Here is a 54,947-nt window from a genome sequence, read left to right as displayed (position 1 = left end):
GGCCCGGTCGTGGAATCGGTGAGCAGCAGCCCCACGCACACTTTCAGCAAGGACGTCCTGCCCGGTATCCGGCTCCTGACCGGTCTGGGAGTGGAGGGCGACGCCCACATGGGCACCACCGTCAAGCACCGCTCGCGGGTGGCGGTCGACCCCACCCGGCCCAACCTGCGCCAGGTTCACCTGATCCACGCCGAACTGCTGGACGAGCTGGCCGGTGCGGGGTTCGCCGTGGCCCCCGGGCAGTTGGGGGAGAACGTCACCACGCGCGGGCTCGACCTGCTCGCCCTGTCGACCGGGACGGTCCTGCGCATCGGTGGCGGCACCCGCGTGGAGATCACCGGGTTGCGCAACCCGTGCCTCCAGATCGACGGCTTCGCCGGCGGACTGCTCAAGCAGCTGGTCCACCGCGACGGGAACGGGACGATCGTGCGCCGGGCCGGGGTGATGGGCGTCGTCGTGGAGGGAGGCACCGTCACTCCGGGTATGCCCGTCGAGGTGAGCGCGCCCGAGGGGGCGCACGTCCCCCTCGTACCGGTCTGAGGGGGACGCGCCCCGGGCGGTGAGGGGTGGGGCGGGGCCGCCGTCGAGCGGGCGCGACCTGGAACCACTACGCCCCCAGCAACCACACACAGTGATCACGGTGGACGAAGCCACGGAGGAGGCAGATCACTCGATCAACGGCCCCTGACAGTCTCAACCCTCGTTCCCGCCCGTGCTGCCGGGCAGGACCGTCAGCCGCGACTGCCCTACCGCGAGATAGAAGGGGGAAGGCACGACTGGGCGCTTACCCCGTAGCAGACGGTGCACGTTGAACGCGGCCCACTTCGGGGCGTCCCTGACGGCGGTGTACATCAGCACCGCCTCTCCGGCGCCCTCCAGCGCGTGCAGCGCGGGCCCGTACACACCGCGCGCCATCCACTGCGGCGTATCCGCGCGATCGGTGTCCAGCACCCGTACCGGGGCCGTCCACCCCGACCGGTCCGGGACGAGTTCGGCGGCCGTGATGCCCCACAGGCCTTGGTCGGGAAAGTGCGGTGTGTTGTGCAGATTCGATCCCCGGGCCAGCACCATGACCCACCGGTCGCCCACGCGGTGGACGGCGTTGTCGAAGAACCCCTCCTCGGGCCCCGCGAAGACCTTCGGCGGCGACCATGAAATCCCGTCGGTGCTCTCGGCGACCCGGAGTTCGTAGTCGGGCAGCTCGCCCGGTCCGATCTCGTTCGGGTTCGCCTGAAACCACATCAGATAGCGACCCCGGTCATGGACCACGAGAGGTTCCAGAACGCTCATGCGGGGCGCGCTGCCGCACAGGACGGGCTCCGCACGGCGCTCCCACCGTCCCCCGCGGTACTCCAGGACCCCGATCGCGTAGCTGCTTCGGGTCCCGTATTGCCGGAGCGAGGCGCGCCCGGTGTAGTAGAGGCGCGGCGGGTGGCCGTCGACACCGGGCACGAACGAGGGCGTGTGCATCCCCGCGCGATCCCATCCGTCACGGGGAGGATCCGCGACCAGTGGCCTCACCCGGCCGCGTGAGTCGGTGTCGAACACCCACCGTCCGCTGTCCAGGGCCTGACCGGGGGCCAGACGCGCACGGTGCAGACGGTTGCGAAACGTCGTGGAGAAGCCGCCCAGGTACATCGTCGGGACGCCGTCGATCACATGTATATCGGGGTCGCCGACGCCCAGCAGCCCGCGCGGCATCGGGCCGTCGACCATGTCCCATAGTGCCGTGGACTGACCTGGAGCGTTGATCGAGAACATGCCTACCTCCGGGAATCGAGCCCGTCGAACAGCGCGCACTCCCCTGGGGATCAGGTACGTCGTTGCTTCGACGGTAACAGCGCCCACGCGACGAGGGCAGAGGTGCTCCCGCCCCTGGAGAGACTCGCCGCCCACCGGTGAGCCAGCGGGAGGGATCTGGAACCGCTACGCCCCAAGCAACCGCACACAGTGACAAAAGCGGTGGAAGCTTCGAAGAATACCGATCACTCGATCAACGACTTCTGCCAGTCTCGACCCCCTCCCGCCGCAGAACCGGCGGAGACCTGGGGCCTGCCCGGAGCACTCCGGCAAGGACGCCGGTGGCGGCCGTGCAGGAAGGTCCGAACCTCCCGGAGCCACGGTTCCACTCCCGGGCCTCACATGTACAGGGCCCGACTCAGGCGGACACCGTATTCCGCGTCGGGATTGGTCGCGGCGTCCCCGACCCTTTCCTGGATCGCGGCGACCGCCAGGTCCCGCCGTTTCGGCAGGCGCGCCGCATCGGCCGCCTCCAGCGCGGCCGGCATCTCGCGGCGGGTGAGGTCGGTGCAGTAGCAGGGCGCACCCGGCTGCTGCCGCCATGACTGCGCGAGCGTTCCGGCATCGAATGCGTCGAACCCGGTGTCCTCGACAAGCGCCATCCCCACACCGCGCTCCCTATCGCTGTCGGCGGCGACCGGGATGGCGATGCGCCCCGGACTTCCCGCAGGCTCACCCTTGTTCGCCAAGGAGTCGGAACCGATCGCGTTCCATGCCTTGACCACGGGCCGACCCAGCTGTTCGGTCACCCACAGGCTTTCGACCTGACCGGCCTCGATGGCCGTGATCCTGTCGTCGCGCATCGGATAGTAGTTCGACGTGTCGATGACGACCGTCTCAGCAGGCACCCCGGCGATCAGCGGCGCGATCTGCGCAAGGCGGTTCATGGGGATCGACAGGATCACGACGTCCACGTCAACCACGGCTTCGCCGACTGGGACCGCTCGCGCACCCGAGGCCAGCACGTCGGCCTCGATCGTGTGCGGGCCGCGCGAGTTGGCTACCTTCACGTCATGCCCTGCCGAGCTCAACCGCTGGGCCAGGGTCTTGCCGATGTGCCCGACGCCCACGATGCCGATCTTCACGGTGGATCTCCTTCGTAGTGGTGGGTGCTGTAAAGCGGAGTTGGGCGGCCCCGGCACTGTTCTTACGCCGACACCCAGCCGGTGGACGCCAGCGACACACCTGACCGCAACGGGAACAGGCGCCTGCGCGGGGCCGGTCGTCCGTGAGGACCTTTCGTTCGTCCCTAGTGCGCTCCGTCCAGGACGCCGGGCGTGCCGTGCAGCACGACGCTCTCGGCCAACGGCGCCCGGCCCATGCGGTAGGCGCTCGCCGGCCCCTGGGGGTCGGCCAAGCCGAAAGAGATGCCGAACAACAGCTTCATGTCCGACTTGATGTCCAAGGACCCGCGCACGACGTCGGCATAGGAGCCCAGCATGGTCTGCGGGATGCCCGCCAGGCCGCGTGCCTCCAGCGCGAGCAGGAAGGTCTGCGCGTACATGCCCATGTCGCCGGCCACGCGCACTCCGTCGCCGAACTGGGGCAGGAACAGCAGTGCGACGTGGGGGGCGCCGAAGAACTCCAGGTTGCGCAGCGCGGCGGCGTGGCGTCCTTGTGTGTCGGAGCGCTCCACGCCCAGGGACTGGTAGTAGGCCGCTCCCTGCTTCTGGGCGCGTTGGAGGTAGAGGCCGTCGCCGAAGTCGGCGTAGTCGAAGCTGAAGTCGGAGGAGAAGCGGCCGTCCCTGTCCGCTTGCAGCAGTGCGGCGCTCAGGGCGTCGCGGTGCGCGCCCGAGACGACGTGCACCTGCCAGGGCTGGGTGTTGCAGTTGGAGGGCGCCCTCTGAGCGTCTTCCAGCACCGCACGGATGTCGGCCGCGGGCACCGGGTCGGGGAGGAAGCCCCGGACCGAGCGCCGGGAGCGCACGATGTCGGTGAAGGAGCGGGGACTGTCGGGCACAACGGTTCCTTCCAAGCGGAGTCGGCTCACGTGCGCACCGCGCAACGCTGGACCACGTGGTTCCTGGTGGTCGCGCCGCTATACTAGGACCTGACATCGGTGTCAGGGGCAAATCGGGACGGAGACCACCCGTGCGGATCGGGGAACTGGCCGAGCAGACCGGAGCCAGCGTGCGTTCCCTGCGCTACTACGAGAAGCAGGGCATGCTCTACAGCGAACGCAGCTCCAGCGGGCAACGCCACTACGGCGAGGACGCCGTGAGCCGTGTGGTGTTGATCCGGCAGTTCTTCGCCGTCGGGATGAACAGCACGACCATCGCCGCGCTCCTGCCACACATCAAGACCAACGGGGAGCGCTGCCCTCCGCAGGTCCTGCGCCGGCTCATCGCCGAACTCGAACGCATCGACACCCAAGCGGAGGAACTGGCCCGCGCACGCCAGACCCTGGACGGCATGGTCAAGGCCACCCAGGAAGCCATGCGCGGTGAGTGAACACCGGCTGGGCAGCGAAGACCCCGGCCAGACCACCGTCGGGGGCGGCCTCGCGCAGCAGCCGCCCCGCGGGGGCGGACACCAGCGCGCACCCCGCGCCGAGCACCACCGGCCCGGGGAACAGAGCCCACCCCAGTGACGCGGCGGTGGTCGCGGGGCCTGTCGGGCGATTCTCTCCCCAGGGGCTACGTGTGCTTCTCGGTGGCGCGGAGTTCCTCGTTGATGCGCTGGGCCTCCTCGAGCTGACCCTCGAGGATGATGATCCTGCACGCGGACTCGATCGACGTGCCTTCCTCGACCAGTTCACGGGCGCGTGCGGCGAGCTTGAGCTGGTAGGGGGCGAACCACGCGGGCTCGCTCGACCACTCCGCACGGCTGGATTGGTCCACCTTCTGACCTGAGGGAACGTCATGCCGTTGCCCCTTTCGGGCGTACTTGGTCCGCCCCAGGGGAAGCCCCCGGGCAACGGTGCGTTGCGCGGGGGCTGTCGTGATCTGGCCGTGACCTACGGCGGGGGTCTGCCGCTAAATCCTGGAGCAATCCTCCTCGCCCCGGCTACCTTGCGGCTCGCCGGGCGTTCGGGAGCACCGAGCCTCTTACCAGTGCGGCCAGAGGGCCGGCCGAACCCTTCCCGTTGGATTTTCCGCCAGACCTACCGGGCCCCCTTGAGAAGGGGGACGTCCTGGCACAGCTTGCGGAACCCGACGGCGTAGTACAGCCCGCGGGCCTTCGGGTGGCCGGGCGCTCCCAGGCAGGCGGCCGTCGCGTGCACGGCCCCCGCCTCCCGTGCCAGGAGCATCCCGCGCAGGAGCATCGCCCGCCCCAGCCCCAGGCGCCGGTGGCCGGGGTGCGTCCCGACCGGCTCGAACTCCACGGTCCGGTTCGCCTGGTCGAACCACATGATCGCCGAGGACGCCATCGTCCCGTCCGGTGCCTGCACCAGCACGTGCAGGTCGCCGCGGTACCCCCTCGTCTCCCGAAGGTCCCGGTAGGCCTCGACCGAGTACGCCCGGGGACCCCAGGCATCCAGATGGGCCTGGACCGCGGCGTCGGGCCCGGCCTCGTCGGCGGTGCGGAACCCGTACCCGGCCGGCAACACCGCAGACTCCAGGTCGGCGAGGTCGCGCTGGTTGAGCTGGGTCCAGGACCCAGTGTCCCCCTGACCGGACGGGTCGGGCGCGTACCCGTGCGCCGCCCACCGCTCCAGGGCGAACCCGTCCTCGGCGCCCGGCAGCACGGTGCGTTCCAGGCCCGGCGCGGTGGCGTCGTACCAGTCGATCACCTCGTCCACCAGCCCGGCGTGGTCGGGGTGGACCTGATAGGCCAGGTAGGCGCCGGTGACCTCTTTGACCGACCCGTCACTGACCCGGACGCTGCGCGGCAGTTGGGCCCATCCCCACGCCACCAGCTCCCCGGAGGAGAACCACAGGCGACGGCGCCACGCGGAGCCTTGGGCGGTGTGCGCCCGGCCCCAGTTCCAGGCCAGCCCGCCGAACGAGGCGTCGCTGTTCACCAACTCCGGGCGGGTGGCGGTGATGCGCTGCGCCAGGCCCTGCATGAGTTCCACGTTCGCGGCGGTCAAAAGCTCCGAAGTCGTCATGGTTACCGACGGTGCCAGGAAGTCGCGGGCCCGTCCAAGGATTTTCCGGCCCGGGGGTTGAGGAGTATCGGAACAGGATCCGGCGCTGGCGAGGGCTTGCGTTCCGTTGTTCCTCAACCCCCGACGCGCGCCCGAGCGGTGTGCTCAGGATGCTGGGAGCGGCGGGGCGTGCCGCGGCCTCACCGACATCCCCGGGACTCGGCGGGGGCGCAAGCGAATATGGGACCCATGGGGAAATGGTGACTCGAAGTGACGCTTCCTGTCCACAAGAGGACAGAGGGTTACGAAAGTGGCCTCGTTCCCTCTACGTTGAGTGCGGCGCGTCACCGAAAGACCTCGGTACGCCCACAGTCGCCTCCTCGAACTGGAGGCCCCGTCTTGTCAACGCCTGAGCCCAGCTCTTCCGAAGGGCCAACAGGTGTGGTTGAGGTAAAGCGAGTTCCTTCCGGCGTCCGCGCGAGCACCCCAACTACAGCGGAGATTCCACCAGCATCTCCGGAAACGCTGGCCCGTGCGACACCGCCGGCTACGAGATCCAGCTCGGCTCGTACTGGGGCACCCGCGTGTCCTCGGCGGGCGGCACGTCGGCGTGTAACACCGCCACCTTCTTCAACCGGGCCGGAACCTACTCCCGGACCTTCCCCCTGCCCGTCGCTTTTCTGGGCACCACGCTGGGCGACAACGTCGGGAAGGTCCAGGTCTACCGCCGATGAGCAGCGCGGTTAGCCTCCCTGGCCCTAAACCCGACCGGTGGCCTCGGTGTCGACCTCCACAGCCGGGTGCAGGTCGACGTAGCTCCCGCGCAACGCACCGTCGCACGAGGGCTGTCGTGATCTCGCCGTTACTTTCGGTGGAGTCTGACCGTTGCGGGGGCGGGTCAGGTCAGGGCGCTACACCTGGATCCTGCCGCACCGGCCCCATGTCACTCTCAGCAGGAGTCCTGATAGATGCCCCGGCCACTGAAGTAGGCGGTTCCCCCGCAGGAGAAGCTCTGGGTCGTATTGCCAGCGATCCTGAACGTGGGGTCGGCGCTGTACGGGACGTCCACGCGGAAGCACCTGGCGCTGGATTAGGTGTTGCGGACTGTGACGTAGCGACCGATCCCTTGCGTGTACCACCGGGTCGCGGTCAACGTGGCCGCGGCTTCCACCTGGTTCGCGGCGACGCTGGACACCCGGTCGGGTGCGGTGGTCGCCGCACTCGCGGCGGGCGCTCCCATGAGGGTCAGGGGGATGGACAGTGCAGCAACAAGCACGCCGATCTTTGAGAGTCTGTTCATTAGGAGTCCAGCGGTGAAGGCGGTTGCGAGGGGGGAGAGATGAACCAGCGCATGAGCACCCTTCCGGGATGAGAACGGCGGTCCCCGCCGACGCTGAGCATGTCCAGAGGCCATGTCGATGAAGGTCAAGAAACCGTGCGCCAGGTCAAGGAATGCATCAGCGGCATCCCTGTCAGGTGCGCGGGTTCACCCGTCAGCGCGTCCTGGACGCACGTCCTTGGGAGGGACGCCGTAGGCATCGCGGAACGCTCGGCTGAACACCGCGGCGCTGGAGAACCCCCACCTCTGCGCGATCAGGTAGACGGGAACGTGCGCCAGGTTTTCTTCGCCCAGGTCGTGGCGGGCATGGGCCAGTCGGCGCTTGCGTATCCACGCGGAAACGGTGTCGCCTTGCTCCTGGAAGATCCGGTGCAGGTACCGGACCGAGATGTGGTGGGCGGTGGCCACCGTGACGGGGTTCAGCTCCGGATCGCTCAGCTGTTCGTTGATGAAGCGCTTGATCCTCAGCAGGAGAGTCTGTCTTCGCGACTCCGGTGGCAGCAGGTTCTCGGCCTCCAGCGCCTGGGCGAACATCCCGGAGAGCAGGTCGCACAGGACCGTGGAGAGGCGGTCGGTATCTCTGGGACCGTGGTTCGCCGGGTCGTTCACCAGAGTGCGCAGGAAGTTCTTGGTCAGTGCCCCGTATCCGGAGGAGGCGGAGAACTTCGCTCCAGCGATCCGGTCCACCGACTTCGAGGGGAGCGGTAGCCGGGACTTGGGGATCTCCAGTCCGATCCCGTGCTGTTCCACGTGTCCGCGGCACGCGCGTATGGAGAAAGGTGTGGACGAGTCGATGACGCTGATCTCGTTGGTTCCGACGTCGATCGACGTGCGGCCGAAATCGCCTTCCAACCGTCCGCGGAAGATCAGGGTCAGGTGAAGATTCTCCGGGTCCGAGCCCCGGATGAGGGGTCGTGTTCTGGTGAAGACCACGGGTCGGAAGATGCTGGGCCAGAGCAGGACCCCGTCCAGGTCCAGGAGCTTCTGGTAGGCCTGGAACGTGTCGGGTTCGTCGCTGCTGAGCACCAGTGGGGCGTGCGTCCTGGCCACGCACTCCTGCCAGTACCCGAGTCGCTCTGCCGGGGGGATGTCCCGTGTGTGGAACACGGCTTCGATCACCAGGGGCTCCTTGTTGGGGGATTGATGCTCGCCGGTGGTCACTTCGGGAACCCGTATCCGTTTGTCAGGGTTTCATTCTGATTTGTCCTGTTGTGGTCAGGCCGGTACTCGCATCTCTCCGCTTCCGGTCAGAACGGGGATGGAGGAGGGTCTACCGCTGAATTCCGCAGTAATCCTCCTCGCCCCCGGACCCCGCACCGGGCGCCCGCCCACGCCCGCCGGTTCAGGCGAGCTCTGCCAGCAGGTCGGGGTCGTAGAACACGTCGAACCCGGTGATGCGGTCCTCCCGTACCGTGAACGCCAGTGCGGCGTAGGGGCGGTCGTCCTTGAGGGAGACGAACCCGGGGACACCGTCGACCAGGACCGGGTGGGCCCGTTCGGCGAGCTGAGCGAAGGTGATGGCCTGGGAGGCCACGGCCTGTGCGCTGCGGGTCTCGGCGGGGACCCCGGCGAGTCGGGCGGCCGCGTCGGAGCGGACCAGCACGTCGGGGGCCAGGATCGTCATCAGTGCCGCGAAGTCCCCTTCGCGGGCCGCCGCGAGGAACGCCGCCACCACCGCGCGTCGGCGTGCCAGGTCGGCCTGTCCGTCGGCGCCGCCCCCACGGACCCGCCGCCGGGCCCGGCTGGCCAGCTGCCGGGTGGCTGCCGGACTGCGCTCCACGATGGGGGCGATCTCCTCGAAGGGCAGGGCGAACATGTCGTGGAGGACGAACGCCAGCCGCTCGGCGGGGGAGAGGGTGTCCAGGACCACCGTGAGGGCCGCGCCGACCGCGTCGGAGAGCACCGCCTGGTGCTCGGGGTCGGCGTCCAGGGCGGGTTCGGCCGTGGTGGCCGGCTCTGGCAGGTCCTCGCCGACGGGGTCCTCGCGGCGGGAGGAGCGTGATCTGAGCAGGTCCAGGCACACCCGCCCGGTGACCGTGGTCAGCCAGGCGGCGAGGTTGTCGATCGCCTGGGCGTCCGCGCGGCTCAGCTTCAGCCAGGTCTCCTGAACGGCGTCCTCGGCCTCGGCGCCGGAGCCGAGCATGCGGTGGGCGATGGAGTACAGCAGTCCGCGGTGTTCCTGGAAACGGGCGGCGAGGGATTCTGCGGTGTTCACCGGTCACATTCTTCCGTGCTGGTTCGTCGTGGGGTCGACGCTTCACGGGGTTGACGTTTCCGAGTCAGCCGATGTGACCGATCTCGACGGAGGATGACGCATGAGTGACCTGGACGATCTGCGTGGGATGCTGCGGGGCCGTGTGCTGGTCGCGGGCGAGGAGGGCTTCGACGGAGCCTCCCGTGCCTGGAACCTGGCGGTGGATCAGCCGGTGGCGGCGGTGGTGGAGGCCGCCGACGCGGACGACGTGTCCGCGCTGGTCCGCCACGCCCGCCGGTCCGGGCTGACGGTGGCGGTGCAGCCCACCGGGCACGGCGCCTCGGGTGCGGTGGAGGGAGTGGTGCTGCTGCGCACCGGCGCCCTGGACGGGGTGGAGGTGGACCCGGTCCGGCGCATCGCACGTGTGGGAGCGGGCGTGTCCTGGGGCCGTGTGCAGGAGGCGGCGGCCGCGCACGGCCTGACCGGGTTGCCGGGCAGCTCTCCCGTGGTGGGGGTGACCGGGTACACGCTGGGCGGTGGTCTGAGCTGGTTCGGGCGCCGTCACGGGTGGGCGGCCGACAGCGTGAGGGCGTTCGAGGTGGTCGACGCCGAGGGTGAGCGGGCCCGGGTGGACGCGGTCTCCGACCCGGACCTGTTCTGGGCGCTGCGCGGTGGTGGCGGGGACTTCGCCGTGGTGACCGCGATGGAGTTCGACCTGTACCCGGCTCCGGAGCTGTACGGGGGGGCGGGTGGTGTGGGCCGCCTCGGAGGCGTCGCGGGTGCTGGAGGTGTTTTCCGAGGTCACGGCCGGGGCCCCGGAGGAGTTGACGGTGTGGGCGAACCAGCACATCCCGGGGCTGGAGCCGACGGTGTCGGTGGACGTCACGTTCCTGGGTGGTGAGGAGGCGGCGCGCGAGCTGCTGCGTCCGTTGGAGGCGGTGGGCGCACCGCTGCGGGACGGCCGCGGGGTGCTGGCGTTGACGGCGTTGGGGTCGATCACCGCCGAGCCCACGGACCCCTCGCCGGGGATGTCGCGGGCGGAACTGTTGACCGGTCTGGGCGGGGACGCGGTGCGGGCTCTGCTGGCGGAGCCGCTCGCGCCGTTGCTGGGGGTGCAGGTGCGGCACCTGGGCGGTGCGCTGGCGGGGGAGTCCGGTACCCCGTTCGGTGCGTTGGAGGAGCCGTTCTACCTGTACGCGCTGGGTGTGCCGTTCTCCCCGCAGGCGGGAGCGGAGATCCGTGAGCGGCTGGACCGGCTGGTGGCGGGCCTGGGCGCGAACGTCAGCGGGCGCAAGCCCCTGACGGCGCTGGCCCCGGGTGAGTCGGTGAGGGACGCGTTCGGCCCCGGGGCGTTGCAGCGCCTGCGCAGGATCAAGCGCGAGCGCGACCCGCACGGTGTGGTGCGTTCCAACTATCCGGTGGCGGGCTGACGCGTTCCGGGGTCCGGCGGTGTGCGAGAGCCGGCCCCCGGGACCCGCCCTGCTCCGGCGCGGCCGGGCCGGACGGGTACGGGCGGTGTCAGGAGTCGGTGCGCCGGGTGAGCCGTTCGTGGCGTTGCCTGGCTGCCTGGGCGGAGCCCAGACCCAGCCCGAAGGCGATCTCCTGCCAGGTCATGCCCCGGCCCTTGGACATCTGGAGCAGGCCCGCCTCCAGCTGGTCGAACTCCGCGCGTGCCCAGGGCACCAGGGTCAGGGCCGCGGTGAGGTCGTCCTGGTCGACGGGGGGCTCCCCGTCGCCGGGCAGAGCACTGCCCGCGGCGAGGTCGGCGACCCGTCGCAGGGCGTCGAAGGGCTGCATGGGCATGCGCGACTCGTCCCAGCGCACTCGGTGTTCGCCGGTCGCGTGGCGTTCGGTGATGCGCAGGAGCGCCTGGTGGGTGCGCAGGCGCTGGGCGTTGCGCGGGTCGGGCTGGGTGAAGGCGTCGTCGCGTCGTTCCTCGGTCATGCCTCCAGCATGGGTCACCAACGAACAGTTGTCAATATTAAGTTTTCAACAGATTGTTTATTTCTGGGGCGCGGAGCCCCTGTCTCAGACACCGTTCCGGCGTACGGGCTCGCGACCTGCGGCGGGCCCTGCGTCAGCGGGTCAGGTACTCGGCGAAGGTCACCCGGCCGACCCTGCGCCCGGGCGCCAGGTGCCCGCCGGCGCGGTAGGCCGCGAAGGCCCGTCCGGGCAGGAGCACCGGCACGAGCCGCCGCCGCAGACCCTGTGAGTCCAGGTAGGTACGGGCCAGGTCCCGGAAGGACTCCACGCGCGGGCCGCCCATGTCGGGGACCCGCCCCGCCGGGTCGGCCCCAGCCAGGAGAGCCAGGCGGGAGGCGACCTCGGCGCTGTCGATCGGCTGCACGTCCAGGTCGGGGAACGGCATGAGCGGCGAGCGGGCGGCGCCGGCGCAGATCCGCCGGACCAGGGAGTGGAACTGGGTGGCGCGCAGCACCGTCCAGCCCAGGCCGGAGCCTTCCAGGGCCTGTTCGATGAGGAGCTTGTCCTTGTAGTAGCCGAGCGGCACGCGGTCGACGCCGACGATCGAGACGTAGACCAGGTTCGCCGCACCCGAGGCGCGCACCTCGCGGAGGAGGTGGGTGGCGGACTCGACGTCACCGCCGGTGGGGGTGGTGGCGCAGTGCACCACCGCGTCCACTCCCTCCAGGGCCCGGCCGAGCCCGGCGCCGGTGCGCAGGTCCACGGCGACGGCGTCGGGGTCCCCCGGGTCGGGGTGGCGGCTCAGCGGGCGCACGCTGTGTCCGGCCTGCCGCAGGTGTTCCACGACGGGGCGGCCGAGGGTTCCGGTGCCGCCGGTGACCAGCACTGTTTTCATGAGGGCTCCCTCCGCGGACGGTGGGCACGACGCTAACACCGCGCGACGAGGGTCGCGTGCTTTCGCAGTGATATGTCGTGTTGTGCGCGTTCCGGGCGGGGGCAGGAGCGGCAGCAGAACATTCGGTCAGTTATTCGGGGGGACGAGTGACCTGCGAGGAAGGCGCAGCGCTAGGGTGCTGGCAGCGTCGGCGCAGCGGGCGGCGACGCGCAGTGGTGAGGAGTGTGCCCATGTCCGGGATCGCCGAGAGGTTGACGGCAGCGATCGGGGAGGAACAGGTCATCACCGACCCCGGGATCATGGAGGGCTACTCCCACGACGAGGCGGAATGGGCCTCCTACGGGCGGCCCGCCGCCGTGGTCCGCCCCCGCGACACCGCCGACGTGGCGGCCACGGTCTCCCTCTGCGCCGAACTGGGCGTCCCGGTGGTCGCGCGCGGCGCGGGCACCGGGCTGTCCGGTGCGGCCAACGCCGTCGACGGTTGGGTGGTGGTCTCCTTCGAGCGCATGAACCGCGTGCTGGCGGTGGACCCGGTCCAGCAGACCGCCACGGTGCAGCCCGGTGTCGTCAACAACGACCTGCGCGAACGGGTTGCCCAGGACGGCCTGTGGTACCCGCCGGACCCCGCCTCCGCGCCCTGGTCCACCATCGGCGGCAACGTGGCCACGAACGCGGGCGGCCTGTGCTGCGTCAAGTACGGGGTCACCCGCGACTACGTGCTGGGCATGGAGGCGGTGATGGGTTCGGGCGAGGTCGTGCGGCTGGGACGCGTCACCGCCAAGGGCGTGACCGGGTACGACCTGTGCGGGCTGATGGTCGGTTCGGAGGGCACCCTGGGCTTGGTCACCGAGGTGACGCTGCGGATGCGGCCGCTGCGCACCGGTACCGAGCACACGGTGGTCGGCTACTTCGACTCCCTCACCGACGCCGGGCGCGCGGTCGCGTCGGTCTCGGCGTCGGGGGTGGTTCCCTCGGCGATGGAGCTCATCGACCGGTTCTGCCTCCAGGCGGTCGACGCCTGGAAGAACATGGGGCTGTCCGCCGAGGGCGAGGTGCTGCTGCTGGCGCGCAGCGACCAGCCCGGCGCGGCGGGCGAGGAGGAGGCCGAGCGCATCCTGGCCTGCTTCCGGGAGGAGGGCGCGGTGTACGCGGTGCGCTCCACCGACGAGGAGGAGGCCGAGGCGCTCTTCGAGGCCCGCCGCCTGGCCTACCCGGCGTTGGAGCGGCTCGGTCCGCTGCTGACCGAGGACGTGTGCGTGCCCAAGGCCGAGCTGCCGACGATGCTGGCGAGGATCGAGGCCGCCGCCGAGCGCTTCGATACCCGGATCGGCAACATCGCCCACGCGGGTGACGGCAACCTGCACCCGCTGTTCATCGTGCCGGCCGGTGACGAGGACGCCAAGAAGCGCGCGAAGGAGGCCTTCGAGGTGATCGTGGACGAGGCCATCGCCCTGGGAGGGACGGTCACGGGCGAGCACGGTGTGGGCATGCTGAAGATGCGGGGCGCCGCACGCGAGCTGGGGCCGGACGTGGTGCGGATGCACCACGCGGTCAAGAACGCGCTGGACCCCGCGGGCATCTTCAACCCGGGCAAGGTGTTCGCCTGACCCCCTGAACGCGACCGGGGCCGTGGGGGGGGGGGGGGGGGGGGGGCCCCCCCCCCCCCGTGCGGAGCGGGTCCGCTCCCCGAAGGTCCTCCGACCCGGTCAGGGGCCGGTGTCAGGTCCGGGTGCGCGGTGGTCGCGGTCCGCTCAGATGCCGAACGGCGCCGCGTAGCGGACGGTACCGCCGGGCAGCGGGTGGTCGGCGTCCAGGGAGAGGGCCATCAGCGCCTCGTCCGGGACCTCGACGCTCAACCCGATCCCGTGCGTGGAGGCGCGGGTGAAGCCGAACCTCGGGTAGTAGGACGGGTGTCCGAGGACGATGACGAAGCGCTCTCCCCGGTGCCGGGCGGCTTCCAGCACCGCACGGACGGCCGCCGACCCGGCGCCGGTCCGCTGGTACTCGGGGAGTACGGCGCAGGGGGCCAGGCACAGGGCGGGGACCTCGCCGACGTGGCAGCGGGTCAGCAGCGCGTACCCGACGGGGGTGCCGTCGGGGGTGGTGCTGACGAGGGACAGCCCGTCGATCCAGGACGAGTCGGCGCGCAGGGCGTCGACCAGGTCGGCTTCGTCGGTGGTGTCGAAGGCGGCCGCGTTGATGGCGCGGACGGCGGCGATGTCCGTGTCGGTCTCGACACGTGTGTTCCAGGTGTGGTGCGTGTTCACGGTGAGAAACCCTTGCTCGAAGGTCCCGTCCGACGACGGCCGCGGCGTGGGCTGTGGCGCTCACGGCGGGCTGTGCGGAGTGTCCGTCAGAACGGGGACCGGGACGTGGAGGAGTGTCGGATACCGCTCGTGATGGCGGTCGTCACCGCGGTCATCAACCCCACCTCCTGTCCCACCGTGTGCCTGTCGCGAACCCGCACGACGCTAGCACGCGCACATGCCGGTGTTCCACCTGGCCGTACGGTGTTCCGCCCCCCCCGCGCTCGGTCGGCGGGGCGGGCCCGCCCGGACCCGTGGTGTGGCAGATTGTGGTCATGGACGACGAACTCGCGCCGACCCTGGCCGCGGTCGGGCCCCGGCTCCGCGCGCTGCGCCGCGAACGCGGCGCGACCCTCGCCCAGTTGTCGGACACCACCGGCATCTCGGTGAGCACCCTCTCGCGGCTGGAGGTCGGGCGCCGGCGCCCGACCCTGGAACTCCTGCTCCCGCTGGCCCGCGCGCACGGCGTGCCCCTGGACGAGCTGGTGGGGGAGGACACCGCGGCGGATCCGCGCGTGCGGCGCAGCTCCTTCGTCCGGCACGGGATCACGTTCGTTCCGCTGACCCGCAAGCCCGGCGGGCTCCAGGCCTTCAAGGTGATCTATCCGCCGCCCACCGGCCACACCGAGATCGAACAGCGCACCCACGAGGGCTACGAGTGGCTGTACGTCCTGAGCGGTCGTCTGCGCCTGGTCCTGGGCGACCACGACATGGTGCTCCAGGCCGGGGAGGTCGCCGAGTTCGACACGCGCCTCCCGCACGCCTTCGCCAACCCCGGTCCCGAACCGGCGGAGTACCTGGGCCTGTTCGGTCCCCAGGGTGAGCGCGCACATGTGCGGGTACGCCCGCGCACCAGTGGATCCGCGGACAAGGACTGAGCGGGAAAACGGGAACCGGTCCGGTGGTGGGCGGCGTCTCACCGTAGGAGAGCCGCACTCGGATGAGGAGTTCCCATGGACGTCGCCCTACTGGTTCTGGTGGTCACGGGTGCCGTGGTCGCCGGAGTCTGCGCACTGGTGTTCGCGGGGTCGGCCGCCGAGCGCCGCCGTGCCAGGTCCCTGGCGGCCTGGGCCGACCGTGAGGGCTGGCGTTACGACCGGGAACGTCCCGAGCTGGTGGGCCGGTTCTCCGGGGACCCTTTCGTGGAGGTGCGCTCCAACGCCAGGGCCACGCACGTGCTGTGCGCGGAGCTGCGCGGCCACCGCGTCCTCGCCTTCGAGTACCGCTACTCCGCCTCGCACCACGACGGGCGTGACACCAGGACCGCCACCCACACCCACACCGTCGTGGCGATCCCCGTCCGGTCCGGAAGCCCCGTCCTGGAGTTGAGGGAGGAATCCCTGGGACACGTCGTGCTGAGCCCGCTGGGGGTCCACGACCTGCGGCTGGGCGAGCCCGCGTTCGACTCCCTCTTCTACGTCGCCACCTCCGACGACCGCTTCGCCCGCGCCGTGCTCGACGAGGACGTGCGGGGGTGGCTGGCCGAGGCGGGGGCGGCGGCCGTCCCCTTCCGGTTCGACGGCGAGCACCTGCTGTGCTGGAACAACCGGGAACTGGACGCCGACCTGGTCCGCGCGTCGGCCGAGACCATGGTCGCCCTGCTCGAGCGGGTCCCCGACGCGGCCTGGGAGAGCTCTCCACAGACCCCGGACGCCCGGAGCGCTCCCGAGGTCCGGGGCTGAGGACGCCGGCGGCCGTCGCCCGTCCCGGGGCTGAGCGGCCCATCGGGACGGTCGCGTCGTGCCGTTGGTGCGGTGGCGAAGGTGAGGCGGACGCCTGGAACGGGTAGGGCGGGCAACACGGCACCGCGGCGGTGCCGCCGACCCGACCGAGGGGGTAGCCATGGCCGACAGACTCAGCGGACGCAGGATCGCGATCCTTGCCGCGGACGGGGTGGAACGGGTCGAACTCGTGCGCCCGCGCGAGGCACTGGGCGAGGAGGGCGCGGAGATCGACCTGATCTCGCTGAGCCCCGGGGAGATCCAGTCGATGAACGGCGACATCGAACCGTCGGACCGGTTCCGGGTGGACCGCCTGGTGTCCGACGCCAAGGTGGAGGACTACGACGCCCTCGTGGTCCCGGGCGGGACCGTCAACCCGGACAACCTGCGCCTCGACGCGGACGCCGTGGGGTTCGTGCGCGACTTCGTCGCCTCGGGCCGGCCGGTGGCGGCGATCTGCCACGGGCCGTGGATCCTGGTGGAGGCCGACGTGGTGCGGGGGCGCACACTGACCTCCTACCCCAGTATCCGTACCGACATCCGCAACGCGGGCGGGGTCGTGGTGGACGAGGAGGTGGTCACCGACCACGGAGTCACCACGAGCCGGAACCCGGACGACCTTCCGGCGTTCTGCGAGCGCATCGTGCGGGAGTTCGCCCAGGGGTGAACCGGGCGCCGGGCCGGGGGCGCGGCGCAGACGACGGGCGGGGCGGTGGATGCCCCCGGCAACCACCGCCCCGCCCGTCCCCCCCCCCCCCCCGCCCGTCGTCGTCCTCCCCGGTGCCGGGACTACTCCGACTCGGGCTCGTCGGGGTGGCGTCGCAGGTGGACGATGGACGCGATGAGGCCGCCCCAGAGCACGGTGATGGAGACGACCATCATGACGATCGCGCTGGTGGACATCAGTTGTCCCCTTCCTTGGTGGTGGCCTCGGCCGCGCCGGCTCCGGCGGCCTGGGCCGCGTCGTCGCGGGCGATGGCGTCGGCGCGCTTCCAGGGGAAGAGCGAGACCACGATCCCGAAGACGATGGCTCCGATGGCCACGCCCCACCCCGCGGCGAGCAGGAACCCGGTCGGGTACCCCGCGTAGTTCTCCGTGAGTTCGGTGCGCAGGCTGTCCCACATCATGAACCCGAGCAGGATCGGCGTGACCACGCTCAGCGTGATCCGCCACCACAGGCCCAGGTGGATGGAGGAGATGGCGTTGACGTGCGACTGGAAGACCGGGAGCCTGCGCGCGACCCATCCGACGAAGACGACCAGCACCAGACCGGCCATGGCGATGCCGTACTGGTTGATGAAGTGGTCGAACACGTCCAGGAGGTGCAGGCCCTCCGGGGTGGGGAAGAGCAGGATCGAGGCCAGCGCGGTGGCGCCGCCCACGAGCAGCACGGTCTGGACCCGCCCCAGGCCGGTGCGGTCCTGCACGGCGGCGATGATCACCTGGACGATGCTGATCAGCGAGGTCAGTCCCGCGATGACCAGGCACCCGAAGAACAGCACGCCGAACAGCGGGCCGCCCAGGGGCAGGCTGGAGATGATCTGCGGGAAGGCGATGAACGCCAGGCCGATGCCGGAGGTGGCGACCTCGTCGACCGCTGTCCCCGCGGTGGCGGCCATGAAGCCCAGTGCCGCGAACACACCGATGCCGGCGAGCAGCTCGAAGGAGCTGTTGGCGAAGCCCGCGACCAGGGCGGAGCCGGTCAGGTCGGACTTGCGGCGCAGGTAGGAGGCGTAGGTGACCATGATGCCGAAGCCGACGGACAGCGAGAAGAACACGTGCCCGTAGGCGGCGATCCACACCCTGCCGGTGAGCATGGCCTCCCAGTCGGGGGTGAAGAACGCGTTCAGGCCGGTCGCCGCCCCCTCCAGGGTCAGCGCCTGGACGACCAGCAGTCCGAACAGGACGAGCAGCAGGGGGATGATGATCTTGTTGATCACCTCGATGCCCCGGCGCACGCCGATGATGAGGACGGTCAGGGTGACCACCCACACGGCGACGAGCGGCCAGGCCACCCCGGCGACGTAGCCGGAGACCATGCCGGGTGTGTCGCTCACGTGCAGGAAGTCGTTGGAGAAGAACCCGTCGGGGTCCTCGCCCCACGCCTGGTCGACGGAGAACCAGGTGTAGCGGACCGCCCAGGCGATGATGACCGCGTAGTAGACCGCCACCACGAAGCAGATCGCCACCTGCCACCAGCCGATGGCCTCGGCGGGTCTGGAGATGCGCCGGTAGGCGAGCGGCGCCGAGGACCGGTACTTGTGGCCGATGCCGTACTCCAGGATGAGCAGGGGGATACCGGCGGTCAGCATGGCGATGAGGTACGGCAGCAGGAACGCCCCGCCGCCGTTCTCGTAGGCGATGTAGGGGAATCGCCAGATGTTCCCCAGCCCGATGGCGGATCCGATCGCCGCCATCAGGAATCCCGCGCGCGTCCCCCACTGCTCGCGAGGCTGTTGGGCCATGTCCAGGCCTCCTAAATCATCCCGTAGTTCGCGATCCGCACCGTAGCAGGAGATGAGCCCAATGGCATGGTGGGGACGGTTCGCCTCGCCGTATGTCGCATGACAGTGCGCGTTTCGACTCATTTTGTCCATATATGGCGATCCCGCTGCGCGCGTCCCGAAACGCCCGACTCCCGCCCTCGGCCCCGCTCGCACACGTCCGCGCGGCGGCGCCCCGGGGTTCGGGACGCCGCCGCGCGGACGGTGGGGCGGACGGGGTGGTCGTGTCAGGGGCGGTGGCGGGGCCGGGGGCGCAGACGGGCGTTGGGCAGGTCGGGTGCGGGCAGTGCCGCCCCCTCGTCACCGGCCACCGCGGGGAAGCGGGGATCGGGGCCGGGGGCCTCGCGGTCCCGCTCCCACTCGGTGCGAGCCCGGACGATCTCGTCGTGGTCGCGGCCCACGAAGTTCCACCACATCACCAGGTCCTCGGTGAAGGGCTCACCGCCGATGACGAGCAGATGGGCGGCCTCTCCGGCGTGCAGGTCCACGTGGTCGCGGCCCTGGCCCAGGTAGAGCAGGGAGCCGGCATCGACCCGGTGTCCGAGGGCGTGCACGGTCGTGTCCAGGGCCAGGACGCCGTGCTCGAAGGCCGGGTCCAGGGGCATGCGTACACGGGCGCCGGGCTCCAGCACCAGTTCGGCGCCCATGAGCGGTGTGTAGGTGCGGGCGGGGGAGCGTCGGCCGTCCACCTCGCCCATGATGACCGTGACCCGAGCTCCGGCGGGGGCACGGCCGGTCGGGGACGCCGCGTCCTCGTCGGCGCCCGCGCCGTCCGGGGCGAGGCGCGGGAGGTCCAGGGCGGGCAGGTCGGCGTGGTGCTCGAAGTGCGGGGCCCCCGCCCGGTCGGCCTCGGGAAGGGCCACCCACAGCTGGGCGCCGTGCAGGAGACCCGGCGCGTTCGCGGGTGTGCGCTCGGAGTGGGCGATACCGTTCCCGGCCGTCATGAGGTTGAGCTGGCCGGGGTGGACCAGCTGGTCGGAACCGACGCTGTCGAGGTGGTGGACCGATCCCCGCACCAGCCAGCTCACGGTCTGGAGCCCGATGTGGGGGTGCGGGGGCACCTGCATGCCGGCCCCGGTGGAGACGTCGGTGGGACCGTAGGCGTCGGCGAAGCACCAGGCGCCGACCATACGGCGGTCCTTGCCGGGAAGGGCCCGGCGGACCAGCATCGCGCGGGGGCCTCCGAGGGGGACCTCGCGGGGTTCGAGGAGCTCGGCGTCCGGGTCGGGAAGGGCCGGGTCGGTCTCCCCGGCGCACACGCGCTCTTCGGCGGGGTGGGGTTCGAGATTGCTCACCCTGCCGAAAATAGCCGAGTCGGAACGGGTGCACACCGTGCGCGGTGCCCGGGCGTCGCCCTCGTCACCAGCGCATGTGCACCTGTTCGGCGAATCCGAACAGGCCGTCGACGAGCACGGGGTGGCCGTCGTCGGTGTGGATGGTGCCGGTGTAGTGGCCGAAGCACTGGCGGGTGTCGTTGAGGACCAGCCCGGTGTCGGTGCGGTCGACCCTTTCGTGGAAGGGGGTGAAGACGAGGTCGACCTGGTCGGATCCGGGGGTGCGGAGCCACCAGGGGGTGAGGGCGTCGTCAGGGTCGTAGTCCCATTCGAGTTCCTCGCCGATCTTGGACAGGCGGCCGTCCACGCACAGGGCGTTCTCGGTCAGGCCGGTGCCCTCGGTCCACTGCCCGCCGAACTGGAGGCCCACGGTGTGGCCGTCGGTGCGCCCGGAGGCGGCTCCCCAATTCCACCGGGTGTCGTAGGGCCACCGGCCCCGCCCGTGGTCGAGCACCCCCCAACCGTCGGTGAAGTCCAGGACGTCCCGGCCGAGGCGGACCGCGCCCCGCGCGGGGCGGGCGGTGTGCTTGGAGGTGTACTGGAAGCGGTCGTCGCTCCAGGGGATGACCACGCTCATGGTCTCGTGGCCCTCGGGCAGGTCGACGGTGAGGTCGGCGTTGAGTCTGCCCTCGGGGGTGTCGCAGGAGAACCGGAGCCGGGTGGCGCCGGGCACCTCCTGGATGCGGGCGCGCACGGGGCCGATGGCTGCGCTCGTCCCCGAGCCGAGGCTGTCGGGGAGGCGGACGCCGTGGGCGAGAGGGTGCAGGGAGGTGCGGCTGATCTCCCGTCCCCCGTACTCCAGGAGGTACACGCTGGTCAGGCCGAGGTAGTCGATGTCGGCGACGGTGACGGCGACCAGGTGGGTGGGGGTGGAGACACACCAGTACTCCCACTTCTTGCGGCGGCCCCACCCGGGTAGCGCGCTCTGGTGCAGGGGGGTGCGGGACCACCCCACGGCGTCGGGGTTGAGCCGGCCGTCGGGGGCGCACAGGTCGACGGGGTCGGTGATCTCCCGCTCGTGTGTTGCCATGACCGGCAGCATAGGGCGACGGGAAGCCGCCGGTAAGGGCCTGGCGGGGTCGGTTTCGGACCAGCGCGGTGACGGTGTCGCGGGCGTGGTCGCGGAGGGCGGTGGTGGCCGGGTGGGAGGGGCCCGCGGCCAGGTCGGGTGGACGGCGACGGGGGCACGGCGGCCAGGGGCCGCCCGCGGCGGGTCAGGCGTGGGGACCCACGGTGACGGTGCCGAAGGTCAGGCGCGGGGTGGCCTGGAGGATGAGCCCGACGCGGTCGGCCTGCTCGGCGACGGCCTCGCGCCGGGCCGGCGAGAGCGGGACCAGGGCCTCCACGGTCACGTCGAGGTGCCGCCCCGACCTGCGCTGGTGCCAGATCCCGGCGGCCAGCCCGTCCAGGTACAGGACGGGGTAGTTCCCGGCCTGGCCCCGGGCCAGCGCGCGCTCCCGGGCCGGGCCGGGGAAGACCACGTCGCGCGGGTGGCAGCCCACGGTGTAGGCGTCGAAGTAGGGCAGCAGCAGGACGTCCGGGGCGGGTGCGGGCGCGGGCTCCGTGTCCCCGGCGACCCGGTAGGCGGCGTGGCCCTCCACCTCGACGGGTTCGACGAGCTCGCCCAGGGACGCGAACAGCTCGCTCGCCCAGCGCCTGGGCGCGGACAGCCACTGGGCGAAGTGCTGGGGTGTGGCCGGACCGTAGGCGCGCAGGTACCCGGTGACCACGTGGGCGAGGGCCTGGTCGGTGTCGGCGGGGGTGAAGCCGGGCAGCCACCGGTGGGGGCTGGTGTAGGTGACCTTGCGCCCGTGCATGGGGCCGAAGCACAGGGAGCCGCGGTTGGCGAGTGTGTGGGTGGCCTGCCGCCAGCGCGGCCACTTGGCCTGGAAGGCGTCCATGACGGGGTCGGCCGCCCAGGAGCCGACGCGCGCCGCGAGGGCCTCGGTGAGTTCGTCGACGGTCATCTCCGCGTCCGCGAGGACGGCGGCGGCCCCCTCCACCAGTTCCTCGGTCTGCTCGGGGGTGAGCAGCGCTCCCTTGGGGGCGGGGTTTCCCGCGCGCTGGGCGGCGGTCAGAGCGGCGGTCCACAGGGGCAGTTCCCGTGTGGGCAGCAGATGGACGGTGCCGCGCGGGCCGAAGGTCTTGACCAGCTCGTGCGTGTCCCACAGGGCGGCGCGAACGTGCGTGCGGTCGGTGTCGGCCAGGCGCAGACCCACCGACACCTCGGCCGCCGACATGATCTGGGCGTGGGCGCCGCACATGGCGCCGACCACGTCGGCCGTGCTCGCGCCCGGGGAGGTGAGCGCGTGGCGCCACAGGCGGCGCGCGGTCATGTCCTGCCAGGTGGTGGGGGTGCCCATGGGTCTCCTCGGGGGTGCTGTGGTGCCTGCGGCCCCACCCTAGGAAACCTGGAGGCCAGCTACTGTCCTCCACTCGCGGTGTAACCGCCGGGGAGTCGGACCGGGCGCACCGGTCCGGGGACCGCGTCGCCGGTTCCTCCCACGGGGCGGCAGCCGAACGGCCTGCGTCTTCGGGGAGGCCGCTCCGTCCCGCAGCCGAGTGCGCCGGCGGGTACGACGGGGGCGGACGGGACAAGCCGGAAAGGGACCATGGGCTGACGTCTGCCAAGGTGCCCTTCCCCGTGGTTCCCACCGGGGCCGAGGTCCGCGGCGTCCCGTGCGGGGCCGACGGTCTCGGAGAAGACGGCGGCTGGGTCAGGGAGCGGATGTCTCTCCCTGAGCCGCCGCCAGGGCAGCGTCGGTGTCCGCGGTGGCCAGCATGGCGTTGATATGGGCGCCGGCCGCGCCGGCCGCGGCGGCAGCGCCGACCTGGGCGCTGAGGTCGGTGGCGTTGCCGGCCACCCACACACCCGGCACCTCGGTGGTCCCGGCCGTGCCGGAGGCGAACCGACGGCCCATGCCCCCGGGCAGAGCCTCCATCGGCAGCTGCAGACCGGCCAGGCCCTCGGTGCGGGCCAGCATCCGCGTGGCGACCGCGAGCACGCGGCGGGCCACGACCCGGCCGTCGGCCAGTCGTACCCCGGCGAGGGCGCCGTTTTCGTCGTCGACGACCTCCCGCACCGGGGTCTCCACGACGGGGATGCCGCGGGCGGTGAAGCGCGCGCGGGTGTCCTCGTCCAGGGAAGTGCCGTGGGTGAAGTAGGTCAGGTCCTCGGTCAACTGGCGGAAGAGGAGTGCGTGGTGGACGGAGGCTGCGGAGGTGGCAAGGACGCCGATGGGCTCGTCGCGCACCTCCCAGCCGTGGCAGTACGGGCAGTGCACCACGGTGCGCCCCCAGTGCTCGGCGAGTCCGGGCACGTCGGGCAGTACGTCCCGAAGTCCCGTGGCCACCAGGAGGCGGCGAGCCGTCACGGTTCGGCCGTCGCCGAGGACGATGCGGCCGCCGTACCCGCGGACCTGCTCCCGGCCCCGCGCGAGCAGCTCGGCGGGCGGCGTGCCGTCCAGCACGATCGAGCCGTGCACGGCCTCGGCCGGTGCGTTGCGCGGGGTCGCGCTGTCGATCACGACGACCGAGCGGCGTGAGCGGGCGAGCATCAGCGCGCCGTTCAGCCCTGCGGCGCCGCCGCCGATCACGACCGTGTCGACGGTCTCCTCGGGTGGTGTGTCGCTCGCGTACGGAGTAGCCGTCACAGCCATGTCCTTCTGCCTCTTCCTGGTGCGTGGCCCGGGCACTCCGGGCCGTCTGGCGGCCACGCTAACTCCGATGTGCATGAGGGGCATACGATGTTGCCTATGACGCATGAAGATGAGGAGTTGGACAGCCTCGTACGCAAGCGCATCCGCGCTCTGCGGGTGGCTCAGGGATGGTCACTCGAGGAACTGGCCTCCCGCGCCCACCTCAGCCAGTCCTCGCTGAGCCGCATCGAGAACGGTCAGCGCCGCCTCGCGCTGGATCAGCTGGTCACCCTCGCCCGCGCCCTGGACACCACGCTGGATCAGCTCGTGGAGACCGCCACCGAGGACATCGTCTCCAGCCCGATGATCGACGCCGCACACGGCTCGATGCGCTGGCTCGTGAAGGGCGACCCCGGTATGAGCGTCGTGCGCCAGCGCATGACCGATCCGCCGCCCCGGAACCCGGCGCGCATGCGTGCCCACCCGGGGCGCGAATGGCTCGTCGTCCTGTCGGGCACCGCGGTCCTCATGCTCGGCCACCGCCGGTTCCGCGTCGAGGCGAACCAGGCTGCCGAGTTCCCCACGATGATGCCGCACGCGATCGGCGCCGAGGGCGGCCCGTGCGAGATCCTGGGCATCTTCGACCGCGACGCGCGGCGCGGCCATCAGCGCGAGGGCGGCGACGGTGACACTCAGGGGCACTCGTGAACGACCGGGCGGGCCGCCCGGGACGTCGTCTTGCGCGTCGGGCAGCACATCCGACCATCGCCTTGCCCAGGACGCAAGATGTCACGCCTTATGCGCATGACCGTCCTACTGTGAAGGCATGAACCCAGCTCACCAGCACACGTCCCACCACGGCACTCAGCACGGCACTCAGCACGAACACGATGCCGGCGGCCAGTCGGACATCCTCGACCTGGACGCCGAGGTCCTCGCCGAACACACCGCCTCCATCACCGAGTGGCTGCCGCTGGAGACCGGCCCGCGTCAGATCGTGGACGTGGGGTGTGGCACGGGCGCGGGGACCTTCGCGCTCCTGGACCGCTTCCCCGACTCGCACGTCACCGCCGTCGACACCTCCACCGAACACCTCCAGCGCCTGCGTGCCAAAGCCTGTGCCCGGGGCGTCGAGGAGCGCGTGCGCATCGTGCAGGCAGACCTGGACGCCCCCGCCTGGCCCGACCTGGGTTCGCCGGACCTGGTGTGGGCGTCGGCGTCGATGCACCACATGACCCATCCCGATCGCGCGCTGCGCAACGTCCATGGCGCGCTCGTGCCCGGCGGCCTGTTCGCCGTCGTCGAACTGGCCGGCTTCCCCCGCTTCCTGCCCGAGAGCGCCCCCGAGGACAGGCCAGGTCTGGAAGAGCGCGTCCATGCCGTGACGGACCGCCTGCAGGCCGAGCACATGCCTCACCGCGGCGCCGACTGGGGTCCTATGCTGACCGCCGCAGGCTTCACCATCGAGGGCCGGCGCACCATCGCCGTGAACATCGAGGGCTCCCGCAGCGACGCGATCGGCCGCTACGCACTCGGCGGCCTGCAGCGCATCCGTGCCGCCGCGGCCACCGGGCTCTCTCCCGAGGACCTCATCGCGCTCGACCGGCTCCTGGATGCCGACAGCCCACACGGCATCGTGCACCGCGACGACCTGGCGATGCGCACCGAACGCATCGTGTGGGCCGCACGCCGCACCTGATCCCGAGCACCCCTGGTCACGGGGGCGAACCGAGGAAGCCCGAAAGGGGCAACGGGCAGTTCAGGGCCGGACTCCTGCCGGACCGGCGACAGGACAGGTCACCCGTTGGTAGCTTCGGCGCTCGGATCGCGCCCCGGCCGCCGGAGAGCTCCAGGACATGCTTGTGCCGACGGCGATGCCCAGGTCGGCGCCGACGCCCTCGGTACCGGTGATGCGATCGCGGTGGCCGTCGTTGTCCACGTCGGCGATCAGCCGGTCCGTGGAGTCCAGGCAGGGCTCGAAAGCGCTGGGGGCGGACGGTGCGGGGGGAGCCGGGGGAGCGCAGCCGGTGAGGCCCAGACCCAGGCCGACCGCCGCCCAGCGTCCTCGGTGCCGTGGGTCGGTGCTCATCTGGTGCGCCCTTCCTCTTCCACGGCGGTGTGATGCCGTGTCGTGGCCGGCGAGGAGATCAGTGCAGCGGCGCTTCCCGATGCCGGTTCCGGCGCCCTGGTCGACGGGCCGTGCTCCTCGGGGCGCTCCTCGCCGCACCCGCCTCGGGTGAGGTCACGGAGCTGACGGCAGATCCTGCGGTCATCCTCTCCGAACCCTTTTCCGCGTCTTTCCCGCCCCGGTCGCGTCGCGGCGTCTCCGGGCCACTGGTGTGGACGGACGGTTTGCCGTACGCTGGAAAGCGCTTTCACAAGGAGAGGTGGTAACAACCCATGAGTGATCACGTGCTGGGTGTCGCCATGAACGGCGTCACCGGACGCATGGGGTACCGGCAACACCTGACCAGGTCGATCCTGGCGATCCGCGAGGCCGGAGGGGTTCCCCTGCCCGACGGCTCCCGGATCATCCCCGAACCAGTGCTGGTCGGGCGCTCCGAGCGGAAACTGCGGGAGATCGCGGACCAGCACGGCATCGAGCGCTGGACCACCGACCTGGACTCGGTTCTCTCCGACGACCGGATCTCGGTGTACTTCGACGCCCAGATCACGCACGCCCGCGAGGCCGCCGTCCGTGCCGCCATCGCCGCGGGCAAGCACATCTACGTGGAGAAGCCCACCGCGAGCACGCTCAGCTCGGCACTGGAACTGGCCAAGCTCGCCCGCGACGCGGGCGTGCGCAACGGCGTGGTGCAGGACAAGCTCTTCCTGCCCGGCCTGCTCAAACTGCGCCGCCTGGTCGAGAGCGGCTTTTTCGGAAAGATCCTTTCCGTCCGGGGCGAGTTCGGCTACTGGGTCTTCGAGGGCGACTGGCAGCCCGCGCAGCGGCCCAGCTGGAACTACCGCGCCGAGGAGGGCGGCGGGATGGTGCTGGACATGTTCCCGCACTGGCACTACGTACTGGAGCACCTGTTCGCCCCCGTGCGCACGGTGACCGCCAAGGTGGCCACCCACATCCCCGAGCGCTGGGACGAGGAGGGGCGCGCCTACCAGGCCACCGCCGACGACTCCGCGTACGGCATCTTCGAACTCGAGGGCGGCATCATCGCCCAGATCAACTCCTCCTGGAACGTGCGCGTCAACCGCGACGAACTCGTGGAGTTCCAGGTCGACGGCACCCACGGCAGCGCCGTGGCGGGGCTGCGCACCTGCCGCGTCCAGCACCGCGCCTCCACCCCCAAGGCGGTCTGGAACCCCGACCTGGAGGACCCGTCCAGCTACCGCGAGCAGTGGGACGAGGTGCCCGACAACACCGAGTTCCCCAACGGGTTCCGCGCCCAGTGGGAGGGCTTCCTGCGGCACGTGGTCCTGGACACCCCCTTCCCGCACGACCTGCTCTCCGGCGCGCGGGGCCTGCAGATGGCCGAGGCCGGGCTGCGTTCGGCGCAGAACGGGCACACCGTCGAACTGGACGAGGTCACCCTCACGTGAGCACACTGCGCCTGCCCTCCTCCGACGGCACCGTCGCGCCCTACACCCTGAGCGGTGTCGCCGCCGACACCTCGCCCCTGCCGCCGGCCCGCTCCCGCGTCGCCTTCGCGGCGGCCCACGTGGTCGCCGACCCGGCGGCCCCCAACGCGCCCGGTGCGCCCGCCCGCCTGGACTGGGAGGCCACACTGGCCTTCCGCCACCACCTGTGGAACCAGGGGCTCGGCGTGGCCGACGCGATGGACACCGCCCAGCGCGGCATGGGCCTCGACTGGGAGGCCACCGCCGAGCTGATCCGCAGGTCGGGAGCGGAGGCCGCCGCGCGCGGCGCCGCCCTCGCCTGCGGAGTGGGCACCGACCAGCTCGCCTCTTCCGATGTCGATCTGGAAAGCGTTATCACGGCGTACGGGGAACAACTCGACGTCGTGCAGGGCGCAGGTGCCACACCCGTTCTGATGGCCTCGCGGGCCCTGGCCGCCGTTGCCGAGGGGCCCGGCGACTACGCCAAGGCGTACGGCCGACTGCTCCAGCGGGCGGAGCGCCCGGTCATCCTGCACTGGCTGGGCACCGCCTTCGACCCCGCCCTGGCCGGATACTGGGGGTTCGACGACCCCGCCGAGGCCATCGAGCCCGTGGCCGCGCTGATCGCCGAGCACGCCGACGCCGTGGAGGGCATCAAGGTCTCCCTGCTCGACGCCGCCCTGGAGGTCAGACTCAGACGCCTGCTCCCCGAGGGCGTGCGCCTGTACACCGGTGACGACTTCGACTACCCCGACCTGGTCCTGGGCGACGACCACGGCCACTCCCACGCCCTGCTCGGGATCTTCGCCGCCATCGCCCCGGCCGCGGCCCGCGCACTGGCCGCCCTGGACGAGGGCGACACCGACCGCTACCGCGCGCTGATGGACCCGACCGTGCCCCTGGCCCGGCACCTGTTCGCCGCGCCCACCTTCTACTACAAGACCGGCATCACCTTCCTGGCCTGGCTCAACGGCCACCAGAAGGGATTCCACATGGTGGGCGGCCTGCACAGCGCCCGCGACCTGCCCCACCTGGCCCAGGCCCTGCGCCTGGCCGACGCCGCCGGGGTCCTCTCCGACCCCGACCTCGCCGCGGAGCGCATGCGGTCCCTGCTCCAGGTGTCGGGGGTGGACCAGTGACCACGTATTCGCCCAGCGGCGCCGCGCCGATGGTCCCCACCGCCGTCGACGTCCCCTCCGGTCTGCCCGCGGCCGTGCCGACCCCGGAGCCGGGCGACCCCCGGCTCGCGCGGCTCTCCCTCAACCAGGCCACGGTCAAGCGCTGGAGCCTGACCCAGGCGGTGGACGGGTGCCTGCGCGCCGGGCTGCCCGCCATCGGCCTGTGGCGCGAACCGGTCGCCGAGACCGGGCTGGCCAAGGCGGCGGACCTGGTGCGCCGCAGCGGACTGCGGGTCTCGTCCTACTGCCGGGGCGGGTTCCTCACCGGCGCGGACCGGGCCGCTGCCCTGGAGGACAACCGTCGGGCCGTCGACGAGGCCGCCGAGCTGGGTGCTCCCTGCCTGGTCATGGTGGTGGGCGGCATGCCTGACGGAGACCGCGACCTCGCCGGTGTGCGCGAGCGGATGGCCGACGCCCTGGCCGAACTGGTCCCGTACGCCGTCGAGCGCGGTGTCCGCCTCGCCCTGGAGCCGCTGCACCCGGTGTTCTGCGCCGACCGGGCAGTGCTCTCCACTCTGGGGCAGGCCCTGGACCTGGCCGAACGCTTCGACCCCGCCGCCGTGGGCGTGGTCGTGGACGCCTACCACGTGTGGTGGGACCCGCAGGTGTGGGACCAGATCGAGCGTGCCGGGGCAGGCGGGCGCATCGCCTCGTTCCAGGCCTGCGACTGGGTGGTGCCGCTGCCCGTCGAGAACCTGCTGGGCAGGGGCATGGTCGGCGACGGCCACGCCGACGTCCGGGGTCTGCGCCGTGCCGTGGACGCCGCGGGCTACGACGGCGACATCGAGGTGGAGATCTTCAACCAGCAGGTGTGGGACGCCGACGGCGACGACGTCATCGCCACCCTGGTCCGGCGCCACGTGCAGCACGTCCTGTGAGGTCCTCGGACCCTCGCCGGGGCCGCCCCACCTCCGGGGCGGCCCCGATCCCTCAACAGTGAAGGAGCAGCATGAACTTCGACGGAATCCTGTTCTTCCCCCTCACCCCCTTCGACTCCGGAGGCGGGGTGTCCGAGACGGTGCTGGCCGAGCACGTGGCCTCGGGTGTGGAGCACGGGGCGGGCGGGGTGTTCGCGGCGTGCGGCACCGGTGAGGTGCACGCCCTGTCGGCCGCCGAGCACGCCACCGTGGTGCGGCGGTCGGTGGAGGTCACTGCGGGTCGGGTGCCCGTGGTGGCCGGTGCGGGCGGCAGTGTCGGTACCGCCGTCGAGCAGACCAGGGCTGCCAAGGAGTTGGGCGCGGACGCCGTCCTGCTGCTGCCGCCCTACCTGGTGGGCGCCCCGCAGCGCGGGCTGGTGGAGTACGTGCGCACCGTGACCTCGGCCGTCGACATTCCGGTGATCGTCTACCAGCGCGGGTCGATGGCGTTCACGCCCGAGAGCGCCGCCGAGCTGGCGGGTATCCCCACGGTGGTGGGTATCAAGGACGGGCTGGGCGACCTGGGGCGCATGCACCAGATCGTGCTGGCGGTGCGGGAGGTGCGGGGTGAGGAGTTCACCTTCTTCAACGGGCTGCCCACGGCGGAGCTGACGGTGGCCGCCTACCGGGGTGTGGGGGTGCCGCTGTACTCGTCGGCGGCCTTCGCTTTCGTGCCCGAGGTCGCGAACGCCTTCTACGAGGCCTTCCACGCGGGGGACCCGCTCGCGGACCGGCTGCTGTCCGGGTTCTTCGAGCCGCTGGTGCGGCTGCGCGACCGGGTGCCCGGGTACGCGGTGTCCCTGGTCAAGGCGGGGGCCCGGCTGCGCGGAGTGGAGGTCGGCGGGGTACGGGCGCCGTTCCTGGACCCCACGGCCGAGGAGGTGGAGGTCCTGGGCGGGTTGATCGACACAGGGCTGTCCCTGGTGAAGGAGGGCTGACGGTGCGTGTCACGGGGGTCGAGGCCCGTGCCTTCCGGTTGCCGCTGCACCGGGCGTGGGACGGGGGAGTGGACCGCAACGACGTCGTGGTGGTGCGTGTGTCCACCGACACGGGGCTGGTCGGAACGGGGTTCTCGTGGACCCCGCTGATCGGGGCCCGGGCGGTGGCGGCGCTGATCACCGACGACCTGGGGCCCGTGCTGGTGGGCGGTGCGGCGCACCCGTCCCGCTGGGACGAACTGCGCTGGCACCTGCGCGAGGCGGGGACCAGCGGGCTCACCCTGATGGCGCTCGCGGGGGTGGACATCGCCCTGTGGGACCTCTCCGCGCGTGCGGCGGGGGTGAGCCTGGTCGACCTGGTGGGTCGGCGACGCGACTCGGTGGAGTCCTACGGCAGCGGCGTGAACCTCGACTACTCACTGTCCGACCTGCTGGAGCAGGTGCGGGGTTGGGTCGGGGCCGGTCACCGGGCGGCCAAGATGAAGGTGGGCTCGGCCGAGATCGCCCGCGACGTCGAGCGTGTGGGCGCGGTACGGGAATCGCTGGGACCGGACCGGTTGTTGATGGTGGACGCCAACCAGCGTTGGGACGTGCCCACGGCGACGCGGGCGCTGAGCGCGCTGGAACCGTTCGATCCGTACTTCGTGGAGGAGCCCCTGCCCGCCGAGGACCTGGAGTCGCATGCCCGGCTGCGTGAGCGGACCCGGGTCGCGTTCGCGATCGGTGAGAACCTGCGCACGGCCGCCGAGTTCGAGCGGGCCGTGGACCTCGGGGTGTGCGACGTCGCGCAGCCCAATGTGGTGCGGGTGGGCGGGGTGACCCCGTTCCTGCGGATCGCGGAGTCGATGGCGCGCCGCGGCGTGCCGGTGGCTCCGCACCTGTTGCCCGAGCTGTCGGGCCAGTTGGCGCTGTGCCTTCCCCGGGTGGCCATGGTCGAGGACATCGACCGGGCCTCCTTCGCCGCGCTGGGTGCGTTGGCCCGCCCCAGCGGGGTGGAGTTCGACCGGGGGGCGGTGCGCGCCGACACCGGGCTCGGCCACGGCCTGGTGTTCGCCGACACGCTCACCCCGGTCGCGGCCCCCTCCCCCTAGCACCGGGACCGCGACCGTTCGCCGGGGCGCCCTCCGTTCGCGGGGGCGCCCCGGCGCGCTTCCTGTCACCGGTGGTCACCGGCCGGCAGGCGGGCCCGCGTCCTTCACAGGAGGGCGCGGGCCCTCGCCGTGGCGGGGGCCCGCCCGGGTTCGACACACCGCCGGGGCGGGGCCGACCCGTTGTCCTCCCCGGTCACGTGCTCTCGACGCGTCCCAGCGGGTGGGGGTCCTCCTCCAGGTCGGAGAGCGCCCGCTTCCAGGCCTCGGCGTCGGCGCCCAGGGCGCTGTGCAGGTAGGCCGTGGTGAGCCGCTGGATCAGGGCCACCCGCTCGGGGCTGGCGTCGGTCGTGTGCGCGGAGTCGTACCCGGGGATGCCGCCGAGCGAGTGCTCCGCCCCGAACAGCGTGAGCAGGCTCTTGTCGCCCGGGCTGAGGAAGTAGGGGTCGGTGAACCAGTCCGGTCCCCGGGTGGACAGCGCGGACCGGTCCTGGTCCCCGGCGACGATGAGGGCCGGTGCGGTCATGCCGTCGAAGGACGGGCTCATGAAGGAGAAGTGCTCGGCCGCGAACGGGGTCAGGTTCTTGCCGCCCGTGCCGGTCAGGGCGAGCAGCACGCCCGCCGTGACGCGCGGGTCGGTCATGTCCTCGCCGGGGACGCCCTGCGCGTCGAGGACGCGCGCTCCCAGCAGGGTGCTCGCCGTCTGGGCTCCCCAGGAGTGGCCGGCGACGGCGACGCGGGTGCGGTCGACCCTTCCTGCCAGGCCGGGGATCGAGGACTCCAGGGTCTCGATCCCGTCGAGGACGCGGGTCAGGTCCTCGATCCTCAGGCGCCAGATCCGCGGGGTGCGCGGGTCGTCGGCGGGCAGGGCGAGCGAGCGCGAGTCCAGGTGCGTGGGCTGGAGCACCACGAGACCGTGGGCGGACCAGAAGTCCGCCAGCGGGGCGTAGCCGTCCATCGACTCGCCGAAACCGTGCGAGAGGACGACGACCGGGAGGTCGCCGCCGGTCGCGGGTGCGGAGACGCGGACCTGGAGGTCCTCGCCCCGACCGGGTGCGGGAAGGACGACCGGCCTGGCGGACAGGGTCGTGGCGGGCGCGGTCGGGGTCTGTCGCGCGTGCTCGGTGGTGGAGTCGGGCATGGTGCGCTCCGTTCGTTCTCTGTGCGGTCGGGAAGGCGGGGCATCGTCCTGGCCGACCGGGTCTGGCATCATGGGACAAAGCGGAACGATGCTCCGAAAACAATACGGAGCACTGTTCCGCTTTGCAAGTCCCTCTCTGGAAGGAGCAGTGCGGTGAACGACGGCGACCGGAACGGATCGGGCCCGGAGCGGCCACGGCGCAAGGACGCCCGCCGCAACCAGCAGGCCCTGCTGGACGCGGCCGCAGCGGTCTTCGTCACCTCGGGCGTGGACGCTCCGGTGCGCGACATCGCGACCGCGGCCGGGGTCGGCATGGGCACCATCTACCGCCACTTCCCCACACGCGCGGACCTGGTCATCGCGGTCTTCCGTCACCAGATCGACGCCTGTGTCGAGGCCGGACCGGTGCTGCTGGAGGCCGGCCCCACACCTCACGCCGCGCTGGGGCGGTGGATCGACCTCTTCATCGACTTCCTGGTCACCAAGCACGGGCTCGCGGCCGCCCTGCACAACGACAAGGCCGGGTTCGAGACACTGCACGCGTCCTTCCTCGAACGCCTGCTGCCGGTGTGCGCCGACCTCCTGGACGCCGCGGTCGCCTCGGGCGAGGTCCGCCCCGACCTGGACGCCTACGGACTCCTGCGCGCCGTGGGCAACCTCTGTATCGGCGAGGGAGAGGACCCCCGCTACGACGCGCGGCGCATGGTCGCGCTCCTCGTCGACGGACTGCGCCGCCCCGCCTGATCCCGCCGACGGGCCCGGGGACCTGGCCCGTCACCGCTCCACTCCGCGGGGCGCCCGGGGCCGCTCCGCGGTTGGGCACGGCCCGCCCGGCGAACCGGGCGGGGCGTCCGTGCCCCGCTGGGCGGACCACCGGACCGAGGGGGCGGGGCACCCCGCAGGGGTGCGCCCGGCCCCGACCTGAGTAGGGGTACTCAGGTGGTGTGGGGGCGGGTACCGATGTGCGCGGACCCGCCCGAGCCTAGGTTCGGGACATGCCCTACCTCCTCGTCGGCCACACCGCGATGGTCCTCCACTTCCTGTTCTTCGGCTTCGTCGTCCTCGGCGGGTTCCTGGCCTGGTACCGGCCCCGGATGTTCTGGGTGCACCTGGCGGTCGCCGCCTACGCGCTGGGCATCGTGATCGTCGACTGGCCGTGCTTCCTCACCGAGGTCGAGAACTGGGCGCGGTTCAACACGGGCCGCCCGGTGATGGAGTTCGGCTTCATCGACTTCTATCTGACGGACCACCTGTACCCCCGCGAGCACCTGATGACCTCGCGTTACGTGATCGCGGGCATCGTGGCCACGGCCTGGGCGGGCGCCTGGGTGCGCCACCGGCGCACCCGGTCCCGGAGCGTGGTGTCCGCGCCCGCGGCCTGAGAGCGGTTACGCGCAGAACTCGGCCAGAGCTTGCGCGACCGCCCCGGGCTTGGGAACAGGGGCCGCCCGGGCCCAGATCGGCCGACTCCTCCTCCGCACGCCCCCGGCCCGGAAGGCTGTCGTGGCAAACCGGTTGCGGGCAGCGGCGGCGGCGAGCAAGCTGACGGGCATGCAGATTCGTGACGCCGCCCCCGACGACTGGCCCGGGATGTGGGCGTTCATGCGCCCCGTCATCGCCGCGGGCACGACCTTCACGTGGGAGACCGACCTCGGGCCGGAGCAGGCGCGGGAGCGGTGGTTCCCGCCCGCGCCCGGGCGCACCTTCGTGGCCGTCGGCGCGGACGGCGCGGTGCTGGGCACCGCCAACAGCGTCCGCAACCACCGCGGGCCGGGCGCTCACATCGCGAGCGCGAGTTTCATGGTCGACCCCGCCCACAGCGGACGCGGTGTCGGCCGCGCGTTGGGGACACACGTCCTGGAGACGGCCCGCACCGACGGGTTCCGCGCGATGCAGTTCAACGCGGTCGTGGAGACCAACACCCGTGCGGTGGCGCTGTGGAAGTCCCTGGGCTTCACGGTCGTCGGCACCCTGCCCGAGGGGTTCGCTCACCCCGAGCACGGCTACGTCGGCCTGCACATCATGCACCGGCGGCTCTGACCCCTAACGCTGCTCCACGTGCCGCCGCCGACACGTCCGGGCCGACCTCGCGCCCATGTCCGGTCCCGCCTGCTCACGCTCCAAATAGCGGGGCGGGCGGGGACACCGATGCCGTTCCACGTGCCGGAGGGCCCGGGACCGGCGCCCCCTTGTCATGGCCCCTCGGTACGCTCGCCCCATGAGCGTGTCCCTCTACTACAAGGCGAGTCGTGCGACGCCTCTCAGCGGGACTGAGACGGCCGACGTCGAGCGCGTCGTCGCCGCCCACATGTCGTCCTTCCCGTACCGGGACGAGGAGAGCCTCCACCTCCACGGCTTCGCGGACGGTGACCCGGAGGAGATCGTGGCGGGATCCACGAAGATGCCGTTCGACCCCGGCCGCGCCCTGCCGGTACTCGCCCACGTGCTGGACTCCGTGACCGCACTGCGCCGCGCCCTGCCCGGCGCCGAGTGGCGTGTGCACATGGACGACCTCGACGTCCCGTGGGACGAGGAGGAGGGCTACGCCCTCCCCGGCATGCGCGACGCGGACCTCATCGCCGAACTGGGCGGCCCCTGAGCCCTCGTCCTGCGAGGGGCCGCGCGCGGACCGGGGCCGGCCCGCCCTTCCACCACCTCACCCCCGGGGGACGGCTCCCGCCATGGTCAGACCGAGCAGGCGATCCGCCTCGGCGACGGGGTCGGGGTGGTGTTCGGTGGCCAGGGCGATGCCGGTGATCAGCGTGACCAGGTCGGCGGCGGTCGCTCCGGGTGCCACCGCACCCGCCTCCGCGGCGCGGCGGACCAGTGGCTCGCCCGCCTCGGAGAGCACAGTCGCGCACGCGTTCTCGTGCCCGGCGTCGGGCAAGGCCTCCAGGTCGCGTGTCAGTGCGACGGCCAGCCCCCGGGTGGACGCGGCGTACTCGGTGAGGGCGCGCAACCACTCCACGAGCGCGGCCCGGGCATCGTCCGCGTCGGCCAGATCCCGGGCCCGGGAACAGAGGGTCTCGATCCGTCCACGGAAGACGGCGTCCAGCAGCGCACGGCGGTGGGGGAAGTGGCGCCGCACGGTGGCCGATCCGACGCCCGCGACGCGGGCGATCTGCTCCAGGGAGGCGTCGGCGCCGTGCGCCGCGATCTCCTCCTCGGCCACGGCGAGCAGCCGTGCGTGGTTGCGTCGGGCGTCCGCACGCTGGGCGGGCATGGTGTCACCTCAGGTGTTGCCAAGTGGCGGGGTCCTCCGTATCTTATCGGAGAAGAAACGGCGGGGCCCGCCGTTTAGTGGCTCGCACCAGAGGAGGGACACCCACATGTCCGTCGATCCCGCACCCGCCCCCGTTCTGGTCGTCGGCGCGACCGGCCGCCAGGGAGGAGCCACGGCCCGCGCCCTGCTCGCGGCAGGGATCCCCGTCCGAGCGCTGGTCCGCGACCCGGCCTCCGACCGGGCCGGAGCCGTCGAGGCGCTCGGCGCCGAACTGGTCACCGGAGACCTCCGCGACCGCGACTCCGTGACCAGGGCCGCGCGGGGCGCCCGAGCCGTCTTCTCGGTGCAGATGCCCGAGATGAAGGGCGACGCCCCCGACTTCGCGGGCGAGCTGGCCCAGGCCGTCAACCTGATCGAGGGCGCCCGGGAGGCGGACGTGCCGCAGTTCGTGCACACCTCCGTCTCCGGGGCCGGGCAGCACACCCGGATCCCCGGCTGGGACGAGGGCCGCTGGACCGCGCTGGAGCCCTACTACGCCGCGAAGAGCGGGATCCAGGACCGGGTGCGCGAGGTGGGCTTCGCGCACTGGACACTCCTCAAGCCGGGCTTCTTCATGGAGAATTTCCTTCCCTCCATGGCCTTCCTCTTCCCCCGCGGCGTCGAGGGCGGCCTGGTGAGCGTTCTGAAGCCCGGGACCCGGCTCTCCCTCGTCGCGGTCGACGACATCGGCGGTGCGGCCGCCGCGGCCGTGCGGGCACCGGAGAGGTTCGACGGGGTCGAGCTGGAGCTGGCAAGCGACTACCTGACGATGGCGGAGATCGCCGAGACCCTCTCCCACGTCCTGGGGGCCGAGCTGACCGCTCCCGACATGACGGTGGAGGAGGCCGCGGCTGCGGGGATGCCGGGGATGGGCGCCTCGCACGAGTTCATGAACGTGGCCGGGCAGCCCGCCCGCCCGGAGTACGCCCGGGCGCTCGGTGTCCCGCTCACGAGCTTCGGGGAATGGGCGCGCGAGCACCTGGGGACCGCCGTCTGACAACGGAGTCCGCCCCTCGCCGGGACGGCCGAAGGCCCCGACGAGGCGGGCGCACCACCTGGCCAGGGCCCGGACCGTGCGCCCTTCGGACCGGGGCCGGCCCGCGCGAGGCGTCGGCCGCAGTGCGGGGTCGGCCGACCGGCGACGGACGTGCCGCTGCTCCGGGGCGCGGCGCAGAAGCACCGGATCCGCCCTTCGGCCTCCGTGGAGCAGCCGGCGTGTGCCCGCCAGGACGCCCGGCCCCACCGGGCTGCCGTCGGGGCGCCACATGGTCCGCCGGGCACGCGGCGGCTCCGTCAGGCGGTGCCGGAAGTGTTCTTGCCCCGGGCCGCGACGCTGGGCGGTGCGGTGCTCTCCCGCTCGACGACCTCGCCCCGGACCGTGATCACCCGGGCCTCCTCACCGGGCTCCTCCTCCAGGGCGAGCAGGGCGGCCCGCTCGCCCATCTCCTCCAGTGGCAGACGCACGGTGGTCAGCGCGGGTGTGAGGTCGCGCAGGGTCGGGATGTCGTCGAACCCCGCCACCGACAGGTCCTCGGGCACCCTCAGCCCCAGGTCGCGCAGGGCCGCCATCGCCCCGGTCGCCATGACGTCGTTGACCGCGAACAGGCAGGTGGCCCCGGTGCCGACCGCCATCAGGCGGCGTGTGGACTCGTAGCCGCCGTCGCGGGTGAACGCGCCGTGCACCACGTTGTGGTGGGCCAGTTCCAGGCCCGCGCCCGAGAGCGCGGAGTGGAACCCGTCCAGGCGTTCGCGGGCCGTCCACAGGTCGGTGGGGCCGGCCAGGATGGCGAACTCGCGGTGCCCCTGGGCGATGAGGTGGCGGGCCAGGTCGGCCGCGCCGGTGTGGTTGTCGGGCGTGACCGTGTCGGCGGGCAGCCCCTCCTGGGACACGCACGCCACCCGCCCGCCCTGGCGGCGGAACAGGCGGATCTCCTCGGCCAGGCGGCGGTTGCTCTCGTCGTCCGTCGAACGCGATCCGACCAGCACCACGGCGCGCGCCCGGTGGGCGCGCAGGGTGGCCAGGATGCGCCCCTCCTTCTGGGCGGAGCGGCTGGTGGTGCCCAGCACGAGGACCAGTCCGCGCTCCTCGGTGTGGCGGGTCACCCCCGCCGCGATCGAGGAGAAGTAGGGGTCGGCGATGTCGTGGACGAGCAGTCCGACCAGCGAGCTGCTGTTGCGGGCCAGCGTCTGTGCGGAGGCGTTGGCCAGGTAGCCGAGTTCCTGGGCGCTGGCGGTGACCTTGTCACGCAGACGCTGGCTCACCTGCCGGGTGCTTCCGTTGATCACCCTGGACGCCGTGGCCAAGGACACCCCGGCGTGTTCGGCGACCTGTTCCAGCGTCACGTAACCGGACTCCACACCGCTCCCTCTTCTGGTTCGGGCCACTGGGAAAACTCTTTCCTAGCGTAGCGGAGCCCTCGACCTGTTCACGGCCGATCGGGTCTCACTGGGTCGGGGCGGGCATCTGGTCGCGCCAGGTCCGGCTGGGATTCCAGCCGAGGGCGGTGCGGGCGGCCTCCGAGGAGAACGCCGAACGCCCGTCGGCCAGGGACGCGGCGGTCTCCGCCGTGGAGGGGTGGAACCGGGGCAGCAGGTCGTGGATCGGCCCCTCCGCCAGCGGGTCGGGCGCGACGGCGTTGAACACCTGGCCGTTGCGCACCCGGTCCGGCTTCTCGACCACGAGCGCGAACAGCTCGGCTGCGTCGCGTGCGTCCACGTAGTTGAACAGGGAGGTCGCCGCCAGCGAGGGGTCGGCGAGGCGTTCGGCCATGGTGTGCCCCAGCTGGGTGACGGCGCCCTGCCACTCCTCGGGGGCGACCACGTATCCGGGGCGCACACAGGACAGCACGCAGGTGTCGGAGGTGCGGGCCAGGGTGCGCACGGTCTCCTCGATGATGGCCTTGCTGAGCCCGTAGGCGTGCCAGGGGGCGACCGGGTGCTCCTCGTTCAGCGGGAGCTCGCGGGGCCGCCAGGAGGGGGTGTTGTACCCGTAGACGGTGGGGCTGGAGGCCGTCACCGCGGAGTGGGCTCCGTGCGCCACGGCGGCGGAGAGCACCGCCCAGGCCAGCCCGGTGTTGACCTGGAGGGTCTCCACGTCGGGGCGGGCGAAGGGTACGGCGATACCGGCCAGGTGGACGACGGCCTCGGGCCGTGCCCGCGTGAAGGCGTCCTCCAGGGCCGACTCGTCGAGCAGGTCGGCGACGATCCCGGTGACGCCGGCCGGGTGGTCGGCCTCCGCGGTGTCCACCGACGTGACCGCGTGGCCGCGCTCGACCAGGGTGGACACGACGCTGCGGCCGAGCCGCCCCGAGCCTCCGGTGACGAGGACGCGCATGTGTGCTGCCTTTCTTCTCGTACGGCGCGCGAGCGCCGTGGTCGTCCACAGGCCGCCGAAGGGCCTGGTGGTGCCCGCTCCGCGGGCCTACCGTTTGTTATGGGGGACTGCTGTCCGGACGGCTTCGTGCTGCCCGGTCCCGGTTCCCTCTTCTCGCGACGGGTGCGTCGGGAGGGCTGGGCAGGGTGGCCGTCCTCGCGGGGGTGAGGACGGGGGCACGGAACGACGGGCGGCGCCCCTCGGGCCGTGGGCCCCGTGCCCCCTCGCCTGCGCCCCGGAGGCCCCACCGTCCCACACCCCGTCGGGCCGGAACCCCGGTTCTGCGGGGCACGACCTCCGTGCCCCGGACCGGAGCCACGGCCCGGACCGGCAGCCCGCGGCGATGGGGCCCAAACCCCGACCACCCCGCAGGCCCCGCCCCGGGGCGCCCGGAGCCGTCGGACCGGCCCCGGGCGCCCTCTCAGTCCAGCTCGCCGATCGTCCCCGCCAGGGCCCCCGGGTCGGCGGGGTGTCCGTCGCGCACCGCCACGCGCAGCCTCCGCTCCAGCCGCCCGCCCTCGGGCAGGGGCAGCCGCTCCTCCCAGGCCAGGGCGGGGCCCACCCCCGGGTAGTCCGAGGCGCGCAGGAACCACGGGTCGCGGTGCTCCCCGGGCTGGACGAACACGAGTGTCCAGGGGGCGCCGGAGCCGTCGGCCCCGGCCAGGGCCAGCCACTCCGCCCGGGAGCCGTGGAGGGCCTGCTCTCCCGCCAGGCCGCCCGCGCCGGTGACCGCGGGGGGCTCCGCGCCCAGCGGGGCACGCCAGAACAGTCCGCCGTACCCTGCCCCGGGGCGGCCGTTCGTGGCGGGACTGCCGATGCTCAGGTCCCGCCCCGAGGTGTTGTCCAGCTCCACCCGCAGGTCCAGCACCCAGGTGTCGGCGTCCAGCGCCAGGGCCCGCGTGGTCCGCCGCTCGCGCAGCATCTCCACCCCGTCGGGACCGGTCCAGGACAGCTCCTCCACCCGCTCGCCGTCCTCCTCGGCCGACCAGGCGACGTGCTCCTGGCGGCCGTGGTTGTCCAGCAGCACCGACCCCTGGTCGCGGACGAAGGTGCGCCCGCCCCAGAAGCTCACCCCCGACACGTCGGGGACGGCCACGCCGACCCCGAGGTGGTGCAGGTGGTCGGCGGGAAGGTGCTCGGTGACCTCCGTGCCTCCCCGCGTGCGCACGGGGTGCAGGTAGGGGCGGGGCGACAGCCGGGGGTCGATGTCGGTGCCGTCCCGCTGGACGGCCACGACGGCACCGTTGAGGGACAGGGACGCGGTCATGAGCGGGCCTTCGTGGTCGGTGTCGTCTCCGCGGCCCCGGGGAGCCACGCCGGGTCGAGTTCGGAGAACAGCGCGAGGGTCTGGGCGCTGCGTTGGACGAGTGTGCTGATCCCGTCGACGGTGCGGTGGGTGGCGCCGTCCTCGTTCCACACCCGTTGGTGGTCGAGCGGGATCGGGGCGGGGTCCGGGGCGTGACGGACCGACTCCAACACGTGCATGAACCCCCGGGTGGCGTCGGGCGGCACCAGCAGGGGGGTGCCGTCGCGCAGGTGGTCGACCAGGTTCTCCAGCAGGCCCGTGCGCGGGTGGACGGTGGTGTCCGGCGCCCGGCCGGGGCGGTGCAGGGTGACCCGGTCCAGCGTGTAGTCGAGCTCGATCCTGCCGCGCTCGCCGTGCACTATCAGGCGCGGCGGCCGGCTGTCGGGGGCGCACAGGCTCACCGCGAGCGTGATGACGGTCCCGTCGTCGGTGCGCAACCGCAGGCAGGACGTGTCGTCGCTCTCGATCGGGTGGGCGTGGAACAGCTCCAGCTCCACGTCCTGCGGTGCCTCCGTTGCCGCCCCGGCCACCGCCAGGGCCGTGGCGACCGCGTGCGCGAACGGGTTGGTGAGCGCCCCGTCCACCACGTCGCGGCCGTCCAGGTGGCGTCGCCCGGCCCAGGGGGCCCGGTCGTAGTAGGCGGAGGTGCGCTTCCAGGCTCCTTCTCCGCCGATGCCTCGCACCCGGCCCACCGTCCCGTCGGCGATCAGGTCGCGTACGGCCGTGATCGCCTGCGAGCCCAGGCTCTGGAACCCGACCTGGCAGGCGAGACCGGAGGCGTCGACGGCGGCGCGCAGTTGCTCGAACTCGGCCAGGCCCGCCGTGGTGGGCTTCTCCAGCAGCAGGTGGGAGCCGTGGTCCAGGGCGATCCGGGCCAGCGGCAGGTGGGTGTGGATGGGGGTGACCAGGATGGTGATCCGCGCCCCGGTCTCGTCGACGGCCCTGCCGAGGTCGTCGAAGTAGGGGACGGGGCCGTGGCCCTCCAGGTCGTCGCCGGGTTCGGGGGGACGGCTGTCGCAGACGCCCGCCAGCCGGACCAGACCGCTGTCCCGTAGGGGGAGCAGGGTCCGCAGGTGTGAGCGGCCGTGGCCGTGCAGGCCGACCAGGAGGACCGGGACGGGCCCCTCCGGCGCCCCGTCCCGGGGTGCTGGGCCCTGGGCGCGCGGGCCGGGGGAGTCCGCCCGGTCACCGGCCCCGGAGGCCGCGGACCGGGCGTCCCGGGGCCCGGTCACCGGTCCGTCCCGAGCAGGTCGGCGATCCTGACCGGGGCCCCGGAGTCGATGGAGGCGTTCGCGGCGAGCCCGGTGAGCAGGGCGTTGCCCCCGTCCGCGTGGTCGGGGCGGATGCCGTCGTCGGCTCCGCCGAACAGCGAGTCCAGCATGACCTGGTCCCCTCCGCCGTGCGGGCCCTCGCCGACCGCGATCGGGATCTCCTCGGCCGGCTGCCAGTGGCGGCGCAGGACGAGGCGCGCGGAGGTGTTGTCCTTGGGCGCGGGCATGCCGCGCACGGGGGTGGACTCGTCCTGGTGGGGGGAGGTGTGGTCGAACTCGGTCATGTCCAGCTCCAGGCGGCCGCGGCTGCCGGTGATGGCGATCCGGTAGCCCTCCCAGGGAGCGTAGGCGACCAGGTGGTAGCTCAGCCGTGCGCCGGTGTCGTAGCCGACCAGCACCGACATGTCGTCCTCGATGGTGATGCCGGGGCCGAACACGTTGAGGTCGCGGCGGTAGCCGTCCTCGTGTTCGGCGTCCAGGTACAGCGCGGTGAGGTCGGGGCTGTCGCCCATGTGCAGGGCGAAGGGGTCGGCCTCGGCGGCGGGGGAGTCGTGCCCGCGTTCGTAGTCGCCGGCGAGTCCGTGGCGGCGGCCGTTCTCGTCGCCGTAGAAGAACAGGCGGCCCCAGGAGAACACCTCGGTGGGCCGGGCGCCGATCCACCAGTTGACGAGGTCGAAGTGGTGGCTGGCCTTGTGGACGAGCAGCCCGCCGGACTGGGTCTTGTCGCGGTGCCAGCGGCGGAAGTAGTCGGCGCCGTGGCGCAGGTCGAGCAGCCACTCGAAGTGGACGGAACCCACCTCTCCGATGACCCCGGAGGCGATGAGGTCGCGCAGCTGGCGGTGGACGGGGTTGTAGCGGTAGTTGAAGCCGACGGTCACCCGGCCCCCGGTGCGAGCCTGGGCCTCGTTGATGCGCCGCAGGCCGTCCAGGTCGGCGGTCATGGGCTTCTCGGTGATGGCGTCGAGGCCGGCGTCCAGGGCGGCGACGATGTAGTCGGCGTGGGTGCGGTCGACGGTGCACACGATGACCTCGTCGACCCTCTCCTCCTTCAGCATGCGGGTGAAGTCGGAGGCGGAGTAGGTCGGCACGGGGTCGAGACCGGCCTCGGTCACGATGCGGTTGTGCACGGCCATCCGGGTGGCGTTGGTGTCGCAGAGGGCGACCAGTCGTCCCTGGTCCCGGTGGGTGCCGGTGAGCGCCCGTGTGTACATCCGAGCCCGGGAACCGGTGCCGACGATCGCGTACCTGCGTGGAGTGGTGTCGTTCACATGCTGCATGGTAAACGCTTTCCACAAAAAACGACAGGGGTGTACCGCGATGAACTGGCCGAATCCGGAGCCTGGGGTGTGGACACCCGTTCGCACAAGGGTGGCTACCCAGGGTGATGTTTGGCGTGCGGATGGGCCGGGAAGCGCGTTCACCGGCTCGTTCCCGCGTTGTGAGGGGGGTGCGAACGGTAACGATCTGGGGTGTGGATCACACTTGTCGGGAAACGAATCGTTGACACCCATGTAACCCGGTGCTAGAAACTGAACATCCTAATACTTGGATAGCGCTTACCAGAACGGCTCAGACCAGTTCACCCCGTGTTCTCGCACACACAGCGCCCGTGCCCTCCGAGTGAGATTGGCTCCCCATGAACCCAGGACCGAACGCCACCGGTCGCCGCCTTCCGTCGGCCCTCCGGGACGGCGGAGCGCCGTGAGCGCCCTGCTCCAGCGGGGGAGGGATGCGGCTCCGGACCAGGCCGCGCCCGCGTCACGCCCCCGCCGCGGAAAGAGCGCGGCCCCGCGCGCCAAGCGCGAGAACCTGGCCGCCTACGGCTTCCTGGCTCCGTGGTTCGTCGGCCTCGTGTTCATCACCGCGGGTCCGCTGCTGGCCTCCCTGTACTTCTCCTTCACCGACTACAACCTCATCGGTGACCACGAGTGGGTCGGCGTCGAGAACTACGAGCGGATGTTCACCGACGCCCGGCTGCACAGCGCACTGAGAGTCACGTTCGTCTACGTGTTCGTGTCGGTGCCGCTCCAGCTGGCGCTCGCACTCGCCCTGGCGATGGTCCTGGACCGAGGTGTGCGGGGCCTGCCCCTGTACCGGTCGGTCTACTACCTGCCGTCCCTGCTGGGCGGCAGCGTCGCCATCGCCATCCTGTGGCGCCAGGTGTTCGGCGCCGAGGGCCTGATCAACCAGGTCCTGGGGTTCTTCGGGATCCAGGGCGAAGGGTGGGTGTCCCACCCCGACTACGCACTGGGCACGCTGATCGTGCTCAACGTGTGGACGTTCGGCGCACCCATGGTGATCTTCCTGGCCGGACTGCGGCAGATCCCCGCCATGTACTACGAGGCGGCCGCCGTGGACGGCGCGGGGCCGATGAGCCGGTTCTGGAACATCACCGTTCCCATGCTCACCCCGATCATCTTCTTCAACCTGGTGCTCCAGATCATCAACGCCTTCCAGACCTTCACCCAGGCGTTCATCGTCAGCGGCGGCACCGGAGGCCCCTCGGACTCCACCCTCTTCTTCACGCTCTACCTCTACCAGCGCGGCTTCGGCGCCTTCGACATGGGCTACGCCTCGGCGATGGCCTGGCTGCTGCTGATGATCATCGGAGGGTTCACCGCGGTGAACTTCCTGGCCTCCAAGTACTGGGTCTTCTATGGCGACTGAGACAACGGCCCCCGCGACCTCCAGCAGGCGCCTCGGGGCCAAACGCACACGACGGCTGCTCATCCACATCGGGCTCATCGGGTTCGGGCTCCTCATGCTCTACCCGCTGCTGTGGATGCTCTCCAGCTCCTTCAAGCCGACAGCGGAGATCTTCCGCGCCCCCGGTCTCATCCCGGATACCTTCACCCCCGGCAACTACACCGAGGGGTGGACGGCGCTCCAGTTCCCGTTCCACCACTACATGCTCAACTCGGCGATCGTGGTGGCGGGATCGATCATCGGCAACCTCGTCGGATGCTCGATGGCGGCCTACGCCTTCGCCCGCCTGGAGTTCCGCGGCAAGCGGCTCTTCTTCGCGGTCATGCTCGCCACGATCATGCTGCCGATCCACGTCGTGATCGTGCCGCAGTACATCCTGTTCGCCGAACTGGGCTGGATCAACACGTTCCTGCCGCTGATCGTGCCCAAGCTCCTGGCCACGGACGGGTTCTTCATCTTCCTGATGGTGCAGTTCATCCGCGGGCTGCCCAAGGACCTGGACGAGGCCGCGCGCATCGACGGCTGCGGACACGTGAGGATCTTCTTCCAGATCATCATGCCGCTGTCGCTGCCGGCCCTGGCCACCACCGCGATCTTCACGTTCATCTGGACCTGGAACGACTTCTTCAGCCAGCTGATCTTCCTCACCAGCCCGGACATGTACACCGTCCCGGTCGCCCTGCGCACCTTCGTCGACTCCAGCTCCCAGACGTCCTGGGGGCCGCTGTTCGCGATGTCCGTCGTGGCGCTCGGCCCGGTCTTCGGATTCTTCCTGGCCGGCCAGCGATACCTGGTCAAGGGCATCGCCACCACCGGAATCAAGTAGTCGAAAGGAAACCGACCCATGCACGCACACCCTGGCGACGGGCACCCCCGGGCCCGCCGCCGCAGCACCCTCCTCCCCCTGGCGGCCACGGCCACCGCACTCGTGATGGCCGTCACCGCCTGCGGAGGGGACTCGGGTGCCGAGGACGGCGTCGTCGAACTCCGCTTCTCCTGGTGGGGCGCCGACGACCGCCACTCCAGAATGCAGCAGGTCATCGACGTCTTCGAGGCCGAGAACCCCGACATCCAGATCGTCGGGGACTACACCGACTGGGGCTCCTACTGGGACCGGCTGGCCACGAGCACCGCGGCCAACGACGCTCCGGACATCCTCATGCAGGAGGAGCGCTACCTGCGCGAGTACGGTGACCGGGGTGCGCTGGTCGACCTCAGCGAGTTCGGCGACACGCTGGACCTGTCGAAGATCGACCCGCTGGTGGCCGAGAGCGGTGACCTGGACGGCCAGACCTTCGGCGTCGCCAGCGGTGTGAACGCGTACGCGATCCTCGCCGACCCGCAGGCGTTCGAGGACGCGGGCGTGGAGATGCCCGACGACGAGACGTGGACGTGGGACGACTACGTCGAGATCTCCGAGCAGATCAGCGAGGCCGGCGGCGGCGAGGTCGTGGGCACGCAGAGCATGTCCTACAACGAGTCCGGGTTCCAGATCTTCGCCCGCCAGCACGGCGAGAACCTGTACGCCGAGGACGGCTCGCTGGGCTTCTCCCAGGAGACCATGGCGGAGTGGTTCGGCATCACCGAGCAGCTGCTGGAGAACGGCGGCCAGCCCGGTGCGGCCGAGAGCGTGGAGATCGAGGGCGGTGGGCCCGACCAGTCGGTCCTGTCCACGAACCAGGGCGCGATGGCGCACTTCTGGACCAACCAGCTCGGCGGCATCAGCGAGTCGTCCGGCCGGGAGATCGAGCTGCTGCGCTACCCGGGTGAGTCCGAGGGGGAGCGCACGGGGATGTATTTCAAGCCCGCGATGTTCTACTCCGTCGCGGCGTCCTCCGAGCACCCGGAGGAGGCTGCCCGGTTCGTGGACTTCATGCTCAACACGAACGCGGCGGCCGAGCTGACCCTGGCCGACCTGGGTCTGCCCGCGAACGTGGACGTGCGCGCGCACATCCTCAACTCGCTGCCGGAGGCGGACGCGCGCAGCGCCGTGTTCCTGTCCGACATCGAGGGGACGATCGTGGACGGCAACCCACCGCCGCCGATCGGCGCGGGCCAGGTCGTGGAGATCACCAAGCGGGTCACCGACGACATGGCGTTCGGGAACCTGACCCCCGAGGAGGCCGCGGAGCAGTTCATGTCCGAGGTCGAGGCGGCCACCGGGGGCTCCTGACCCGGATCCTGACGTGAGTGGTGTTCGGGCCCGGTGGGAGACACGTCTCCCGCCGGGCCCGACGCCGTGTGCGGGCGGTGCCGGGGGCGTCCGCGCGTCCGGTGCGGCTCGCGGGGACCGAGGGGGTCAGGGCGGGGCGGTGACACCGGTGGGCCCGGTACCGCCGGCGGGGGTGTCCTCCAGGAGGGCGGGCGTGCCGGGCACGGCGGTCTGGGCGATGAACGCGCCGGTGACGATGACCGCGGCGCCCAGGATCTGGACCGGGGTCAGCGCCTCGCCGAGGAGTACCCACGCCAGAACGATCGCGGTCACGACCTCCAGGTAGGCGACGCCCCCTGCGACCTGCGGGGACAGCCGCCGGATCGCCGAGACCCCGGTGAAGTAGGCGATGGCGGTGCACACCAGCCCCAGCCACAGGGCCATGGCCCAGCCGGGTACGTGGAACCCGCCCAGGGTGACCGGGTCCGCGAGCAGGCCCCAGGGGATCGTCCAGGGCTGGGCTAGGACCCCCAGCAGGACGGTGGCGACCAGGGAGCCGAAGGCGATGACGGCGAGCGGGTCGGTGTCCTCTCCCATGCTGTCGCCCAGGAGGAAGAACGCGGCCTGCGCGGCGGCTGCGCCGAGCGCCAGGGACACCCCGATCACGTCCAGCCGCATGCCGGCCCAGACCTCCAGCAGCAGCCCGAGTCCGGCCACGGCCAGGACGACGCCGACGACGGCGGCGGGGGAGACCCGGGTGCGGCGCACCACCCGCAGCCACAGCAGGACCAGGACCGGACCGAGGAACTCGATGAGCAGGGCGATGCCGACGGGGATGCGGGCGATCGCGGCGAAGTACAGGGCTTGGACGCCCGCCATCGGGAAGACGCCGTAGGCCAGGACCAGCAGGGGGCGGCGCCGGGCGACGCGCCAGTGGGCCAGGGCGACCGGGAGGAGTAGGAGCGCCGCTCCGGCGACCCGCAGCCAGGTGACGTGGAGGGAGTCCATGCCCGCGTCCAGCAGGGGGCGGGCGAACACGCCCGAGCCGCCGAAGGCGAGAGCCGAGGCGAGCGCGAACGCCAGCCCGGAGGGGCGGTGGCGTGCGGGGTTGGCGGACACTGACTGCTCCAGGGGATTCATGGGGAGATGGGACCTGAGCAGAGCATACGGCCGGCGTGCGGGCTCCCTGGGAGCGGCGCGGGCGGGCGTCGTCGTGGACACCGGTCACCCGCGGCGGACGGGTGCGGTGTTCGCGTCGTGGCGGGCCCGCGGACGGCCACAGGCGGGAGGCGGGCCTCAGTCGCGGGCGGCGAGGGAGGTCAGGTCGAGCTGGGCCCAGGCCACGTCGTGCCAGGCGTCGTGCTTCCATCCCACGCGCGACATGACGCCGACGTCCTCGAAGCCCAGGGCCCGGTGCAGTCCGAGGCTCGCGTCGTTGGGCAGGGTCATGCAGGCGATCGCGACCTGCATGCCGCGCTCGGCCAGGCGGGGCAGGAGGGCCTCGTACAGGGCCCGGCCCGCTCCTGTGCGGCGTCGGCCCTGCGCCAGGTAGACGCTGACCTCGCAGGTCCGGCTGTAGGCGGCGCGGGTGCGGAACGTGCCGCCGTAGGCGTAGCCGAGGACGCCGTCGGCGTCCTCCATGACGATCCAGGCGTGCTCGCGCTGGGCGGCGGCGATCCGTGCCGCCATCTCGCCGGCTCCGGGCGGGTCGATCTCGAACGTGATCGAGGTGTCGGTGACGTAGGGCGCGTAGATCGCGGCGCAGGCCTCGGCGTCCGCCGGGGTCGCGTCGCGGACGGTGAGGGTCGGCAACGAAGTCATGGTCATTATAGTAATCCGATACTGCCACTATAGTGACCACATGAGTGACGAACTGGGTTCAGCCCTCGCCCTGACCCTCAAGGAGCTGCGCAGCTCCCGCGGCCTGAGCGCGGCGGCGCTCTCCGAGCTCTCCGGCGTCTCCCGCACCATGGTCAGCCGTATCGAGAACGGCGACGTGCAGCCCACCGCGTCCCTGCTCGGCCGCCTGTCGGCCGCGTTCGGCATCACCCTCTCCGAACTGATCGCCCGCGCCGAGCAGGGCGACCGGCGCCTGGCCCGCTCCCATGAGCAGCCCGCCTGGACCGACCCCGGCACCGGGTACGTGCGCCGAGCGGTCTCCCCGACCGCGGGCGGCCCGATCGAACTGGTCGAGGTGGAGCTCCCGGCCGGCGCGCGGGTCGCCTTCCCCGTGGAGGCCTACGTCTTCACCCACCACCAGATCTGGGTCCTGGACGGCACGCTCTCCTTCCGCGAGGGCTCCGCGGAACACCTCCTGGAGGCAGGCGACTGCCTGCAGCTGGGCCCGCCCGAGCCGTGCGAGTTCCACAACCCGGGCCGGCAGACCTGCCGTTACCTGGTGGTCATCGCCCGCCGCGGCGCCTGAGGGGGGCCGCACCCCCGGAACACCCGCGCGTCCGCTCCCCGGACGGCGGGACCGCCTCGACGCCCAGCCATCCCATCTCCCTACCTCCCGAACCCGATCGGCAAGGTAGGGATGTATCGTCGCGCGCCGTGCTCGAACTCTCATCCTCCTCAGGGCCCATACAGACACTCACGGACCTCTTCACACCCAGCGGCCACGGCCTGCTGGGACCGGACCACCTCTGGGTGTTCGTCGTGGTGTTCGCCGCCGCGGTGGTGGTCGGCGCCGCCACACAGAGCATCGTCGGCCTCGGCCTCGGGCTGGTCCTCGCCCCTGCCCTGTCCCTGCTGGATCCCACTCTCATGCCCGGATCGGTCCTGATCACGTCGGTGGTCATGCCGCTCTTCATGCTCTTCCACGAGTGGCGGCACGTGGACTGGAGGGGGCTCGCCTGGGGACTGCCCGCGCGCGTGCCGGGAACGATCCTGGGGGCCTGGGTCGTCGCCCTCCTCGAACCCCGGGCGCTCGCCGGGGCCATCGGGGTGATGGTGCTCGCGGCCGTGGCCCTGTCACTGCGCTCGTTCCGGGTGCGTATCACCCCCGGCTCCCTGATGGCGGCCGGGGCCCTGTCCGGCGTGACGGGCACGGCCACCTCCGTCAGCGGGCCGCCTCTGGCACTGCTGTACCAGTACGAGGAGCCCGCCAGGGTGCGCGCGACCCTGGCCGCCTTCTTCCTCGTCGGGAGCGTGCTCTCCCTGGCGACCCTGGCGGCGGGAGGCCAGATGGAGGTACGGCAGGTCGTCGTCGGGGCCGCCGCGGTCCCCTTCCTCGGGGTGGGTCTCGTCCTCGGCCGCGCACTGCGCAGGAGGGTCGACCAGGCCAGGCTCCGCACGGCCATGCTGGTGGTGGTCACAGCCTCGGCGCTGGGCCTGCTGGTCCAGGCCGTGCTCGGCTAGGGAGTCCTTCTCGAAGGCTTGCGGGTCGGCGGCTGGCCGCCGGGCGCTCTCCCGGAGCGCGGTGCGAGGGTCGGCCCGGTCGTGCCTCACGATCGCAGGGGCGCGGGGGAACCCCGGTGGACGCGGGCCCGGAAGGATACGGAGAACACGCCCCGGGCCGGACCGGTCCACGGGTCCCGGGGCCGCGCCCGGCCGACACCGATCGCACGGTCCGTGCGTGGCGCGGAGAGGAGGGCGCAGACTCGCTGCGTAGGGTGCGAAGCGGCCTGGTGTGCCTCCGGGCCGCGTCGTGCTCCGGCCGTGGCCGGCGTCCCCTCGGGGCCGCGGCACCCGGTCCCAGACCTCGAGATCCGAAGGAAGAACCATGCGTGCTGTGAGCTTCTCCGCCTACGGCGACCCGTCCGTCCTGACCGTCGTGGAGTCCGAGGTCCCCGAGCCCGGCCCCGGGCAGGTGAGGGTGGCGGTCCGTGCCGCGGGAGTCAACCCGATCGACGTCAAGGTGCGCTCGGGCCAGCTGGCCCAGGGCGAGCCGCTGCCCGCGCCGCGCGTCCCCGGCCTGGAGGTGTCCGGTGTGGTGGACGCGGTCGGCGAGGGGGTCACGGGCACGGCCGTCGGCGACGCCGTCGTGGGATGGGCCGTCGGCGGCTACGCCGAGTACGCCCTGTCGTCCACCTTCGCGGCCAAGCCCGAGGCGCTGACCTGGCAGGAGGCGGCTTCCCTGCCGGTGGCGGGGGAGGCCGCCGTGCGCGCCCTCCGCGTCCTGGCGCCGCAGCGCGGGGAGACGTTGCTGGTCAACGGCGCTTCGGGCGCCGTGGGCGGGATCGCCGTCCAGCTCGCCGTCGCCGACGGGGTCACCGTGGTCGGGACGGCCGGGGGCGCGAACCTGGACGGGGTACGCGCACGCGGGGCACTCGCCACCCCCTACGGCGAAGGGCTCGCCCAGCGCGTGCGCGCTCTGGCCCCCAGGGGGGTGGACGCCGTCCTGGACGCTGCCGGACACGGGGTCCTCCCGGACGCGATCGCCCTGCGCGGCGGCGTGGACCGGATCGTCACCCTCGCGGACCCGGCCGCCTTCGACCTGGACGTGCCCTTCCTCTCCAAGGCCGAGGACCAGACCGTGCGGACCCTGGACACGCTGCTGACCGCGGCCGCCGAGGGACGGATCACCCCGCCCGCGTCCCGGGTGATGGCGCTGGACGAGGCCGCCGAGGCGCACCGCGAGTGGGAGAGGAAGAGCTCGGGCAAGTTCGTCCTGGTTCCCTGACCCTCGTGGCCCGGCCGGGGTCGCCGCCCTTGTCAGCGGCCCCGGCCCGCCCGGCTGTTCGGCCGTCAGCCGAGGAGGGCCTCGGTGAAGACCGGGCGCTGCTCCACCAGCCAGGCCTGGCGGCGGTCCCAGCGCTCCCAGCCTCCCGACCGTTCCAGGGCGCGGACGAACCCCTCCTGGCCGCCGTCCACGCGCGCGGCGACGAACGCCCGGGCCACGGTCGTGTACTGCCCGATCACGCCTGGCAGGGCGGCGCGGTCGGCCGGGGCGAGGCCGTAGGCGTCGGCGAGGACACGGAGCCGACGCGGGACGTCCACTCCCTCGTGCGCCGTTCCCGCGGCCGAGACCGGGTCTACCGCGGGGACCAGGTAGTAGGCCAGGGCGGCCACGTCCCACACCGGTCGGCCGGGAGCGGCCAGGTCGAAGTCGATCAGGGCCGCCGCCCGTCCGCGCCGGAAGACGAGGTTCTCCAGGCACGGGTCGTTGTGGCACAGGATCGTCCCGCCCTCGGGGTCGGCCAGCCCGGCCGACCCCGAGGCCCACGGGGCGGTGGCGTCCACACCGACGCGGGCCGCGGCGTCGTGGTAGCGGCGCAGGAGCTCCGCGGCCGAGCCCAGCGTCGGCTCGGTGTACGCCCAGGCCGGGAAGGGCGGCAGGGCCACGTCGCCGTCCACGAACGTCAGCTCCTCGCGGCCGTCGTCGCGCAGCCGGAGCGGGAAGGGCGCTCCCCGGTAGCCGGTGTCGGCCAGAGCCCGCAGGTGGGCGTGGAGAGCGGGGGAGGCGGGGGTGGCGGCGCGCACGACGTGACCGCCGTAGCGGAACACCGTGTTCATCATCCCGCCGCTGAGCCTCCGCCCGTCTCCGTGCGTGTCGTCACCGGGGCCGGTCGGATGGGTCATCGCTCTCCTCGGGGTTCGCGGAAGACCTGTGGCGGCTGGGATGCGTCGAAACTACAGTCCCGACCGGTGCTGGGGGAGGGACTTGTGCCGCGTCGAAGGTCACCACGGGAGAGGAAGTCCCGAGGCGCGCCGGGGACCGCCGGGAACCGCCGCAACGACGGCGGGAACGACGAGAGCTCGCGCCGCAACATCCCCCTGGCGGAGCGGGGGAGCGAGGCCGACCGGCGCGCGCAGGCGATCGCTCCGTCCGCCGGACGCGGTGTCGCGGACGCCTGTTCCGGCGAGGACGCGCAGGCGCGGGTCGGGCGCAGGAGGCCGAGGTGTGGCGCACGCGGCCGGACGTGCCCCCGGCGGGGTGCGTGCTGGAGCGTCGGGGCGGGGACGGCCAACGCCGAGCGGCCGGTGAGGGGCCGTGCGCGGATACGCCGTCCGGGGCGCTGACCTGGTGCCTCCGGTCCTGGCCGGGTGCGGCCCCGGGTGCTCCGCGGCCCTCGGTGGCCGGGGGGGGAAGGCTGCGGGAGGGTTTTCCACAGCCGCTCCCGAACCCGTGTTCGCTCCACTACGCTGGGTCCTGAAAGCAGTCGAGCCCGGCAGGTGCTACCAACACCGGCGCCGGGCTCTGACCCCCAACCTGGCAACAACAGGGAGGCGGCTAGTGGTGGAGTGTATCCAACCCGGCCCCGCTGTCGCGGTCATATCCCGCGTGTCGTGTCCTTCGCGTACTCCGGCGCAGGTGGCGGAACCCCCGCCCGGACCGGGCAGTCCGCGCCGGCGCGTGCTGGGCGCCATGCGCGGCATCGGCTTCATGCCCTCGCTCTGGATCACCGACGCCCTCAAGGGCGGGCTGATGCCCAGCACGCGCGCGCACGCCGTCGCGGCGATCATCGCCGACGCCGTCGACGCGGACGGGCGCTGGTGCTTCCTGTACCTCGACACGATCGTGGAGCGCTCCGGTGGGACGGTGAGCGTCTCCACCGTCAAACGGGCGATCGACGACCTCGTCGGCGCGGGGCTGGTGCGCAGGCTGGATCCGCTGCGGGCGCGCCTGTTCTTCTGCGCCGACATCGCCGCCGGACGCCGGTGGCCCGACCGGCTGCCCCCGGTGCTGGAGCTGATGATCCCCGCGTCGGCGTACACGGCCCAGGCCCTGGAGGAGGTCAACCGGGTGCGTCGGCAGCTGGGGGAGGATCCGTTGACTCCGGCCTCCCGCCCCTACCCGCCGGTAGGCACGACAGTTCACCCTGGGCGCACCGACCTGTCAGAACGACCTACAGACCTTTCCCCTGCACACTCCTCCTCGATTCCGGGTTCCGTCCGCGGGAGCGTCACCACAGGACGCGCGCCCGCGCGTGCGGGCACGCGGGGAGCCCGCCCGCTGTCGTTGCCGCTGCCGCTGCCGAGGGACGGTTCGGACCGGACACCGGCCCCCGTGCCCGAGCCGGGGCCGCGCGGCCATGCGCGGCGACTCCTGGCACGGATCCCGGACGCGGTGCTGCGCCGCCCCGGGCCGGACCGCGAGGCCCTGGCCGCAGCCGTGGACCGGCTCACCGGGCAGGGACTGCGAACGGCCGAGCTGAGCGCACTCCTGGAGGGCACTGAGACCCTGCGCAGCCCGTTCCCCGCCCTCATGCGCCGTCTGGGCAGCGTGGACGACGCGCGCGGGTTCCTGGGCGGCCTCCTCGGCGCCGGTGTGCTCGGCGACGGAGGTACCGCTCCGGCACCGCCCGCCCCCTCGGGCGCTCCCGCACCGCGTGCGACTCCGCCCCGGCCGGGGCGGCCGGGACCCCGGCTCCGGGACGACGGCGACGCGTTCGCCCGCCCTCCCGGGTTCGCCGTCGGTCCCGACGGTGCGGCGCCGCGCACCTGCCCCGACCACCCCGGCGTGCGCAACGTGCCCGGTGGCACGTGCCGTGTGTGTGGGGCGGCCTGCCGGACCGTGCCGGGCGAGGTCCTGCATCCGCCCCGCGGCCACGGGGAGACCGCGCCCGAGCCCGGCCTGCTGCCCCGGGATGCGTCCGGCCCCGGAGGGCAGGACGGGCCAGGGCATGAGACGGGACTCCAGGCCGCGCCCCCGCGGGACGGCCCCTGCCCCGCTGACTCCGACGGGGCCGAGGAGACCGATCCGGCGGTCCTCGCGCTCATGCGCGCCTCTCTGACACGGGTCCGCCCTGAGCGCTCCGGGGTGCCCGTGCCGAGCGGTCGTGCGCCGACGCCCTCGGCGCGGGAGTCGGTCGACTCCGTGCGCCGCCACCTGAGCCGCCTCCGCAGACGTCAGGCCGGATGAGGGGCCTCGGCTTCGGCCGCGCCGACGGGGGAGGCGGCCATGGCGCCGTGCACCGGGGCCACCGGTGGAGCGCCCGGAGAACCGTGTTCAGTGCCGGTCAGCCGGCGCTCCCGCCTGTCCGCGGGCACCGGCTTGGGGGTCGAGGAGGATTACGACAGGATTTAGCGGTAGATGCTCCTCGCGGTCCGGTGGGGTCTGTTGCGGCATCAACGTCTTCCAGACGCTGTTCACTGCCCTGGCCAGTGCGTGCAGGCGGCTGTCGGGCGAGGTGATTCTGTGCCTGGGGCTTGCGGATCCTGGTGCTGTCCCCAAGCTGAGGGGATCAGCAGGACACCAGGTACAGCCTTTGCTCGGGCTTCTCGCAGACCGGCCGGGCACGCGCCTATGGCGCGTTCGAAGTCGCCCAGATCACCGACCATCCCACCCCGACCAAAGTCCGCCGTTCCGCCGGTGAATTGGGCCTCGTTGAAGTGCACCGTCCCGCCGGTTGACTTACCGGTAGTCAGAAAAGACTCCCCAGAACCCGAAGCCGAAGTAACGAAAAACCAGAT

56 protein-coding genes and 1 pseudogene (1 of these 57 cut by a window edge) are annotated in these 54,947 nt (G+C 72.1%); 29 read left to right on the top strand and 28 right to left on the bottom strand.

Annotated elements, in window-relative coordinates; all coding sequences use genetic code 11:
- Positions 1-540, top strand: partial view of an MOSC domain-containing protein gene (locus tag Q8791_RS07695; RefSeq protein WP_330090892.1) — the 3' portion only. The gene continues 3 nt to the left of window position 1, outside the view; the window shows 540 of its 543 coding nt (coding positions 4-543); the start codon falls outside the window, past its left edge; its stop codon occupies positions 538-540.
- A gap of 153 nt (positions 541-693) precedes the next feature.
- Here Q8791_RS07695 and Q8791_RS07690 read toward each other — a convergent pair whose 3' ends face one another.
- From Q8791_RS07690 to Q8791_RS07680, 3 genes are all read right to left on the bottom strand, one after another.
- Positions 694-1,761: a glycoside hydrolase family protein gene (locus Q8791_RS07690; RefSeq protein WP_330090891.1), complete on the bottom strand. Its 1,068-nt coding sequence runs from the start codon at positions 1,759-1,761 to the stop codon at positions 694-696.
- 377 nt (positions 1,762-2,138) lie between these two features.
- The gene (locus Q8791_RS07685; RefSeq protein WP_330090890.1) at positions 2,139-2,942 is read right to left on the bottom strand and encodes an NADPH-dependent F420 reductase; all 804 of its coding nucleotides are present in this window, start codon (positions 2,940-2,942) and stop codon (positions 2,139-2,141) included.
- A 107-nt stretch (positions 2,943-3,049) separates the two neighbouring features.
- A complete protein-coding gene (locus tag Q8791_RS07680; protein WP_330090889.1) occupies positions 3,050-3,760 on the bottom strand; it encodes a nitroreductase in 711 nt (236 codons plus the stop codon).
- Between the two features lie 131 nt (positions 3,761-3,891).
- Here Q8791_RS07680 and Q8791_RS07675 point away from each other — a divergent pair, with 131 nt between their 5' ends.
- Together Q8791_RS07675 and Q8791_RS07670 are read left to right on the top strand one after the other, a co-directional pair.
- Entirely contained in the window at positions 3,892-4,251 is a 360-nt protein-coding gene (locus Q8791_RS07675) for a MerR family transcriptional regulator (RefSeq protein ID WP_330090888.1), read from the top strand.
- Entirely contained in the window at positions 4,244-4,390 is a 147-nt protein-coding gene (locus Q8791_RS07670) for a hypothetical protein (protein ID WP_330090887.1), read from the top strand. The genes Q8791_RS07675 and Q8791_RS07670 overlap by 8 nt, the downstream gene beginning before the upstream one ends.
- Before the next feature lie 46 nt (positions 4,391-4,436).
- On the opposite strand, the pseudogene Q8791_RS07665 reads toward Q8791_RS07670, so the two are convergent.
- Positions 4,437-4,595, bottom strand: a pseudogene (locus tag Q8791_RS07665) (MerR family transcriptional regulator); the annotation flags it as partial.
- Between the two features lie 308 nt (positions 4,596-4,903).
- Positions 4,904-5,851 carry a GNAT family N-acetyltransferase gene (locus tag Q8791_RS07660; RefSeq protein ID WP_330090886.1) on the bottom strand — a complete coding sequence of 316 codons (948 nt, stop codon included), beginning with the start codon at positions 5,849-5,851 and terminating at the stop codon, positions 4,904-4,906.
- Between the two features lie 563 nt (positions 5,852-6,414).
- Between Q8791_RS07660 and Q8791_RS07655 the strand changes: the two genes are divergently transcribed.
- A complete protein-coding gene (locus Q8791_RS07655) occupies positions 6,415-6,564 on the top strand; it encodes a hypothetical protein (RefSeq protein WP_330090885.1) in 150 nt (49 codons plus the stop codon).
- A 356-nt stretch (positions 6,565-6,920) separates the two neighbouring features.
- Here Q8791_RS07655 and Q8791_RS07650 read toward each other — a convergent pair whose 3' ends face one another.
- The 3 genes from Q8791_RS07650 to Q8791_RS07640 form a co-directional block, all read right to left on the bottom strand.
- A complete protein-coding gene (locus Q8791_RS07650; protein WP_330090884.1) occupies positions 6,921-7,130 on the bottom strand; it encodes a hypothetical protein in 210 nt (69 codons plus the stop codon).
- A gap of 186 nt (positions 7,131-7,316) precedes the next feature.
- The gene (locus Q8791_RS07645; RefSeq protein WP_330090883.1) at positions 7,317-8,288 is read right to left on the bottom strand and encodes a helix-turn-helix domain-containing protein; all 972 of its coding nucleotides are present in this window, start codon (positions 8,286-8,288) and stop codon (positions 7,317-7,319) included.
- A gap of 223 nt (positions 8,289-8,511) precedes the next feature.
- Positions 8,512-9,384: a sigma-70 family RNA polymerase sigma factor gene (locus Q8791_RS07640; protein WP_330090882.1), complete on the bottom strand. Its 873-nt coding sequence runs from the start codon at positions 9,382-9,384 to the stop codon at positions 8,512-8,514.
- 100 nt (positions 9,385-9,484) lie between these two features.
- On the opposite strand from Q8791_RS07640, the gene Q8791_RS07635 reads away from it, so the two are divergent.
- Together Q8791_RS07635 and Q8791_RS07630 are read left to right on the top strand one after the other, a co-directional pair.
- Positions 9,485-10,264, top strand: coding sequence for an FAD-binding oxidoreductase (locus Q8791_RS07635; protein ID WP_330090881.1), 780 nt, complete (start codon positions 9,485-9,487; stop codon positions 10,262-10,264).
- Complete coding sequence (locus tag Q8791_RS07630; protein ID WP_330090880.1) at positions 10,194-10,793, top strand: hypothetical protein; 600 nt, start codon at positions 10,194-10,196, stop codon at positions 10,791-10,793. Before Q8791_RS07635 ends, Q8791_RS07630 begins: the two co-directional genes overlap by 71 nt.
- 88 nt (positions 10,794-10,881) lie before the next feature.
- Here Q8791_RS07630 and Q8791_RS07625 read toward each other — a convergent pair whose 3' ends face one another.
- Positions 10,882-11,307, bottom strand: coding sequence for a DNA-binding protein (locus Q8791_RS07625; protein ID WP_330090879.1), 426 nt, complete (start codon positions 11,305-11,307; stop codon positions 10,882-10,884).
- 133 nt (positions 11,308-11,440) lie between these two features.
- Positions 11,441-12,181: an SDR family oxidoreductase gene (locus tag Q8791_RS07620; RefSeq protein WP_330090878.1), complete on the bottom strand. Its 741-nt coding sequence runs from the start codon at positions 12,179-12,181 to the stop codon at positions 11,441-11,443.
- Positions 12,182-12,411: 230 nt separating this feature from the next.
- Between Q8791_RS07620 and Q8791_RS07615 the strand changes: the two genes are divergently transcribed.
- Positions 12,412-13,788, top strand: a complete 1,377-nt coding sequence (locus Q8791_RS07615; protein WP_330090877.1) for an FAD-binding oxidoreductase — start codon at positions 12,412-12,414, stop codon at positions 13,786-13,788.
- 144 nt (positions 13,789-13,932) lie between these two features.
- On the opposite strand, the gene Q8791_RS07610 is transcribed toward Q8791_RS07615, so the two are convergent.
- Complete coding sequence (locus Q8791_RS07610) at positions 13,933-14,448, bottom strand: GNAT family N-acetyltransferase (protein ID WP_330090876.1); 516 nt, start codon at positions 14,446-14,448, stop codon at positions 13,933-13,935.
- A 314-nt stretch (positions 14,449-14,762) separates the two neighbouring features.
- Between Q8791_RS07610 and Q8791_RS07605 the strand changes: the two genes are divergently transcribed.
- From Q8791_RS07605 to Q8791_RS07595, 3 genes are all read left to right on the top strand, one after another.
- Entirely contained in the window at positions 14,763-15,365 is a 603-nt protein-coding gene (locus Q8791_RS07605; protein WP_330090875.1) for a helix-turn-helix domain-containing protein, read from the top strand.
- Positions 15,366-15,440: 75 nt separating this feature from the next.
- A complete protein-coding gene (locus tag Q8791_RS07600; protein WP_330090874.1) occupies positions 15,441-16,169 on the top strand; it encodes a hypothetical protein in 729 nt (242 codons plus the stop codon).
- A 160-nt stretch (positions 16,170-16,329) separates the two neighbouring features.
- A complete protein-coding gene (locus tag Q8791_RS07595; protein ID WP_330090873.1) occupies positions 16,330-16,875 on the top strand; it encodes a type 1 glutamine amidotransferase domain-containing protein in 546 nt (181 codons plus the stop codon).
- A 122-nt stretch (positions 16,876-16,997) separates the two neighbouring features.
- On the opposite strand, the gene Q8791_RS07590 is transcribed toward Q8791_RS07595, so the two are convergent.
- From Q8791_RS07590 to Q8791_RS07565, 6 genes are all read right to left on the bottom strand, one after another.
- Complete coding sequence (locus Q8791_RS07590) at positions 16,998-17,111, bottom strand: methionine/alanine import family NSS transporter small subunit (protein ID WP_330090872.1); 114 nt, start codon at positions 17,109-17,111, stop codon at positions 16,998-17,000.
- Positions 17,111-18,673, bottom strand: coding sequence for a sodium-dependent transporter (locus Q8791_RS07585; RefSeq protein ID WP_330090871.1), 1,563 nt, complete (start codon positions 18,671-18,673; stop codon positions 17,111-17,113). Before Q8791_RS07585 ends, Q8791_RS07590 begins: the two co-directional genes overlap by 1 nt.
- Positions 18,674-18,939: 266 nt before the next feature.
- Entirely contained in the window at positions 18,940-20,007 is a 1,068-nt protein-coding gene (locus Q8791_RS07580) for a pirin family protein (protein WP_330090870.1), read from the bottom strand.
- Positions 20,008-20,071: 64 nt separating this feature from the next.
- The gene (locus Q8791_RS07575; RefSeq protein WP_330090869.1) at positions 20,072-21,076 is read right to left on the bottom strand and encodes a DUF2804 domain-containing protein; all 1,005 of its coding nucleotides are present in this window, start codon (positions 21,074-21,076) and stop codon (positions 20,072-20,074) included.
- 184 nt (positions 21,077-21,260) lie between these two features.
- Positions 21,261-22,409 (bottom strand): winged helix DNA-binding domain-containing protein, encoded by a 1,149-nt coding sequence (locus Q8791_RS07570; protein ID WP_330090868.1) that lies wholly within the window; start codon positions 22,407-22,409, stop codon positions 21,261-21,263.
- A 354-nt stretch (positions 22,410-22,763) separates the two neighbouring features.
- The gene (locus Q8791_RS07565) at positions 22,764-23,699 is read right to left on the bottom strand and encodes an NAD(P)/FAD-dependent oxidoreductase (RefSeq protein WP_330090867.1); all 936 of its coding nucleotides are present in this window, start codon (positions 23,697-23,699) and stop codon (positions 22,764-22,766) included.
- 93 nt (positions 23,700-23,792) lie between these two features.
- Here Q8791_RS07565 and Q8791_RS07560 point away from each other — a divergent pair, with 93 nt between their 5' ends.
- The gene (locus Q8791_RS07560; protein WP_407941967.1) at positions 23,793-24,392 is read left to right on the top strand and encodes a helix-turn-helix domain-containing protein; all 600 of its coding nucleotides are present in this window, start codon (positions 23,793-23,795) and stop codon (positions 24,390-24,392) included.
- 118 nt (positions 24,393-24,510) lie between these two features.
- On the top strand, positions 24,511-25,383 hold the full coding sequence (locus Q8791_RS07555) for a class I SAM-dependent methyltransferase (RefSeq protein ID WP_330090865.1): 873 nt from the start codon (positions 24,511-24,513) through the stop codon (positions 25,381-25,383).
- A gap of 60 nt (positions 25,384-25,443) precedes the next feature.
- On the opposite strand, the gene Q8791_RS07550 is transcribed toward Q8791_RS07555, so the two are convergent.
- Positions 25,444-25,773 carry a hypothetical protein gene (locus Q8791_RS07550; RefSeq protein ID WP_330090864.1) on the bottom strand — a complete coding sequence of 110 codons (330 nt, stop codon included), beginning with the start codon at positions 25,771-25,773 and terminating at the stop codon, positions 25,444-25,446.
- 311 nt (positions 25,774-26,084) lie between these two features.
- Between Q8791_RS07550 and Q8791_RS07545 the strand changes: the two genes are divergently transcribed.
- The 5 genes from Q8791_RS07545 to Q8791_RS07525 all read left to right on the top strand — a co-directional run bounded on the left by Q8791_RS07545 (position 26,085) and on the right by Q8791_RS07525 (position 31,381).
- Positions 26,085-27,239: a Gfo/Idh/MocA family protein gene (locus Q8791_RS07545; protein ID WP_330090863.1), complete on the top strand. Its 1,155-nt coding sequence runs from the start codon at positions 26,085-26,087 to the stop codon at positions 27,237-27,239.
- On the top strand, positions 27,236-28,396 hold the full coding sequence (locus Q8791_RS07540; protein ID WP_330090862.1) for a dihydrodipicolinate synthase family protein: 1,161 nt from the start codon (positions 27,236-27,238) through the stop codon (positions 28,394-28,396). The genes Q8791_RS07545 and Q8791_RS07540 overlap by 4 nt, the downstream gene beginning before the upstream one ends.
- 29 nt (positions 28,397-28,425) lie before the next feature.
- Positions 28,426-29,313 (top strand): sugar phosphate isomerase/epimerase family protein, encoded by an 888-nt coding sequence (locus tag Q8791_RS07535; RefSeq protein ID WP_330090937.1) that lies wholly within the window; start codon positions 28,426-28,428, stop codon positions 29,311-29,313.
- A gap of 71 nt (positions 29,314-29,384) precedes the next feature.
- Entirely contained in the window at positions 29,385-30,290 is a 906-nt protein-coding gene (locus Q8791_RS07530; RefSeq protein WP_330090861.1) for a 5-dehydro-4-deoxyglucarate dehydratase, read from the top strand.
- 2 nt (positions 30,291-30,292) lie between these two features.
- Positions 30,293-31,381: a mandelate racemase/muconate lactonizing enzyme family protein gene (locus Q8791_RS07525; RefSeq protein WP_330090860.1), complete on the top strand. Its 1,089-nt coding sequence runs from the start codon at positions 30,293-30,295 to the stop codon at positions 31,379-31,381.
- Positions 31,382-31,574: 193 nt separating this feature from the next.
- On the opposite strand, the gene Q8791_RS07520 is transcribed toward Q8791_RS07525, so the two are convergent.
- The gene (locus Q8791_RS07520; RefSeq protein ID WP_330090859.1) at positions 31,575-32,519 is read right to left on the bottom strand and encodes an alpha/beta hydrolase family protein; all 945 of its coding nucleotides are present in this window, start codon (positions 32,517-32,519) and stop codon (positions 31,575-31,577) included.
- 153 nt (positions 32,520-32,672) lie between these two features.
- Between Q8791_RS07520 and Q8791_RS07515 the strand changes: the two genes are divergently transcribed.
- The 4 genes from Q8791_RS07515 (at position 32,673) to Q8791_RS07500 (ending at position 35,118) form a co-directional block, all read left to right on the top strand.
- On the top strand, positions 32,673-33,263 hold the full coding sequence (locus tag Q8791_RS07515; RefSeq protein ID WP_330090858.1) for a TetR/AcrR family transcriptional regulator: 591 nt from the start codon (positions 32,673-32,675) through the stop codon (positions 33,261-33,263).
- A gap of 251 nt (positions 33,264-33,514) precedes the next feature.
- The gene (locus Q8791_RS07510; protein ID WP_330090857.1) at positions 33,515-33,901 is read left to right on the top strand and encodes a DUF2784 domain-containing protein; all 387 of its coding nucleotides are present in this window, start codon (positions 33,515-33,517) and stop codon (positions 33,899-33,901) included.
- 169 nt (positions 33,902-34,070) lie between these two features.
- The gene (locus Q8791_RS07505) at positions 34,071-34,559 is read left to right on the top strand and encodes a GNAT family N-acetyltransferase (protein ID WP_330090856.1); all 489 of its coding nucleotides are present in this window, start codon (positions 34,071-34,073) and stop codon (positions 34,557-34,559) included.
- Between the two features lie 178 nt (positions 34,560-34,737).
- Positions 34,738-35,118: a hypothetical protein gene (locus tag Q8791_RS07500; RefSeq protein ID WP_330090855.1), complete on the top strand. Its 381-nt coding sequence runs from the start codon at positions 34,738-34,740 to the stop codon at positions 35,116-35,118.
- 57 nt (positions 35,119-35,175) lie between these two features.
- Here Q8791_RS07500 and Q8791_RS07495 read toward each other — a convergent pair whose 3' ends face one another.
- Positions 35,176-35,742 carry a TetR/AcrR family transcriptional regulator gene (locus Q8791_RS07495; protein WP_330090854.1) on the bottom strand — a complete coding sequence of 189 codons (567 nt, stop codon included), beginning with the start codon at positions 35,740-35,742 and terminating at the stop codon, positions 35,176-35,178.
- 106 nt (positions 35,743-35,848) lie between these two features.
- Here Q8791_RS07495 and Q8791_RS07490 point away from each other — a divergent pair, with 106 nt between their 5' ends.
- Entirely contained in the window at positions 35,849-36,778 is a 930-nt protein-coding gene (locus Q8791_RS07490; protein ID WP_330090853.1) for an NmrA family NAD(P)-binding protein, read from the top strand.
- Between the two features lie 296 nt (positions 36,779-37,074).
- On the opposite strand, the gene Q8791_RS07485 is transcribed toward Q8791_RS07490, so the two are convergent.
- The 5 genes from Q8791_RS07485 to Q8791_RS07465 all read right to left on the bottom strand — a co-directional run bounded on the left by Q8791_RS07485 (position 37,075) and on the right by Q8791_RS07465 (position 43,008).
- Positions 37,075-38,139 (bottom strand): LacI family DNA-binding transcriptional regulator, encoded by a 1,065-nt coding sequence (locus Q8791_RS07485; RefSeq protein ID WP_330090936.1) that lies wholly within the window; start codon positions 38,137-38,139, stop codon positions 37,075-37,077.
- Positions 38,140-38,224: 85 nt separating this feature from the next.
- A complete protein-coding gene (locus Q8791_RS07480; protein WP_330090852.1) occupies positions 38,225-39,115 on the bottom strand; it encodes an NAD-dependent epimerase/dehydratase family protein in 891 nt (296 codons plus the stop codon).
- A 460-nt stretch (positions 39,116-39,575) separates the two neighbouring features.
- Positions 39,576-40,421 carry a DUF6807 domain-containing protein gene (locus Q8791_RS07475; protein WP_330090851.1) on the bottom strand — a complete coding sequence of 282 codons (846 nt, stop codon included), beginning with the start codon at positions 40,419-40,421 and terminating at the stop codon, positions 39,576-39,578.
- The gene (locus tag Q8791_RS07470; protein ID WP_330090935.1) at positions 40,418-41,566 is read right to left on the bottom strand and encodes a Gfo/Idh/MocA family protein; all 1,149 of its coding nucleotides are present in this window, start codon (positions 41,564-41,566) and stop codon (positions 40,418-40,420) included. The genes Q8791_RS07475 and Q8791_RS07470 overlap by 4 nt, the downstream gene beginning before the upstream one ends.
- Positions 41,567-41,688: 122 nt before the next feature.
- Positions 41,689-43,008 carry a Gfo/Idh/MocA family oxidoreductase gene (locus tag Q8791_RS07465; protein WP_330090850.1) on the bottom strand — a complete coding sequence of 440 codons (1,320 nt, stop codon included), beginning with the start codon at positions 43,006-43,008 and terminating at the stop codon, positions 41,689-41,691.
- A 424-nt stretch (positions 43,009-43,432) separates the two neighbouring features.
- Between Q8791_RS07465 and Q8791_RS07460 the strand changes: the two genes are divergently transcribed.
- From Q8791_RS07460 to Q8791_RS07450, 3 genes are read left to right on the top strand one after another with little or no spacing between them, the layout of a single operon-like run.
- Positions 43,433-44,398: a carbohydrate ABC transporter permease gene (locus tag Q8791_RS07460; RefSeq protein WP_330090849.1), complete on the top strand. Its 966-nt coding sequence runs from the start codon at positions 43,433-43,435 to the stop codon at positions 44,396-44,398.
- Positions 44,388-45,263 (top strand): carbohydrate ABC transporter permease, encoded by an 876-nt coding sequence (locus Q8791_RS07455; RefSeq protein WP_330090848.1) that lies wholly within the window; start codon positions 44,388-44,390, stop codon positions 45,261-45,263. Before Q8791_RS07460 ends, Q8791_RS07455 begins: the two co-directional genes overlap by 11 nt.
- An 18-nt stretch (positions 45,264-45,281) precedes the next feature.
- Positions 45,282-46,610 carry an ABC transporter substrate-binding protein gene (locus tag Q8791_RS07450; protein ID WP_330090847.1) on the top strand — a complete coding sequence of 443 codons (1,329 nt, stop codon included), beginning with the start codon at positions 45,282-45,284 and terminating at the stop codon, positions 46,608-46,610.
- Positions 46,611-46,736: 126 nt separating this feature from the next.
- Here the strand turns inward: Q8791_RS07450 and Q8791_RS07445 are convergent, their stop codons facing one another.
- Positions 46,737-47,708 carry an EamA family transporter gene (locus Q8791_RS07445; RefSeq protein ID WP_330090934.1) on the bottom strand — a complete coding sequence of 324 codons (972 nt, stop codon included), beginning with the start codon at positions 47,706-47,708 and terminating at the stop codon, positions 46,737-46,739.
- 177 nt (positions 47,709-47,885) lie between these two features.
- On the bottom strand, positions 47,886-48,410 hold the full coding sequence (locus tag Q8791_RS07440) for a GNAT family N-acetyltransferase (RefSeq protein ID WP_330090846.1): 525 nt from the start codon (positions 48,408-48,410) through the stop codon (positions 47,886-47,888).
- A 40-nt stretch (positions 48,411-48,450) separates the two neighbouring features.
- Here Q8791_RS07440 and Q8791_RS07435 point away from each other — a divergent pair, with 40 nt between their 5' ends.
- From Q8791_RS07435 to Q8791_RS07425, 3 genes are all read left to right on the top strand, one after another.
- Positions 48,451-49,014 carry a helix-turn-helix domain-containing protein gene (locus Q8791_RS07435; protein ID WP_330090845.1) on the top strand — a complete coding sequence of 188 codons (564 nt, stop codon included), beginning with the start codon at positions 48,451-48,453 and terminating at the stop codon, positions 49,012-49,014.
- 128 nt (positions 49,015-49,142) lie between these two features.
- Positions 49,143-49,949 carry a sulfite exporter TauE/SafE family protein gene (locus tag Q8791_RS07430; protein WP_330090844.1) on the top strand — a complete coding sequence of 269 codons (807 nt, stop codon included), beginning with the start codon at positions 49,143-49,145 and terminating at the stop codon, positions 49,947-49,949.
- Between the two features lie 364 nt (positions 49,950-50,313).
- Positions 50,314-51,213: an NADP-dependent oxidoreductase gene (locus Q8791_RS07425; RefSeq protein ID WP_330090843.1), complete on the top strand. Its 900-nt coding sequence runs from the start codon at positions 50,314-50,316 to the stop codon at positions 51,211-51,213.
- A gap of 65 nt (positions 51,214-51,278) precedes the next feature.
- Here the strand turns inward: Q8791_RS07425 and Q8791_RS07420 are convergent, their stop codons facing one another.
- A complete protein-coding gene (locus Q8791_RS07420; protein ID WP_330090842.1) occupies positions 51,279-52,112 on the bottom strand; it encodes a phosphotransferase in 834 nt (277 codons plus the stop codon).
- Positions 52,113-52,845: 733 nt separating this feature from the next.
- Between Q8791_RS07420 and Q8791_RS07415 the strand changes: the two genes are divergently transcribed.
- On the top strand, positions 52,846-54,396 hold the full coding sequence (locus tag Q8791_RS07415) for a hypothetical protein (protein ID WP_330090841.1): 1,551 nt from the start codon (positions 52,846-52,848) through the stop codon (positions 54,394-54,396).
- Positions 54,397-54,947 lie beyond the last annotated feature (551 nt).

Origin of the sequence: Nocardiopsis codii (assembly GCF_036327455.1) — a bacterium.
Taxonomy (GTDB): Bacteria; Actinomycetota; Actinomycetes; order Streptosporangiales; family Streptosporangiaceae; genus Nocardiopsis; species Nocardiopsis codii.
Note: the sequence above shows the minus strand (reverse complement) of the source record. Positions and strands in the feature narration are given on the sequence as shown.

Excerpts from the sequence above, each read along its gene's own strand:
- Q8791_RS07690 (WP_330090891.1), bottom strand. The coding sequence starts at position 1,761 with ATGTTCTCGATCAACGCTCCAGGTCAGTCCACGGCACTATGGGACATG.
- Q8791_RS07660 (WP_330090886.1), bottom strand. The coding sequence starts at position 5,851 with ATGACGACTTCGGAGCTTTTGACCGCCGCGAACGTGGAACTCATGCAG.
- Q8791_RS07650 (WP_330090884.1), bottom strand. The coding sequence starts at position 7,130 with ATGAACAGACTCTCAAAGATCGGCGTGCTTGTTGCTGCACTGTCCATC.
- Q8791_RS07635 (WP_330090881.1), top strand. The coding sequence starts at position 9,485 with ATGAGTGACCTGGACGATCTGCGTGGGATGCTGCGGGGCCGTGTGCTG.
- Q8791_RS07625 (WP_330090879.1), bottom strand. The coding sequence starts at position 11,307 with ATGACCGAGGAACGACGCGACGACGCCTTCACCCAGCCCGACCCGCGC.
- Q8791_RS07620 (WP_330090878.1), bottom strand. The coding sequence starts at position 12,181 with ATGAAAACAGTGCTGGTCACCGGCGGCACCGGAACCCTCGGCCGCCCC.
- Q8791_RS07615 (WP_330090877.1), top strand. The coding sequence starts at position 12,412 with ATGTCCGGGATCGCCGAGAGGTTGACGGCAGCGATCGGGGAGGAACAG.
- Q8791_RS07605 (WP_330090875.1), top strand. The coding sequence starts at position 14,763 with ATGGACGACGAACTCGCGCCGACCCTGGCCGCGGTCGGGCCCCGGCTC.
- Q8791_RS07600 (WP_330090874.1), top strand. The coding sequence starts at position 15,441 with ATGGACGTCGCCCTACTGGTTCTGGTGGTCACGGGTGCCGTGGTCGCC.
- Q8791_RS07595 (WP_330090873.1), top strand. The coding sequence starts at position 16,330 with ATGGCCGACAGACTCAGCGGACGCAGGATCGCGATCCTTGCCGCGGAC.
- Q8791_RS07590 (WP_330090872.1), bottom strand. The coding sequence starts at position 17,111 with ATGTCCACCAGCGCGATCGTCATGATGGTCGTCTCCATCACCGTGCTC.
- Q8791_RS07585 (WP_330090871.1), bottom strand. The coding sequence starts at position 18,673 with ATGGCCCAACAGCCTCGCGAGCAGTGGGGGACGCGCGCGGGATTCCTG.
- Q8791_RS07575 (WP_330090869.1), bottom strand. The coding sequence starts at position 21,076 with ATGGCAACACACGAGCGGGAGATCACCGACCCCGTCGACCTGTGCGCC.
- Q8791_RS07570 (WP_330090868.1), bottom strand. The coding sequence starts at position 22,409 with ATGGGCACCCCCACCACCTGGCAGGACATGACCGCGCGCCGCCTGTGG.
- Q8791_RS07560 (WP_407941967.1), top strand. The coding sequence starts at position 23,793 with ATGTTGCCTATGACGCATGAAGATGAGGAGTTGGACAGCCTCGTACGC.
- Q8791_RS07555 (WP_330090865.1), top strand. The coding sequence starts at position 24,511 with ATGAACCCAGCTCACCAGCACACGTCCCACCACGGCACTCAGCACGGC.
- Q8791_RS07550 (WP_330090864.1), bottom strand. The coding sequence starts at position 25,773 with ATGAGCACCGACCCACGGCACCGAGGACGCTGGGCGGCGGTCGGCCTG.
- Q8791_RS07545 (WP_330090863.1), top strand. The coding sequence starts at position 26,085 with ATGAGTGATCACGTGCTGGGTGTCGCCATGAACGGCGTCACCGGACGC.
- Q8791_RS07535 (WP_330090937.1), top strand. The coding sequence starts at position 28,426 with ATGGTCCCCACCGCCGTCGACGTCCCCTCCGGTCTGCCCGCGGCCGTG.
- Q8791_RS07530 (WP_330090861.1), top strand. The coding sequence starts at position 29,385 with ATGAACTTCGACGGAATCCTGTTCTTCCCCCTCACCCCCTTCGACTCC.
- Q8791_RS07520 (WP_330090859.1), bottom strand. The coding sequence starts at position 32,519 with ATGCCCGACTCCACCACCGAGCACGCGCGACAGACCCCGACCGCGCCC.
- Q8791_RS07510 (WP_330090857.1), top strand. The coding sequence starts at position 33,515 with ATGCCCTACCTCCTCGTCGGCCACACCGCGATGGTCCTCCACTTCCTG.
- Q8791_RS07505 (WP_330090856.1), top strand. The coding sequence starts at position 34,071 with ATGCAGATTCGTGACGCCGCCCCCGACGACTGGCCCGGGATGTGGGCG.
- Q8791_RS07500 (WP_330090855.1), top strand. The coding sequence starts at position 34,738 with ATGAGCGTGTCCCTCTACTACAAGGCGAGTCGTGCGACGCCTCTCAGC.
- Q8791_RS07495 (WP_330090854.1), bottom strand. The coding sequence starts at position 35,742 with ATGCCCGCCCAGCGTGCGGACGCCCGACGCAACCACGCACGGCTGCTC.
- Q8791_RS07490 (WP_330090853.1), top strand. The coding sequence starts at position 35,849 with ATGTCCGTCGATCCCGCACCCGCCCCCGTTCTGGTCGTCGGCGCGACC.
- Q8791_RS07480 (WP_330090852.1), bottom strand. The coding sequence starts at position 39,115 with ATGCGCGTCCTCGTCACCGGAGGCTCGGGGCGGCTCGGCCGCAGCGTC.
- Q8791_RS07475 (WP_330090851.1), bottom strand. The coding sequence starts at position 40,421 with ATGACCGCGTCCCTGTCCCTCAACGGTGCCGTCGTGGCCGTCCAGCGG.
- Q8791_RS07465 (WP_330090850.1), bottom strand. The coding sequence starts at position 43,008 with ATGCAGCATGTGAACGACACCACTCCACGCAGGTACGCGATCGTCGGC.
- Q8791_RS07455 (WP_330090848.1), top strand. The coding sequence starts at position 44,388 with ATGGCGACTGAGACAACGGCCCCCGCGACCTCCAGCAGGCGCCTCGGG.
- Q8791_RS07450 (WP_330090847.1), top strand. The coding sequence starts at position 45,282 with ATGCACGCACACCCTGGCGACGGGCACCCCCGGGCCCGCCGCCGCAGC.
- Q8791_RS07440 (WP_330090846.1), bottom strand. The coding sequence starts at position 48,410 with ATGACTTCGTTGCCGACCCTCACCGTCCGCGACGCGACCCCGGCGGAC.
- Q8791_RS07435 (WP_330090845.1), top strand. The coding sequence starts at position 48,451 with ATGAGTGACGAACTGGGTTCAGCCCTCGCCCTGACCCTCAAGGAGCTG.
- Q8791_RS07425 (WP_330090843.1), top strand. The coding sequence starts at position 50,314 with ATGCGTGCTGTGAGCTTCTCCGCCTACGGCGACCCGTCCGTCCTGACC.
- Q8791_RS07420 (WP_330090842.1), bottom strand. The coding sequence starts at position 52,112 with ATGACCCATCCGACCGGCCCCGGTGACGACACGCACGGAGACGGGCGG.